Source organism: Aeromonas salmonicida subsp. salmonicida (genome assembly GCF_001643305.1).
In the GTDB taxonomy this organism is placed as follows: Bacteria; Pseudomonadota; Gammaproteobacteria; order Enterobacterales; family Aeromonadaceae; genus Aeromonas; species Aeromonas salmonicida.
The window spans coordinates 1-56484 of record NZ_LSGW01000066.1 but is presented as its reverse complement, the minus strand read 5'-3'; the positions used below and the strand labels follow the sequence as shown (position 1 = coordinate 56484).

Here is a 56484-nt window from a genome sequence, read left to right as displayed (position 1 = left end):
ATCCACAGGGTCACCAGCATGGGGGTGAGGCCGCCGAAGATGGCGTAGGCCACGTTGTAGGAGAACGACAATCCCGAGAAGCGCACTACCGCCGGGAAGGCGTTGACCATGACGTAGGGCACGGCCCCGACAATTCCGACCGCGAAGCCCGCCAGCATGTAGAGCGGTACCAGCTGCTCTGTGCCCGCGACCAGACCGTGATAGAAGGCGTAGCTGGAACCTGCCAGCAGCAATGAGCCCAGCATGAAGGTGGGGCCGCTGCCGAGGGCATCGATCAGCCTGCCATAGACGATGCAGCCCAGGGTCAGGGCCAGGATGGCCAGAGAGTTGGCGGTCAGGGCATCGGCCGGGCTGATGCCATGTACCTTCTGCAGATAGGTGGGGGTCATCAGTATCACCACCACGATACCGGCGGAGAGCAGCCAGGTCAGCAGCATGGAGATCACCACGCTGCCCTTGTGGCTGCGCAGCACCGTCTTGAGCGGCAGCTCCTCCGCCAGCGCCTTGTTGGCCTGCATCTCGGCGAAGACAGGGGTTTCGTGCAGCCAGCGGCGCAGATACATGGCGACTATGCCAAAGATGCCCCCCAGCAGGAAGGGAACCCGCCAGCCCCACTCACTTACCTCGGCCGGGGTCAGGTTCTTGTTGACCGCGGTGGCGATGAGGGAGCCGAGCAGTATGCCGGCAGTCAGTCCGGCGGTGAGGGTGCCACAGGCGAGCCCGACCCGGCGGGCACATGCTCCGCCACGAACACCCAGGCGCCCGGTACTTCGCCACCGATGGCGGCTCCTTGCAGTATGCGCAAACCCAGCAGGGCAAGCGGTGCGCCTATGCCCAGTACCGCATAGGTGGGCAAGAGGCCGATCATCAGGGTGGGCAGCGCCATCAGCAGTATGCTCAGGGTAAACATCCGCTTGCGGCCGATGAGATCGCCAAAATGGGCCATGATGATGCCGCCAAGGGGGCGAGCCAGATAGCCGGCGGCGAAGATGCCGAAGGTCTGGAACTGGCGCAGCCACTCGGGAATATCGGCCGGGAAGAACAGCTCGCCGATCACCACGGCGAAGAAGACGAAGATGATAAAATCGTAGAATTCGAGGGCTCCGCCGAGGGCTGCCAGGCTCAGTGTCTTGTAATCCTGTCGGTTGAGGGGGCGGCTGTGGTCGTAAGTTTGCGTGACTGTCGTCATATCCTTATGTTTCCCATCGTTTTTTTAGTTATTGTTCCCCATCCTTTCAGGGGAAACGCTCATTACCGAGGGTATGCTTTTGCATCCCGGTATGTAAATCGCACAATTCGCAATACAGTCTTGCAGCTTTTTGGTGCAGCAAGACCGGCAACATCATGACGAAGACACAATGGGAGAAATCATGACGAAGACAAAGGTGCTGCTCTCCTGGAGCAGTGGCAAGGACAGCGCCTGGGCACTGCACAGATTGCAGCAGGATCCGGCCATCGAGGTAGTGGGGCTGTTTACCACCCTCAATCAGGCTTTCGAGCGGGTGGCCATGCACGGGGTGCGCAAGCAGTTGCTGATGCAGCAGGCCGAGTGTGTGGGATTGCCGCTGACCACCCTCGATCTGCCCTGGCCCTGCACCAATGAGGATTACGCCCGCATCATGACCGGCTTCATCGCGAGCGTGGTGGCGCAGGGGATCCGCCACATGGCGTTTGGCGACCTCTTCCTCGAGGATGTGCGCGCCTATCGGGAGAAACAGCTGGTGGGAACGGGCATAGAACCCTTGTTCCCGTTGTGGGGCAGCAAGACGGACGAGCTGGCTCAGCAAATGATGGCGGCGGGGCTGAGGGCCAGGATCAGCTCCCTTGACCCGAAAAAGCTGGATGCCAGTCTGAGTGGTCACGATTTCGATCCTGCCCTGCTGGCGGCCTTGCCGCAAGGGGTGGATCCGTGCGGCGAGAACGGCGAGTTTCACACCCTGGCCTATGATGGTCCCATGTTTCTGCGCCCGTTGGCGATGTACGTGGGAGAGACGGTGGAGCGGGACGGCTTCATCTTCACTGACTTGTTGCCTGCGCACTCCGCCGCCTAGTCGAGGTTGGCCTCCTGTTCGCCCTTGTCATCGTTGTAGCGCAGTGCAATTTCGTGAAACAGCAGGTGGATGCGGGCGAAGGCATCCGTGATGTCGGGATCGAAGTGACTGCTGCGCCCCGCCAATATGATGGGGACCACCTCCGTATGGGACATGGCCGCCTTGTAACACCGCTTGCTGATCAGGGCATCGTACACATCTGCCAGCGCCATCAGTCGGGCCGACAGGGGGATCTCATCCCCCATCAGACCGTAGGGGTAGCCGGTGCCATCCCATTTCTCGTGGTGGTAGCAGGCGATCTCCTTGGCCAGTCGCAGAAACTCGACCTCCACCCCCAGCGCTTCCTCGGCGTGGACTATGGCCTCCTTGCCGAGGATGGAGTGGTGCTTCATCTGGGTGAACTCATCCGCATCCAGCTTGCCGGGTTTGAGCAGGATCCGGTCCGGTACGCCGACCTTGCCAATATCGTGCAGGGGGGCAGACTTGAACAGCAGATCTATGGTCTTTGGGGTCAGCTCTGCACGAAAGCGAGGGTGATCGCACAGGGTTTCCGCTAATAGCTTCACATAGTGCTGGGTGCGCAGTATGTGGTTGCCGGTCTCGTTGTCCCGGGTCTCGGCCAGAGAGGCGAGGGAGTGGATGGTGATGTTCTGGATCAGCTCGTTTTCACGGGTGCGCCGTTCCACCTCCTGTTCCAGATAGGCATTTTGGTCATGGAGCAGATCACGTGCAGCTTTCAGTTCAAGGTGGTTTCTGACGCGGGCCAGTACGATGGCGGGAGAGATAGGCTTGTGGATATAGTCCACGGCGCCGAGTGCCAGTCCGTGCGCTTCTGCGCTCTCCTCTACCTTGGCGGTCAGGAAAATCACCGGAATATGCCGCGCCTGCGGCATCTCCTGCAGTGCCTGCATCACCTGATAGCCATCCATCTGGGGCATCACCACATCGAGCAGGATCAGGTCCACCCGGGTGCCTGATGACAGTATCTCCAGCGCCCGCTGGCCACTGATGGCAACCTTGACCCGATAGTGCGGGCCCAGCAGGGCGCTGAGCAGGGAGAGGTTTTCAGGGGTGTCATCGACCACCAGCAGTGTGGGTTTGGTGTCGGGATCCAGCAAGTTGAGCATAGTGGTGCCTCACTCTTGGTTGAACAGATCGGGCCTGAGGGCCCGGACTTGTTGCAGGTGTGCCAGTGCATCCGTAAAACGGAAGCGGGTCATGGCGTCTGCCATCGTCGATGCTGTTTCTCCCAGCTGTCCAGTCAGCTGTTTCTGATGTTGCTGGAACAGGGTCAGAGCTTCTGCATCATCTTCCACCAGCAGTTGGGTCAGCTGCGCCAGCAGGGGCGCTATGTCTGTTGGCTCTTGCTCCGGCAGGCCAGGGGCTGTCTGGGTGGGCAGCAGGGCCAGCACGCCATCGCTCAGTTGCTGTTGCATCTGCAGCCCCTGTTCGGCCAGCGGTAGCAGGCTGGTGGTGTCGTCTCCGCGGGAGAGCGCACTCTCCAGCCTGGCCGAGATATCTCGCAGTGGATCGGCACCCAGAGTGGCGGCAATCCCTTTGAGGGTATGGGCTTGCCGATGGGCTTCCTCCCTGTCGTTTGTCTGCAGGGCGGTGATCAGGCTCTGCATGGGTTGGGTTCCCTGTTGGGCGAACCGTTGCAGCAGGTCCTGATACCACTCCCAGTTGTGCATCAGCCGTTGCAGAGCTGCCTCGGCATTGAGCCCGAGCGCCTTTAGCTGCGGCAGTAAAGGCATGTCCTGTGGTGAGGGTGAAGTCTTGCGTGTTGCATCGGTTTCACGGCTGAAGGCGGGCACCCAGCGTTGCAGGGCGGCATAGAGCTTGTCGGGGTCGATGGGCTTGGCGATATGGTCATCCATACCCGCTGCCAGGCAGCGCTCTCTGTCACCGGCCATGACATTGGCCGTCATGGCAAGGATCGGGATCTGGTGCCCATCGCTCTCTTGCTGGCGCAGTTGACGGGTGGCGGCCAGTCCATCCATCACCGGCATCTGCATGTCCATCAGGATCAGGTCGTATGGCTGTTGCGCCGCCATTTGCAGGGCAATGGCACCATTGCCGGCGATGCTGACGTCGGCTCCCACCGCTCGCAGCAGCTCCATCGCCACCTGCTGGTTCAGCTCGTTGTCTTCTGCCAGCAGTATGCGGAGTCCGTCGAAGCGATAGCTGTGGGTGGGCTGGGGGGGCTTCAAGGTGATCGCAGTGGTTTGATGGCCAAACAGCCCTATGATGGTATCGAACAGCACTGAGGCACACACCGGCTTGACCAGCACCCGGTCAAAGCCGGCGGACTGGGCTTCGCGAAAGACCTCTTCCCGCCCATAACCCGTCACCATGACCCGATAGAGCCGCTTGCCAAGGCCGCGGGCAATGAGGCGGCGCCCCGTCTCTATGCCATCCAGCCCCGGCATGTGCCAATCCAGCAGCACCACCTCATAGGCGTTACCTTCCTGTTCGGCGCTGGCGATCATCTGCAACGCCTGCTGACCCGATTCGGCGGTGTCCACCACGAAGCTCATGCTGCGCAGCAGGGCAGCCAGTATGGTGCGGGCGCTGGCACTGTCGTCGGCCACCAGCATGCGGCGCCCACGCAGGTCCAGACTCGGCAGATAGCGTGATCTGTATCTGCCACGGCCGAGTCGGGCGGTAAACCAGAAGGTGCTTCCCTTGCCCGGTTCGCTCTGCACGCCGACCTCACCCCCCATCAGTGCCGCCAGTTCGCGGGAGATGGCGAGCCCGAGGCCGGTGCCGCCGTATTTGCGGGTGGTGGAGCTGTCCGCCTGCTGGAAAGACTGGAACAGCCGCTGCTGCTGTTCCTGGCTCATGCCGATCCCCGTGTCCTGCACCGAACAGTGCAACAGCACCTCCTTAGGCAGTTTTTCCAGGCAAGTGACCTTGACCAGTATCTCCCCCTGCTCGGTGAATTTGACCGCATTGTTGGCGTAGTTGATCAGGATCTGGCCAAGTCTGAGGGGATCGCCATAGAGCAGGGTGTCGAGCTGGTGGTCGACTTCGAACAGCAGCTCTATGCCCTTGGCTTCGGCCTTCTCGCCCACCAGGGTCGCCAGATTTTCCAGCACATGGTCGAGATCGAACTCGATCTGCTCCAGATCCAGCTTGCCCGCCTCTATCTTGGAGAAGTCGAGGATATCGTTGATGATGCCGAGCAGGTGCTGGGCCGAGCGCTGGATCTTGCCCACATAGTCGGCTTGCTGCGGATCGAGTCGGGTTTGCAGGGCGAGGTGGGCCATGCCCAGGATGGCGTTCATGGGGGTGCGGATTTCGTGGCTCATGTTGGCGAGAAAATCGCTCTTGGCCCGGGTCGCGCTTTCTGCCAGCTCATAGGCCTGCTCCAGCTCCTGATTCTTGGTCTGCATCACGGCGAACAGCTCATCCCGGGTCGGTTCGGCGAACTGCTGCTGCATCTGCATCTGCAACAGCAGAGCGTCATCGGGCCAGTGCGGCAGGTGGCATACCAGGGCGATGTCAGTGTCAGAGTGAGGAACCAGCCGAATGTTGCCATGGGCAGCGCCGGACGGGCTGTGCTGCAGTGGCTCGTCCGCCGAGAGGGAGACCCACAGCTCCTGCGTATGGCTTTCCAGCCACAGCTGGAGTTGCAGCGAGTCGGTGGTCGCCGTCAGCTGGCGCACCAGCTCCGAGGTGGTACCCGCCAGCGGCGCCACGAAGGTGGGGTTCTTGTCGATGCAGGTGAGCACCTGGATCACCTTGCGTCTGGCGGTGAGGGCTGCCGCCGGGCCAGAGAGCCTGATATCACCGATCCGCTGCCGCATCTAGCGCTCCTTCTCCGGTTGTACCCGCAACACGATACAACTCGCATCGTCCGTGCTGCGGCCGCTGTGGTCTATGACTTGACGGGCCAGGATGGCGGGATCCTCCCCCAGATCCAGTGCGCCGTCACGCAGGTTGAGCGATTCGCTGATGCCATCCGAATAGAGCATCAGCACATCCCCCGGCTCCATGGGCTGGCGTTGCAGCAAGGGGGTGGGGAAGCGCTCCCCCAGCACTCCATCGCGGGAGATGCCGCGCCAGAGGTCATGGCCGCGCAGACAGATGCGGGTGTTGCCGATACCGGCGTAGCTCAGTTCCCCCCGTTCACTGTTGACCAGGGCTATGCCAGCTGCCGCTCCCCGTGTACCGATGCAGTGTTGGTGCAACAGCTGCAGCAGAGGTGCCGGCTCCTGCTCAGGGGTGTTTTGCAGCGCCTCTTCCAGTGTCAGTGCCAGCTTGTTGGCCGAGGTGCCGTGGCCGCTGACATCGATCAGTACCAGCAAGACGCCGTCGGGGGAGGGACGGATAAAGACCAGATCGCCGGAGACCTTTTCCGGATAGCAGGGCCTGTTTTCGCTGGCCCATGCCAGTTTCAAACCAGGCTGACCCCATGACTGGGTTGGCATTGCGAGGCGTATCGTCGAGGGTGCCGCGCCCAGCCACTTTCGAGCCTGCACCAGGGTGCCCCCTTCCGGTGGTGTGCTGATGGTGAGCTCTGACATCATGCGCCGCACGCCGGGTAGCCCCAGCCCCAGGGTGCCCGAGGTGCTGTAGTGATCCTGCAGGGCCTGATGCACATCCGGTATGCCGGGCCCTTTGTCACGGGCGATGATGTCGATGCAGGCCCGTCCCTTGGGGTGATGGAGGGTCAGGGTGATCTCCCCCTGCCCGGCGTATTTCAGGATATTGCTGCCAAGCTCGGAAACCACGGTGGAGAGCATGGCACGATCCACGTCAGACAGGCTGGCGATAAAGGGAAGCCGACGCACCGCCATCACAGTCAGGTGCAGATCGATATCGTGGCGTAGCGGATAGTTGGCCTCCTGAGTCGCATGCTCTTGCATCATGGCGCTTTACTCCTCGCCCTTGAGATGGCGGACGTGGGCGAAGGCGTCGTCCATGTCGATGAAGCAGCGCAGCGGCCCGGGCTGCGCTTCGGCCAGCGCCAGAGACGCGGCGATCCCGGCATTGAGCCCCACCAGCAGGCAGATGGCGCCTAACAGGCGGCATACCTCGGCCCGCTTGCGTACCTGTCTGAATTCATGGTGATCCAGCAGCATGACGCCGGAGAAGTCGAGCAACACGGCATGGTGACGCCCGTGTACCAGTCGCTGGGAGAGGGCCTGCATCAGCATCTGCATGCCATCGTCACCGAGATCGGGACGCATGCTGACCACTATGCAGTCGGCCACATCGGCGATGCCAAGATCGTTGTTGAGCTGCATGGTCATGGCCGCATCCTAGAGGGTGGAACCGACCCGTTTGAGCGCTATTTCGAAGGCATCTCTCAGGGTTGCCGTGGTGCGGACGTCACCGACCGACACCCCCAGCTCCACCATGGTGCGGGCAATGGCGGGAGAGACTCCCGAGATGATGGCCTCACAGCCCATGAACTGGGTCGCCTTGGTGATCTTGATCAGCTGGTTGGCGACGCCGGTATCCACGGTAGCGACACCGGCAATATCCAGCACGAAGACCCGGGCCCGGGTTTCGGCGATCTTGGTGAGCGACTTGTTCATCACGTCGGCGGTGCGCATTGAGTCGATGATCCCCACCAATGGCAGCAGCAGGATCCCGTCCCAGATAGGGGTGACAGGAGTAGACATCTCCTGCAGCGACTTGTGCAGCTCCTCGCGAACTCTGGCGGCCTCTTCCGCTTCCACCATGGCACGCTTGAGCTGACGGTGCTGCTCCACCTGCGCCGTTATGTCGGTGGCAAATTTGACGATTTTGCTGGGCTTGCCGTTCAGATCCAGCACCGGGTTGTAGGATCCCTGGATCCAGACCTCCTGTCCCTGCTTGCCGAGCCGGCAGAATTCGCCTGCGAGAAACTCGCCCCGTCGCAGTGTTTCCCAGAAGGTGCGGTAATCCGCCGACTGGGCGTAGTCCGGGTCAACCAGCAGCCTGTGGTGCTGGCCCTTCAGCTCCTCCAGCCGGTAGCCCACTATGTCGAGAAAGCGTGGATTGGCATCCAGTATGGTGCCATCCAGAGAGAACTCCACCTTTCCCATGACCCGGCTCAGGGCATTGAGCTGGCCCTCGAAACTGGCAGTGAGCTGCTTCTGCCCGGTCAGATCCATGGCGTAGACGATGATGCGGGTCAGCTGCTCCTCGGCATCCAGAACCGGGCTGCAGGCACCCCGGATCCAGATATCCCGCCCCTGTTTATCCAGCAGGTGAAACTCGCTTTCCTGTGACGTGCCGCTGCGCAGCGTCTCCCAGAAAGTGTCATAAGTGGCAGACTGAGCCTCATCCGGGGAGAGCAGCATGCCGTGGTGCTTGCCCTTTAGCTCATCCAGCGGGTAGCCCATGATGGTGAGAAAATGAGGGTTGGCATCCAGGATCTGCCCCTCTGGCGAGAGTTCGAGCCGGGCCAGCACCTGATCGATGGCGTCCATCCCGGCCTGATGAGGGGAAGGGGCCGAACCGGTGGTCTTGGAAGAGGAAGTGTGCGCGTCCATGGCATCTCCAGTGAGAGGGAGTCGTTGATTTTGATGTCAATAAAGGGTGCTAAGCAGTTATAGCCCACTCCGGCTCTTCCGGCTGGAATAAAGGGTCAAAAGAGGCTTGTCATCTTCCGGTTGCTGGATGTTTATTCCGAGGGGACAAAACAGGGTGGGAGCTATCCACCGAGCCCTGTTTTGTGGCGAGTTTCACGGTTTGCATCGGCAGCATGGGGCAGGATTGGCACCCTGTTTCGTTCACGTCATGAGTTGTGCCATGCCCGCTTTTTCCCGTCTTACCCTGATAGCATCCCTGTTTGCCGCCACCTTCAGTCTGCCCGCCCTGGCCGATCAGATCGTGACCAGCCCGGCCGGTGTCACGACAGTGACCATGGCCCAGCAGGCTCCTGTTCATTGGGTCTCGGTAGAGCAGATTGCCAAGAGTCTGGATGGTTTACCCCCGATGGCGGTAGGTTTTGATATCGACGATACCCTGCTCTTCTCCAGCCCGGGTTTCTATCGCGGCAAGCAGGAGTTCTCGCCCAACGACGAGAGCTATCTGAAGAACCCTGCCTTCTGGGAGAAGATGAACAACGGCTGGGATGCGTTCAGCATGCCGAAAGAGGTGGGCAAGGCGCTGATCGCCATGCACCTCAAACGCGGCGATCACATCTATTTCGTCACTGGCCGTTCTGCCACCAAAACGGAAACCGTGAGCCAGACCCTGCAGCAGACCATGGGGATCCCCGCCGATCGACTCAATCCGGTGATCTTCGCCGGCGATCAGCCGGGCCAGAACACCAAGGTGCAGTGGCTCAAGGATAAAGAGATAAAGGTCTTCTACGGCGATGCGGACGGGGATATCAAGGCTGCGCAGGAAGTGGGCGCCCGCGGCATTCGGCTGCTGCGGGCGGCAAACTCCAGCTATCGCCCACTGCCGCTGGCTGGCGCCCTGGGGGAAGAGGTGATCGTCAACTCCCAGTTCTGAGCGGCGTAAAACCGCTAGAAAAAAGCCGGATCCTGTCAGGATCCGGCTTTTTAGTGAGTCTGTGGCGCGGGTGTTGGCATCGTGGCATGGGTTGCCGACAAGTTCCCCTTGTTCGCGTACGGCGGTTTATTCCGCCCAGGGCATCTCGGGCAGGGAATCCAGAAACTGGGCGTAGCGCTCTAGGTTGAAGGGGCCCTGTTCAGCCTCCATCGCCATCAGCTCGGCACCGAGGGCGCAGGCGATATATTGCAGCGCCTCTTCCCGTGGGGTGCCCTTCATCACCAATCGCATCAGGGTCGCCTTGACCTGCAACGGATGACCGTCGATCAGCTGGTTGTCGACCATCTCCAGCAGGGTTTGCTCGTCAAAGAACTCGGTGGATTCGCTCATGGTGTACTTCCTCGTCATGCCATAAAAGATGCCAGTATAACGAAGCTGGCATTAACACTTTGAAATATTGCGATAAAAACATTTCTGTGGCGCCAGTTTTTGTTACTCATACTTATCTGTGGGTTTGCTGTCAGCAAACGAAAACCATCATAAAATTGCATGGACGGATATCAATATGCCCACCATAGACTCTCTGTTATCCCATCCCCAAAACCTGCCCAATGTACCCGAAGTCATGCGCGATCTGGTACAGACCTTCAATGAGAAGGAGCCAGATACCCTGTTGATCGCCAAGAAGATCAACAAGGATCCCGTCATCTCTGCCAAGCTGCTGCGGCTGGCCAACTCCGCCAAGTTTGGCGGCAATCGTCAGGTTGCCACCGTCAACGAAGCCGTGGTGCGGCTCGGAGTCGATGTGGTACGCAACATGGTGCTGGCCTGCGGCCTGACGGGATCTGTTCATTCGGTGCCCGGCATCGATCTCAGGCACTTCTGGGGCAACGTGTTCGATGTGGCCGAGCTGGCCAGGTTGCTGGCCAAGCTAAAGGGCATGAAAGGGGAGGAGGTGTTCACCTGTGCCCTGTTGTTCGACATGGGGCGCCTCATCATGCATGTGGGTCTGCCGGAAAACATGGTTAACCACATTCAGGATCTTGAACCCAGCAAGGGGCGCGCCAAGGCAGAGGAGCTGGTGGTTGGTTTCAACTATGCCCAGACCGGGGCCGAGATGGCCAAGCGTTGGCAATTTCCCCTCAGTATCTGCCATGCGGTGGAGTACCACTACAACCCCATGCTGGCCAAGGAGTTTTCTGTCGAAGCTGGCCTGATCCATCTGGCCATCGCCCTGGCGGCCCAATCGGATGTGGGGGAGGTAGCGCCGCCCGAGTGGCCAACTCAGGTAGCAGACCGACTTGGTCTGCCATGGTCTGACTGCGCCGCCGTGCTGGTGGCGATGCGGGAACACGGTAATGGCTATGCGGGTTTGCTGGCGGCCTGAGCCCGCTCATATTGTCACCGGGCCGCAATGCGGCCCTTTTTCATGGGGTTTGCCTTGCCAACCCTGCGGTGCAGAGGCAGTCTTGAAGGCCTGTATTTTCTGAAAGAGCCCTTGTCATGATCCTCTCCGAGCGCCTGCTGCTGCGCGAACTGACCATCGCTGATGCTCCCTTTATCCTCGAGCTGCTCAACGACAGCGATTTCCACCGTTACATTGGCGATCGCGGTGTGCGTACCCTGGCGGATGCCGAACACTACATCCAGCAAGGGCCCGCGGTCAGTTATGCTCGCCATGGCCACGGCCTCTATCTGGTGGCGCGCAGAGGCGATGAAGCCAAGATCGGCATCTGTGGTTTGATCAGGCGAGACACCCTGCCCTGTGAAGACATTGGCTATGCCTTCCTGCCCGCCTATCGTGGTCAGGGTTATGGCATAGAAGCGGCAAAGGCGGCGCTGCAGGACGGCCGGGAAAGGTTGGGGATTGTGCGTGTCATCGCCATAGTCACACCGGGCAACGAACGATCACTGACACTGCTGGCCAAGCTGGGGCTGGTACAAAGCCGACTGGTCAAGTTGAGCGAGGATGCCGACGCGTGTCTGCTGCTGGAGGCTGCCGGAGCTGAAACGAACCTGGCCTGAGGTATGAAACGGGGATGCAGCTTTCAGTCAGTGATGGAAGGCGATGCTGACGGTGCTGGTTCAGGAGAATAAACAGGAGTTGAAGCAAAGAGGCCGCCGTGAGTTGCGGCCTGTCTGCATCGGGCGCTGCCGGAGGGCAGGCAGGATCAGTTGAGGTCTTCGATGGAGAACTCGCCAGCGATACCATCACAGGAGATGGCGAAACCGCCGCTGAAGCGGGTGCTGAACTGGATCAGGAACGCATCGGAATCCTGCTCTTGGACAGGCAGGTTGATGGGTTTGCTACGACGCAGGGGTTTGTGTGTATGTATGGCTTTCATCATGAAATTTCTCTATATAAATTAAGTGTTTGCTCCCTGTGTTGGCAAATGTCAGGTTAATGGACGCGGTCGACTTTGTGGTCAACAAGCGCGCAGGAATACCCAGCCCTGTCAGGGGCGTCTGCACTATCAAGGAATATGCTGATGCATAAATCAAATTGGGTGGGCAGAGCGAGTCTGCGCCGTGAGAGCCGGGCAACGCAGGCAGACAGCCTGACGGTTCTCGAGGCGAGTAAATCAGAGGGAGGTTATGCGGATACTGACAGGATTCATCGTGAGTGAAGCATTGCAGGGTAAACATAAACAGGGCTGATTAACTAGCCGGCGCGCATTCTCTCCTCGATATGAATAAAAAGCAAACAATTATTTGGTGATTTTGTACCAGATCCGTTTTTGTCGTGTTCTCCGAGATAAAAAGGGCTCCCGTCGGGAGCCCTTTTTCAGCAGGTCAATCACTGTCAGACGGTGACTCAGTAGTCGCCGCTGGCCTTCTTGGCGGCGGTGATCATGGGTGTAATGGTCATGCCCTGCACCACGATGGAGAACATCACCACAGAGTAGGTCATCACCAGTATGACCTGACGCAGATCGACGTTGTGCTCGGGTATCATCATGACACCGGAAGGCAGTGCCAGCGCCATGGCCATGGCCAGACCGCCACGCAAGCCGCCCCAGGTAAGGATGCGGATGGTGAAGCGGTTGTAGGTGCGAAAACGGCGGAAGGCCATGAAGGGGACAGAGACGCTGATGAAGCGCGCCGCCAGGCAGAGCGGTACCGCGATAACCAGCAGGATCCAGTCACGCCAGGCGAGATCCAGCAGCACCAGTGCCAGACCGATCAGCAGGAACAAGAGCGCGTTGAGGAACTGGTCCATCAACTCCCAGAAGTGATCCAGATAGTGGCTGCTCTGCTCGGAGAAGCCGGAGTGACGGGTCCAGTTGCCGATCATGATGCCGGTGACCACCATGGCCAGGGCACCGGAGACACCCATCATATTGGCGAGGGCAAAGCCGGCAGTCGGTATGCAAAGGGTCAGCAGCAGCTCCAGGGAGCCATCGTCGGTGGCACTGATCATCACGTGGGCGATGAGGCCCAGCACGGCGCCGAACAAGATGCCACCGAGGGCCTCGTGCAGGAACAGACCGGCGACGCTGCCGAAGGTCGGTTCAACGCCGCCAAACGCCACGGCAAATATGGTGGCGAATATCACCAGACCGGTACCGTCGTTGAACAGGGATTCCCCTTCAATTTGAATGGCGATCTGGGGGGGCGCCTGCATCTTCTTGACGATGGCCAGCACGGCAATGGGGTCGGTGGGGGTGATCAGGGCCCCGAACAGCAGGCAATAGACCAGCGGTACTTCCCAGCCCAGCAGCTTGGCGATGAACCAGAAGCCGTAACCGATCAGGAAGGTGGAGAGCAGGGTGGAGAAGATCGCCAGTATGGTGATTTCCCACTTCTGGCTGCGCAAGGCCTTGAGGTTGATGCCAATGCCGCCAGCGAACAGCAGGAAGCCCAGGATCCCCTTCAGCAGGAAATTCTGGAAGTCGATGCTCTTCATGGTTTCGATGGCCAGGGGCTCAAGGTTGAACCAACCCAGTTTGCCAAACAGCACCATCAGGGCGGAGATCAGCATGGATCCGGCAGTGATGGCGATGGTGGTCTGGATCTTCACGACATACTGGTTGGCAAAGGCGATCAGGATCGCCAACGCTGCCAAAAAGCAGAGTGTGTAGTAGACGCTCATGGTTATTTTTCTCGTTAGTAAACAGCAAGCACGTATCCTTCGCTGAGGACCGGCATAGGGTACTCTGGGGTCACATGTTACTCATTACCTATTTATGAGTATCCGGTGGTTATTGTGGACTCCACTGTGGACAGATAGACGGCTAGATTTCCATTTGATTTGTTTGCTGCTAGGATGACCTTCACGCAGTTGCATGGATGTAAGAGGAGCGAGCGGTGTTGAACGAAAAGCCGAGCATAAAGTCGGACATAACAAAGAAACTGGAATCCTGTCTCAAGGAACGGATCCTGATCATCGACGGGGCCATGGGCACCATGATCCAGGGCTACAAGCTGGGCGAGGCGGATTATCGCGGTGAGCGGTTTGCCGACTGGCATACCGACATCAAGGGCAACAACGACCTGCTGGTGCTGACCAGGCCCGGGATCATTCGCGAGATCCACGATCAGTATTGTGCCGCCGGGGCCGACATCCTCGAAACCAACACCTTCAACGCCACTCGCATCGCCATGGCCGATTACGAGATGGAAGATCTTTCGGCCGAGATCAACCGCGAGGCGGCCCGGCTGGCCCGTGCCGTGGCAGACGAATGGACGGCTAGGAACCCCGCCAGACCGCGCTTTGTCGCCGGTGTGCTGGGTCCCACCAACCGCACCTGCTCCATCTCGCCGGACGTGAACGATCCCGGCAAGCGCAACGTCACCTATGACCAGCTGGTGGCTGCGTATACGGAGTCGACCCATGCCCTGATCGAGGGTGGCGCCGACCTCATTCTGATCGAGACCATCTTCGATACCCTCAACGCCAAGGCGGCTGCCTTCGCGGTGGAAGGGGTGTTTGAGGCGCTGGGTTACAGCCTGCCGGTGATGATCTCCGGCACCATCACGGATGCCTCGGGCCGTACTCTCTCCGGTCAGACCACCGAAGCCTTCTATCACTCCCTGCGCCATGTCAAACCCATCTCGTTCGGTCTGAACTGTGCGCTGGGGCCCGACGAGCTGCGCCAATATGTGGAGGAGCTGTCGCGCATCAGCGAGACCTTTGTGAGCGCCCACCCCAACGCCGGTCTGCCCAATGCGTTCGGCGAGTACGATCTCGATGCGGGTGAGATGGCTGACCATATCCGCGAGTGGGCCCAAAGCGGTTTTCTCAACATGGTGGGGGGCTGCTGCGGCACCACCCCGACCCATATTCGCGCCATGAGTGACGCTGTCGCCGGCATCAAGCCGCGCACCTTGCCCACGCTGCCGGTCGCCTGCCGCCTGTCGGGTCTCGAGCCCCTCATCATCACGGCGGACTCCATGTTTGTGAACGTGGGTGAGCGTACCAACGTCACCGGTTCCGCCAAATTCAAGCGTCTCATCAAGGAGGGGCTCTACGACGAAGCCCTCGATGTGGCCAAGCAGCAGGTGGAGAGCGGCGCCCAGATCATCGACATCAACATGGACGAGGGGATGCTGGACGCCGAAGCGGCCATGGTGCGCTTCCTGAACCTCATCGCCGGTGAGCCTGATATCGCCCGAGTGCCGGTGATGATCGACTCCTCCAAGTGGGAGGTGCTGGAAGCCGGCCTCAAGTGCGTGCAGGGCAAGCCTGTGGTCAACTCCATCTCCATGAAGGAGGGGGAGGAGAAATTCATCCAGCAGGCCAAACTGCTGCGTCGCTATGGCGCCGCCGTCATCGTCATGGCGTTCGATGAGGTGGGCCAGGCTGACACTCGCACCCGCAAGTTTGAGATCTGCCAGCGCGCCTACCGGATCCTGGTGGATCAGGTGGGTTTTCCGCCGGAAGACATCATCTTCGATCCCAATATCTTCGCGGTGGCGACCGGCATCGACGAGCACAACAACTATGCGGTGGACTTCATCGAGGCGGTGAAGGACATCAAGACCCATTTGCCCCATGCCATGATCTCGGGCGGTGTCTCCAACGTCTCTTTCTCGTTTCGCGGCAATGAACCGGTGCGCGAAGCCATCCACGCTGTCTTCCTCTACCACGCCATCCAGAACGGCATGGACATGGGCATAGTCAACGCTGGTCAGCTCGCCATCTATGAAGACATACCGGCGGAGCTGAAGGCCAAGGTCGAGGCCGTGGTGCTCAACTTGAGTGACAGTGCCACCGAGGATTTGCTGGCCATCGCCGAGAAGTATCGTGGCGCCGGAGCCCAGGCGGAGGATCCGCGGGATCAGGAGTGGCGCAGCTGGCCGGTAGGCAAGCGGCTGGAACACGCTCTGGTCAAGGGCATAACAGACTTTATCGAAGAGGATACGGAAGAGGCGCGGGCCGGTGCCGAGAAGCCGCTACACGTGATCGAAGGGCCCCTGATGGACGGCATGAACGTGGTCGGCGATCTGTTTGGCGCGGGCAAGATGTTTCTGCCTCAGGTGGTCAAATCCGCCCGGGTGATGAAGCGGGCGGTGGCCTATCTGCAACCCTACATCGAAGCCGAGAAACAGGGCGGCTACAGCAACGGCAAGATAGTGCTCGCTACGGTGAAGGGGGACGTGCACGACATCGGCAAGAACATCGTCGGCGTTGTGTTGCAGTGCAACAACTACGAGATCGTCGACTTGGGGGTTATGGTCTCCTGCGAGACCATTCTCAAGACTGCCCGTGAAGTGGGAGCCGATATCATAGGGCTGTCTGGCCTGATCACACCGTCTCTCGACGAGATGGTGCACGTGGCCAAAGAGATGGAGCGTCAGGGCTTCAAGCTGCCGCTGCTGATCGGCGGTGCCACCACCTCCAAGGCCCACACAGCGGTCAAGATAGAGCAGAACTACAGCGAACCCGTGGTCTATGTGTCGAACGCGTCGCGCGCCGTCGGGGTGGCCCAGAGCTTGCTGAACCCGGAACTGAAGCCTGCCTTTGTCGCCCGCATTGACAAGGAGTACGAGGTTGCCCGGGATCAGCATGCCCGCAAGCAGCCGAGATCCAAGCCGGTCAGTCTGGCCCATGCCCGAGCCAACCGGCAGCAGCTGGACTGGGTGAACTATCAACCGCCGGCCCCCCGTGAGCTGGGCGTGCAGACGTTTGAGAACGTGCACGTCTCGGTGCTGCGCCCCTACATAGACTGGACGCCGTTTTTCCTCAGCTGGGAGCTGGCGGGCAAGTATCCGCGCATTCTCGAAGACGAGATCATAGGTGAGGAGGCGACCAAGCTGTTTGCCGATGCCAACGCCATGCTGGACAAGCTGGAGCAGGACGAGAGCGTGCGCTGCGCCGGCATCATAGGTCTGTTTCCGGCCAACACGATCGGCGACAGCATAGAGGTCTATACCGACGAGTCGCGCAGCAAGGTGCGCAAGGTGCTGCACCACCTGCGTCAGCAGAGCGAGAAGCAGGGCTTCCCCAACTACTGTCTGGCGGACTATGTGGCGCCGAAAGAGAGCGGCAAGCCGGACTGGATCGGTGCCTTCGCGGTGACGGGCGGAATCGGGGAAGAGGCCATCGCCACGGCCTACAAGGCGGATCACGACGACTACAATGCCATCCTCATCCAGGCGGTGTGCGACCGTCTCGCCGAGTATCTGCACGAACAGGTGCGCAAGGTGCACTGGGGCTATGCAGCCGACGAGGCCCTCAGCAATGAGGATCTGATCCGCGAGAACTACCGCGGCATACGCCCGGCGCCCGGTTACCCCGCCTGTCCCGAGCACACCGAGAAGGGCAGCATCTGGGAGCTGCTGGGCGTGGAGCAGGCCATCGGCATGAAGCTGACGGAATCCTACGCCATGTGGCCGGGAGCGGCCGTGTCGGGCTGGTACTTCTCCCACCCCGACAGCAAATACTTCGCGGTGGCGCAGATCCAGCAGGATCAGGTGGAAGATTACGCCGCCCGCAAGGGGATGACCCTGGCGGAAGCAGAACGCTGGCTGGGGCCGAACCTGAACTGAATCCCGATCTCCCGAGTGACATTGGTTGATCTTTGACGAGAAACGGCGGCATCCTTGGGCTGGTGGACAGACCAGCTTAGGGCCGCCGTTTGACATATCGGTGACAACGGGATTGCAGTGTGCAGTTCTGCGTGGTTTGTCTTGTTGTCAGGAGAAACAATTGGCGTTGTCTTGGCGCTGTGGCACCTTATACTCTCCCGCCCCATCCTGCCCAGGCACTGCCTTCTAGCGGAATTGTCATGAAGATCGCCATTTTATCCCGTGAGCCCAGAAACTATTCCACCCGCCGTCTGGTCGAGGTGGCGCAGGCCCGCGGTCATCAGGTAGAGGTGCTAGACACCCTGCGCTGCTATATGAATATCGCCTCCCACAGCCCCTCCATTCATTACGAAGGACGAGAGCTGGAGAGTTACGACGCCGTGATCCCGCGCATCGGCGCCAGCATCACCTTTTACGGCACCGCCGTGCTGCGCCAGTTCGAGATGATGAACACCATGGCTCTCAACAGCTCTGTGGCCATCTCCCGTTCCCGCGACAAGCTGCGGGCCATGCAGTTGTTGTCGCGCCACGGCATAGGTCTGCCCATCACCGGCTATGCCCACAGCACCCACGATGTGCCGGATCTCATCACCATGGTGGGGGGCGCCCCTCTGGTAGTGAAGCTGCTGGAAGGCACCCAGGGAATTGGCGTTGTGTTGTGCGAGACCCACAAGGCGGCCGAGAGCGTGATCGAGGCCTTTATCCAGACCAATAACAACATATTGGTGCAGGAGTATATCCGTGAGGCCAACGGCGCCGACATTCGCTGCCTGGTGGTCAATGGCAAGGTAGTCGCAGCCATGCGCCGTCAGGCCCAGCCGGGGGAGTTTCGCTCCAACCTGCACCGTGGCGGCACTGCCGAGGCGATCAAGATAAGCCCCGAAGAGCGGGCCACCGCAGTGCAGGCGGCCAAGATCATGGGGCTGGATGTGGCGGGTGTGGATATTCTGCGCTCTGCCCGTGGCCCTCTGGTGCTGGAGGTGAACTCCTCCCCCGGTCTGCAAGGGGTGGAAGCCGCCTCCGGCAAGGATGTGGCTGGCAAGATCATCGAGTTCCTGGAGCTCAAGGCGAGCCGCAAGAACAAGCCCGCCGAATAAGCCGCTGACGGCTTGCATCGCGGTATAAACACAAGGCGCCTTCGGGCGCCTTGTGTTGTTTGCGAGTCGGTTATTCCCGCATTTCCAGCCTGGCGCTGAAGATGCCTGCCTCCAGCCGGGTGTCTATCTGCCAGCCGAGCTTCTCGCAGATGCGCTGTATGATGGTGAGGCCGCAGCCGTAGCCGAGGATCTGATCCGGCGCGGCCGCAGTCGGGTTGCTGATGGTGAGTACGGGCCCGCACAGCTCGATCTCGATATGCCCCTCGGCATAGCTCAAGGCATTTTTCAGCAGGTTGCCGAGGGCAATGGCGAGCAAGGAGAGGGGGGCATTGACCTCGCTTGCCTCGTCCAGGGTGAGCCTGATATCGAGCGTCTCTCGCTGCAACAGCGGGGCGAGGCGTACCAGCTCCTGCCGGATCAGCGGTTCTACCCGTTGCAACGAACGCTCCACCGCCTCCTTGCGACCCAGCAGCAGGAAGGTCTCTGTGAGCAGTGCCATTTCGTCTGCTGCGGCGCGAATGCGGGTGGTGGCACGGGCGGCGGGGGCGGGCAAGTCCGTTACCTTGCCGAGCAGCGCTGCCGACCCCTGGATCACCATGTTGGGGGTGCGCAGCTCATGGCTGGCAAAACGGCTGAACTCCTGCTCGCGCGCGAACACGGCGGCCACCTCGTGTTTGCCGGTCAGCAGTGCCAGCTCGATCTCCCGCAATTCCTGCCAGGGGGCATCGGGCACGAAATCCGCCTGATCCGGGGTGAGGTGGGCGACCCTTTGCTGCAACCGCTGCAGTGGCCCCGTGATGTGACGCACCAGCCAGATGCCAAAACCGATGCACGCGATCAGCAGGGTCAAGCCTATCAGCCTGGTAGCCAGATGCAGCTGATCTTCGTAAGGATCCAGATAGTCGTCGGCGTCGTCGTTGAACACCAGATAGAGCAGCCCCTGGCCGGAGGGATGGGGCCTCACCAGGAAGTGCTTGTCCTCCTCGCCAAGCTGGTGCTCGAAGAAGCCCGGGCTCTGATAGGGCTTGAGCCAGGCTGGCAGTCGGCCCGCTTCGGTCCAGTAACTGGAGAACTGGCGTGGACTGGGGGCTGGGGCCGCCATGCCGAGCTGCAGCCAGTCATCGTTGTAGCGGGTGACCTCAGCTTCCAGCCAGTGACGCAGGCTCAACTCTTCCATCTTGTCTTCGGCCACCACCATCAACAGGCTGATGATGATCAGCAGCAGCATGCCCGCCCCGCTCAGGGTCAGGATCAGGCGATGGCGCAAACTGGGCAGGCTGACCTGGGTATCCGGCTGTGCCTGGTCAAGGCCTCCCGCTGGCTGGTTCATTGAATCACCCGATGGGGATGGGTCATGGCCTCCGGGTTTGATCATGATGTCACCAGTCGATAGCCCTGACCGTGGAGGGTTTCCAGCATGGGGGTAGGGAAGGGTTTGTCGAGGGCGTTGCGCAGGGCATAGATGTGGCTGCGCAGGGCATCGGAGTCTGGCTCTTCATCCCCCCAGACTGTCTCCAGCACTTCTTGCCGGCTCACCAGATGGGGGGCGCGGCGCACCAGCAGGGTGAGGATCTGGAACGGGATCTTGCCGAGCTTGAGCTCGACTCCGGCGCGGGTGGCGCGGCCACTGGCGGGATCCAGCGTCAGCTCGCCCACGCTGAGGGCCCCCATGTCGCTGCGGGGGCCACGCAGGGCCAGCGCCTGCAGCCGCACTTCCAGTTCCTCCATGGCGAACGGCTTGACCAGATAGTCATCGCCACCGGCCCGAAAGCCCGCCAGCTTGTCATCCAGACTGTCGCGGGCGGTGAGAAACAGCACTGGAGTCGCTATGCCATCGGCCCGCAGCCGCTCAACCGTGGAGAGGCCATCCAGACGCGGCATCATGACATCCATGATGATGACGTCGAAGCGCTGCTCGGCCAGCAGTTGCAGGGCAGCCTGACCGTGATAGGCGCAGTCCAGCCTGTGCCCGGCCAGCTCCAGGTAATCCATGATGGTTTCCGCGACCTGGGGATTGTCTTCCACCACCAGTATTTTCATGTTTTGATCTCCTGGTTTTGACCGATATTTCACGGTCATCTCACACTGGACGAGGCATCCTGTGTGGCAGTGTAACCCCGAGGATCCCTGATGAAGAAGTCTCTGTGCGCTCTGCTGCTGTTTATATTGTTGCCACTTGGCACTGCGCAGTCGGCCGAGTTCAAGTTGACCGGCCGCACCACCTGGCAACTGGGCCAGCTGATGGTCAACGGCATCCCCTTCGTGCTCGACGAAGGGACCCGCTTCAAGGATGGGCTGAGCGAGGACGATCTCGGTGGCCGCTGGGTCGATCTGGAAGGGGTGGTTGAGGAGGGGCTGAGGGTGATCCGCGAGGTGGAGGCGCTGGACGAAGAGGACGAGATGGAGCTGGAGGGACCGGTGGCGCAAGGACGGATCTGGGGCTATGTCACCTCGGATAACAGCCTGGCTCCCTTCGAAGGGCGCTGGCTGGAACTGGAGTGCAAGTTCGACGGCATGCGGTTGAGTCGTTGCCGCCAGGATGATTGAGCAGCAGGCGCATCTGGCGACCGGAAAAATTGCCCGCCCAGGCCCATAGTTAAACCTCATCAGGGTTTGACCATGGGCCTTCTGTTATGACACACACCTCCCTCCTGCTGCTGGCTCTGCCGTTCTGCACCCTTGCCGTCGATGGCGAGCTCTGGCAGGTGGAGCTGGAACACAACGATGGCATTCGGCTGCAATTTCAAGGCGCCGAGCTGGAGCTTGGCAGCGCCGCACTGGCCGGGGTGCGTCAGTTTTCCGACCTCAAGCCCGGTATGAAGCTCGCCATCCTGAGTCGCAACGGCGTCGCCGAACATATTCGCCTTGATGGACACGCCCCTGAGTCAGAACCGGCTGCCCAGTGGCGCCGGGCGGAGGGCACCTTGCTCGCCGTGACGGGCCATGCGCTGCAATTGCAGGGTCTGGGAGCAATGACATTTGATGCCGGTACCCGCTGGCTCAACGGCAGCCCCGCGGATCTGCAACCGGGGCGTACCCTGGTGCTGACCCGTGACGAGACGGGCCGCGTGACCGAGATACTGATCCCGAATCCAGAGGATGAGCCGAAATAATGCCGAGGCCTTGCTCACTTAATTGGGGAATATTTAAATTGCTAAATTAGAGTTCTCTTTTTTAAGATATTCTTAAATATGATTAAGTGACGAATAAAATAATAGAGCGCATGCTCTGATATTGTATTGCTCAATATAAAACAATGCTGAATATATCTTCCGATTAATTCTGTTTATATATTGAAGTGTGGGCTTGATCGCATAATGAGATTGATGCGACTGATACTGTCATACTCACATGCTGCCCGTTGATATATAAGTCGGGTGAATGCATGTCAGTGTTTAATATATTGGGGTTGCTATGAAAAAACTAAAAATAACTGGCTTGTCATTAATCATATCCGGCCTGCTGATGGCACAGGCGCAAGCGGCAGAGCCCGTCTATCCAGACCAGCTTCGCCTGTTTTCATTGGGGCAAGAGGTCTGTGGCGACAAGTATCGCCCCGTCAATCGAGAAGAGGCGCAGAGCGTCAAAAGCAATATTGTCGGCATGATGGGACAATGGCAAATAAGCGGACTCGCCAACGGCTGGGTCATTATGGGGCCGGGGTATAATGGTGAAATAAAACCAGGTTCAGCGTCCAGCACTTGGTGCTATCCGACCAATCCTGCTACCGGAGAAATACCGACTCTGTCTGCTCTGGATATTCCAGATGGTGATGAAGTAGATGTGCAATGGCGGCTGGTACATGACAGTGCTAATTTCATCAAACCAACCAGTTATCTGGCCCATTATCTCGGCTATGCCTGGGTAGGGGGAAATCACAGTCAATATGTCGGCGAAGACATGGATGTGACCCGTGATGGCGATGGCTGGGTGATCCGTGGCAACAATGACGGTGGCTGCGATGGTTATCGCTGTGGTGACAAGACCTCCATCAAGGTGAGCAATTTTGCCTACAACCTGGATCCTGACAGTTTCAAGCATGGCGATGTGACCCAGTCCGACCGCCAACTGGTCAAGACTGTGGTGGGGTGGGCTATCAACGACAGCGACACGCCTCAATCCGGTTATGACGTCACCCTGCGCTACGACACGGCCACCAACTGGTCCAAGACCAACACCTATGGCCTGAGCGAGAAGGTGACCACCAAGAACAAGTTCAAGTGGCCGCTGGTGGGGGAAACCGAGCTCTCCATCGAGATTGCTGCCAACCAGTCCTGGGCCTCCCAGAACGGGGGCTCGACCACCACCTCTTTGTCCCAGTCCGTGCGCCCGACAGTGCCGGCCCACTCCAAGATCCCGGTGAAGATAGAGCTCTACAAAGCTGACATCTCCTACCCCTACGAGTTCAAGGCCGATGTCAGCTATGACCTGACCCTGAGCGGTTTCCTGCGTTGGGGCGGCAATGCCTGGTATACCCATCCGGACAACCGTCCGAACTGGAACCACACCTTCGTCATAGGGCCATACAAGGACAAGGCCAGCAGTATCCGCTACCAGTGGGACAAGCGTTATATCCCGGGTGAAGTGAAGTGGTCGGATTGGAACTGGACCATACAGCAGAACGGCCTGTCTACCATGCAGAATAACCTGGCCAGGGTGCTGCGCCCGGTGCGGGCCGGGATCACAGGTGATTTCAGTGCCGAGAGCCAGTTTGCCGGCAACATCGAAATCGGCGCTCCCGTGCCGGTCGCTGCCGCCAGCCAGTCGAGCCGTGCTCGCAACCTGAGTGCCGGTCAGGGTCTGAGACTGGAGATCCCGCTCGATGCACAAGAGCTCTCCGGGCTTGGCTTCAACAATGTCAGCCTCAGCGTGACCCCTGCTGCCAACCAATAATGGCAGTGTGTTGCAGTAAGAGAACCGGGCCCATGGCCCGGTTGTTGTTTGCACTGGTCGGTCTTGTTAAAGGCTTGTGCTTTCCATTTCCCCACTTATACTGGCGCCATCTTGTCGGAGTGCCAACCGTCGAACGACGCAAGGCTGAGACCGTTAATTCGGGATCCGTGGAACCTGATCAGGCTAGCACCTGCGAAGGGAAACAAGGGTAACCAGTGGGTTGCCGCGCCGGGGAGGAACAAGCTTCCCCGCTCGCCGAGAGGAGTGATCCGACCGGCAAGCCAGTGCGCACAAGAGGGAGCCTGCCATCCTCTTCTGTCGCCTTGTCCATCAGGGGGAGTACAGAAGATGCGCAGGAGGAAGCCAAGGCTTCAGTTTTGCTCCCTCTTGAATGCAAACCTCACCCACAGGTTCATCACTTCTCCTCGAACTCCAGACAAGCAAACACCCATAACTTCAATCAGTTAATGTGAGTTTTGCTATGTCTACCTCAAAAACTTCCGTGCCGGGAAATGCCAAGTCAGTCCCTGTCGGCCGCCGCGAGCAGCGTGCCAGTGCCCAGCGTTTTATCGACAATCTCAAGGGGATGGCCCATCCCAACTCCAGCCGCATCTTTATCGAAGGTTCTCGCCCCGATATCCGGGTTGGGCTGCGTGAAATCGCCCTGGCCGACACCCTGGTGGGGGGCAGCAAGGATAACCCGCAGTTCGAAGCCAACGAGCCTGTCCCCGTCTACGACACCTCGGGTGCCTACGGTGATGAGCATGCGGTTATCGATGTGCGTCTCGGTCTGCCGCGCCTGCGGGAAAACTGGGTACGGGAGCGCGGTGACACCGAAGAGCTCGATGATCTCAGCTCCGCCTTCACCCAGGAGCGTCTCGCCGATGAGGGGCTGGATCACCTGCGTTTCGATAACTTGCCCAAGCCCCGTCGCGCCAAGCCTGGCCGCCGGGTAACCCAGCTGCACTATGCCCGTCAGGGGCTGGTCACCCCCGAGATGGAATTTATCGCCATCCGCGAGAACATGGGCCGCGAGCGGGTGCGCTCGGAACTGCTGCTGCGCCAGCATCCGGGCCAGGGTTTCGGTGCCCGCCTGCCCGAGAACATCACCCCCGAGTTCGTGCGCGATGAGGTTGCCGCCGGCCGCGCCATCATTCCCAACAACATCAACCACTCGGAAACTGAGCCCATGATCATAGGCCGCAACTTCCTGGTGAAGATCAACGCCAACATAGGCAACTCGGCGGTCAGCTCCAGCATCGAAGAGGAGGTGGAGAAGCTGGTCTGGTCCACCCGCTGGGGCGCCGACACCGTCATGGATCTCTCCACCGGTCGCAACATCCACGAGACCCGCGAGTGGATCCTGCGCAACAGCCCTGTGCCCATCGGCACAGTGCCCATCTATCAGGCGCTGGAAAAAACCAACGGTATCGCCGAAGACCTCACCTGGGAGCTGTTCCGCGACACCCTGCTCGAACAGGCCGAGCAGGGTGTGGACTACTTCACCATCCATGCCGGCGTACTGCTGCGCTACGTACCCATGACCGCCAAGCGTCTCACCGGTATCGTCTCCCGTGGCGGCAGCATCATGGCCAAGTGGTGCCTGTCGCACCACAAGGAGAACTTCCTCTACCAGCATTTTCGCGAGATCTGCGAGCTGTGCGCCGCCTATGACGTGGCCCTGTCGCTTGGAGACGGTCTGCGTCCCGGCTCTGTCTATGACGCCAACGACGAGGCCCAGTTCGCCGAGCTGCGCACCCTGGGCGAGCTCACCAAGATCGCCTGGGAGTACGACGTCCAGGTGATGATAGAGGGGCCGGGCCATGTGCCCATGCACATGATAGAGCGCAACATGACGGAGCAGCTGGAGCACTGTCACGAGGCGCCTTTCTATACCCTGGGCCCCCTCACCACCGACATAGCTCCCGGTTATGATCACTTCACCTCCGGCATAGGGGCCGCCATGATCGGCTGGTACGGCTGCGCCATGCTCTGCTACGTCACCCCCAAGGAGCACCTGGGGCTGCCCAACAAGGAGGACGTGAAGCAGGGCCTCATCACCTACAAGATCGCCGCTCATGCCGCTGACTTGGCCAAGGGTCACCCCGGTGCCCAGATCCGCGACAACGCCATGTCCAAGGCGCGCTTCGAATTCCGCTGGGAGGATCAGTTCAACCTGGCGCTGGATCCCGAAACCGCCCGCGCCTATCACGACGAGACCCTGCCCCAGGAGTCCGGCAAGGTGGCCCACTTCTGCTCCATGTGCGGCCCCAAGTTCTGCTCCATGAAGATCACCCAGGACGTGCGCGATTACGCGGCCAGCCTGGAAGCGGTCGAGGTGAAGCTGGTGGGCATGGATGGCCAGCAGGAGCGGGTAGTGGCCGAGGTGGAAAGCGGCATGGCGCAGATGGCAGAAACCTTCAAAGAGAAAGGTAGCGAGCTCTACCATCAGGCGGCGGCCCTCAAACCGGCGCGGGAGGAGGCATGAACAGCCGACCCATCGTCTGGACCATAGCCGGTTCCGACTCGGGGGGCGGTGCCGGCATTCAGGCCGATCTGCATACCTTGCACGATCTCGGTGTGCACGGTTGCTCTGTCATCACCGCCATCACTGCCCAGAACTCGGTGGCGGTGAAGATGGTCGATCCCGTGCTGATGCAGACTTTCACCGCCCAGATCGACGCTCTCGGCGTCGACTTGCCCCCGGCGGCAATCAAGATAGGCCTGCTGCCGACCCGGCTCCATGTGGAGGTGCTGGCCCGGCGGCTCGATACCCTGACGGCCCCCTTCGTGGTCTACGACCCGGTGGCCATCGCCAGCACAGGCACCCCCATGGCCGAAGCCAATATGCTGGCGGCGGTGCGCGAACATCTGCTGCCGCGCCTCTCCCTCATCACCCCGAACGGCCCCGAACTGGAGGCGCTGACCGGCATTCCCGCCAGCAGCCCTGAGCTGGTGCGGGCGGGGGCGGCGCGACTGCGCGAACTGGGCGCCCGCGCCGTGCTGGTCAAGGGCGGGCATCTGGGCTGGAGCGACGAGCTCTGCCTCGATTACTACCAGGACGAGCAGCGCGAGTTCTGGCTAGGAGCGCCGCGTATCGACACCCGTCACGGCCACGGCACCGGTTGCTGTTATGCCAGCGCCATCGCCGCCGTGGTGGCGCAGGATCACCCGGTCGATGACGCCATCACGCTCGCTCGTGCTTATTTGCAACAGGGGCTGGCTGGGGCGCAAGGGGTGGGGGCCGGCCCTGGCCCGATTGCCCATCTCGGCTGGCCAGCGGATCTTGCCCACTTCCCCCGCGCCGTGCTGGCGGGGTCGAGCCTGGATCGCCGCTTTGGTCTCTATCCCGCCTGCGAGGCCCGCCTGCCCGAGGGCCCCTTTGCCGCGACCGAACATCGGCTCGGCCTCTATCCTGTGGTGGATTCGGTCAAGTGGCTCAAGCGTCTGCTGGGGGCCGGGGTCAAGACCCTGCAGCTGCGCATCAAGAACCTGCCTGCCGCCCAGGTGGCACCGGCCATTGCCGAGGCGGTGGCGCTGGGTCACCGCTTTGGTGCTCGGCTCTTTATCAATGACTACTGGCAGCAGGCCATAGCCGCCGGTGCCTATGGCGTGCATCTGGGGCAGGAGGACATGGAGACGGCGGATCTCGCCGCCATCCAGGCCGCCGACCTGCGCCTCGGTCTCTCCACCCACGGCTACTTCGAGTTGATGCGGGCCCGCGAACTGGCCCCTTCCTACATAGCGCTGGGTCATATCTTCCCAACCAACACCAAGCAGATGCCGTCCCGCCCCCAGGGGCTGGTGCGACTGCAACGCTATCGTGCACTCATGTGCGACTGGCCGACGGTCGCCATCGGCGGTATCGGCGAGGAGCGCATTGCCGCGGTACAGGCAAGCGGGGTCGGCAGCATTGCCCTGGTGTCTGCCATCACCGCAAGCGACGACTGGCAGGGGGCCACAGCCCGATTGCTGGCGGCAGTGGGGGCGGGGGATGAGCCTTGCTCTGCGCTTATCCATCAGGCCATCACGCAGCAGGAGGCCGATCATGCTCTCTGATGCGGAATACCTGCGCTACGGCAGGCAACTGATGCTGAGCGAAATCGGCGAGGCGGGGCAGGCGAGGCTGAAAAAGGCATCCGTGCTGATCGTCGGCCTCGGCGGGCTCGGCTCGCCGCTGGCCCTCTATCTGGCCGGAGCCGGGGTGGGCACCTTGTGGCTCGCCGACGGCGACGTGGTGGATTCCAGCAACCTGCCGCGCCAGATCCTGTTCGATGCTGATGCGGTCAATCGCTCCAAGGCCGAGCTGGCCCGGGAGCGGTTGGCGGCCCACAACCCCCATGTGGAGCTGATTGCCATCAATCAGCGGCTCGATGAGCAGAGCCTGCCCGCCTTCGTGGCTGAGGTGGATCTGGTTGTCGACTGCTGCGACAACCTGGCCAGTCGCCACGCCATCAACGCCGTCTGCGTGGCGCAGCACAAGCCCTGGATCTCGGCTGCCGCTGTCGGCTGGCAGGGACAGCTGATGGTGCGAACCGCCCCCGAACACGCCTGCTATGCCTGCCTCTATCCGCTGGATACCCGCATCACGGAGAGCTGCCAGAGCAGCGGTGTCGCAGGCCCTCTGGTGGGAGTGATGGGCGCCTTGCAGGCGCTGGAAGCCTTGCGGCTGCTGCTGGGCAAGCCCAGTCCGGTGGCGGGCACCCTGCGCCGTTTCGATGCCCTGACCCACGAGTGGCAGACCCTGGGGTTGTCCCCTGATCCCGCCTGTTCCGTGTGCGACGCCTCTACCTTTGCCAATCCCATGGAGGATGCGCAATGAAGATCCGATTGAACGACAGCGAGCTGGTGCTGACGACCAGCCCGGATAGCCAGATCTGCGTGGCCGAGCTGCTGGCGGCCCGCGAGGTTGCCCCGCAGGGGGTGGCGGTGGCCCTCAACGGCGCTGTGCTGCCCCGCAGCCGCTGGCCTGACACCCGACTCAATGACGGGGATGAACTCCACCTTTTCACTGCCATCGCCGGAGGCTGAGATGCTGACCATAGCTGACCATGAATTTTCGTCCCGCCTCTTTACCGGCACCGGCAAGTTTGCCCGCCCGGATCTGATGGCGGCGGCCGTCGAAGCAAGCGGCTCCCGGCTGGTGACCATGGCCATCAAGCGCCTCGAACCCGGCAAGCGCCACGACGATATCCTCACCCCGCTGCTGGCACTCGGGGTCAAGCTGCTGCCCAACACCTCGGGCGCCAAGACAGCCGCCGAGGCGGTGTTTGCCGCCCATCTGGCCCGCGAGGCGCTCGGGACTAACTGGTTGAAGCTGGAGATCCACCCCGATCCCAAATACCTGCTGCCCGATCCCATAGAGACCCTCAAGGCCGCCGAACAGCTGGTGAAAGAGGGTTTCGTGGTGCTGCCCTATTGCGGGGCCGATCCCGTGCTCTGCAAGCGGCTGGAAGAGGTGGGCTGCGCCGCCGTGATGCCGCTCGGCGCCCCCATCGGCTCCAATCAGGGGCTGGTGACCCGGGATTTCCTCGCCATCATCATCGAACAGGCGCGGGTGCCCGTGGTGGTGGATGCGGGGATAGGTGCGCCGAGTCACGCCGCCGCCGCTTTTGAGCTGGGTGCCGACGCCGTGCTGGTCAACACCGCCATCGCCGTGAGCCGGGATCCGGTCGCCATGGGCCGCGCCTTCGCGCTGGCCTGCGAGGCAGGTCGCAGCGCCTATCTGGCGGGCCTCGGCGCGCGCGGGCTGCAAGCCAGCGCCTCCAGCCCGCTCACCGATTTTCTGGAGGCGCTATGACTCAGGGCATGGGGCAAGATGTGGCGTCTGGATGCGCCCCGCTCCGATTGGGAGAGGGGTTGGGGGGGAGGGTATCAGAGGTGAGGGACGTGGAGGCACGCCCCTCCTTTATCAGCCGTTGGCGCGAGCTGGAGTGGGACGATATCGGCATGCAGATCCGCGCCAAGACGACCCGGGATGTGGAGCGGGCGCTGGCCAGTCCGCGCCGCACCTTGGCCGACTTTATGGCGCTTATCTCCCCGCCCGCCGAGGCTTATCTACCCCAGATAGCCCAGCTGGCAGAGAGTCTCACCCGCCAGCGCTTTGGCAATACGGTGGGCTTCTACGTGCCCCTCTATCTGTCGAACCTCTGTGCCAACGACTGCTCCTACTGCGGCTTCTCCATGAGCAACCGCCTCAAGCGCAAGACGCTGGATGCAGAGGAAATTGAGCGCGAGTGTCTGGCCATCAAGGCGCGTGGTTTCGACAGCGTGCTGCTGGTGACCGGTGAGCACGAGAGCAAAGTGGGCATGGCCTATTTTCGTGAGCATCTGCCGCAGATCCGCCGCCATTTCAGCACGTTGGCGATGGAGGTGCAGCCACTGTCGCAAGCGGATTACGCCGAGCTCAAAACCCTGGGGCTGGATGCTGTTATGGTCTATCAGGAGACCTATCACGCTCCCAGTTACGCCCGCCATCACCTGCGTGGCAACAAGCAGGATATCGACTGGCGGCTCGCCACCCCGGAGCGGCTGGGCCGGGCCGGCATCGACAAGATAGGGCTGGGGGCGCTGATTGGCCTCTCTTCGGATTGGCGCGCCGACAGCTATTTTGTGGCCGAACACCTGAGCTGGCTCGAGCGCCATCACTGGCAGAGCCGCTATTCGCTCTCCTTTCCGCGCCTGCGCCCCTGCACCGGCGGCCTGCAGCCCGAAGTGGTGATGTCGGACAGGCAGCTGGTGCAACTGATCTGCGCCTGGCGCCTCTTCTCACCGCCCCTGGAGTTGTCACTGTCGACCCGCGAGTCGCCTGCGTTTCGCAACGGCGCGGTGCGCCTCGGCATCACCCAGATGTCGGCGGAGTCGCGCACCCAGCCGGGCGGCTATGCGGAGGGGGACAAAGAGGAGCTGGAGCAGTTCGCCATCCACGATGCTCGCCCGCTGGGTGAGGTCGCCGATGCCGTCAGGCAGGCTGGGTTGCAGCCGGTGTTCAAGGACTGGGAACCCTTCTTGGGCCGATAGGGGCGGCCACGCCCCCTTTGCCGGTGGCATCCAGGCGTCCAGCCAGACGCTGTGCCTGTGGCAAGCAGGCACGGCTGCGCCGTGCAATCGTAGGGTCGATTAGCCGTCAGGCGTAATCGTCCGCTTTGTTGTGTGGGGATGGTGGATGGCACGGCTTTGCCGTGCAGGACGCGAGGCCGCTGGCCTCGAAGGGGTTTCGCCCGCCCTTCGGGCTGGGGCGAGTAACTTTTCTTTGCGTGGCCAAAGAAAAGTCACCAAAAGAAAGGCCACCCCCCGCTTATTCGCCCGACTTACGTCGGGTTCCTTCGGCTTACCCGCTTGTCCGACGGCACGCGCCGACGGGCCATCCATGGCCCGGCGCCGCTCGCTCGACATCCTGTCTCGCGGCCTAGACAAGCGGGTTCGCCTCAGCGAATTAAGAGGGGGAACCAAGACCGTGTCCGCCCCGTAGATCGTGGTGGGTGCAGTTGATATGCGAGATGGCTCTTAGGGTAATTGCTTGAGGTAATTGGTTAGCGAGAAGGGGTGAGCAAATTCCTTCATGCTTGCCAACCTGTCCAGCTCTGCCTGCCCAATCTGCTGCAACTGGGTTTTCTGGGCAGGAGTTAGGGTGGTGGCGCTGGCCTTGATTAATACGTTGAGAAAGGAACTGTCTCCCTCTACTGCTTGATGGAACGCCTTGAGCGCCAGTGCATCAACCTCTGCTGCGGTGCAGCGTCATGCAGATAGATAAGCACGGTCGCCTGTTGTTCCTTCCCCAGTGACCAGAAGTGGTCACCTTTCGCTGGCAACGTGGGTGTGTGTTGCGACTTGATCTGGACACATCGCTCAAACGCTGTGTCCAGATCATGTAGTGACAGGGCCATTGTGCCCTGACAGACAAAGAGCAGCAGGAACGCGAGTTTACTTGTTATATGAGGCATGGACGCACTTCCAGAATTGAGATTCTTTACCTGTTGAGGACCATGCCATGGGTTCGACAACCTGATTCAATTTATGGCGAAGCATATTGGGGATACCTTCCATTGCTTGGCCATACAACTCCCAGTCGTGGTCATGGATGTTGTAGACCACATCTTTGGCACTTCTTGGGTCACTAAAAATGGTATATAGCGGCGTGGCGGAAACGGCGAAGGCCAATTGATTCGCACTATCCACAAGTTGGTCGATCTGCTCAAGAGCATCTATTGAGCGGGAACTCAGAGTCAACTCCTTGATCGGACAAGTGGCTATCCCCATGATACTCTCCTGTTGCTATCAGACATAAATGGGGCCTAATGGATATCATTTATCTCGCTGATGGTCAAATTAAAGGGCTTGAAAATGGAAGATGTATCGTACTGTTCTGAGGTGAGCAGGAATCCGAGAGGTAGATATTTATTATGATGTTGCTGGTCGTTTTTCTCATCTCGGGAATCTACCTCTTTTCGGGTTTTGGTCGGCTTGAAGATAAACGGTTTTTATCCGGTTCATTCTTGATGCTGTTCTATCTTGCCCTTTATTACTTCTTTCCTGTCACCACATCTGGCTCTTCCATTTATATTGGGCGGTTAACCCAATATCTGCCCATATTCTCATATGGTGTGATATTGTTTGGTCATATCATCCTCCCATCCCATAAAGAGAAATATGTTCATTGGGCCGGATTTTTGGGATTGGTATTTTCCATCTTGTCTCACTCTGTAATTTAATACTTATTTATTGTTAGCATGAAAGTGAGCTTGGTAAGTAAAGTTGTAAAAATAGAGATGCAATTCGCTTCGTTCATTGCGCCTACGCCACCGTACATAAAAGGTCAGTTTCTTCAAAAACTAAGGTGAATTGATGCTTGCTTAAACTAGCTTGGTAGCAAGGTATTTTATTAAGGAACGTATTCTTGCAAGCGAATTTACGTAGCGTTGACTTGTCTGAGTCTGTTAACCTACAGCCTAAAAATATCCCAGCGATACACTCTACTGGTATATCAAAAAGGAAAATAGAAGTTGGTACCGCTGCGAAAAAGGAGAGTGGTTCGTTCAATATGGTGCTACTTGGAGAAAATCTCATTTCCTCCATATCGTCAGTGGAGTTGCCATCCTTTTCTTGCTGATCCATTAAATGACATGCTTTATGATTTATGGAGATTTTCATCATCCCTTTGTATTTCTCGATATCAAGCAGTTCAAGGTAGCTTTCATCATAGAAATCAAGAATGTATTCATAGGCATCTTTAGTAATAATAAAGTAATCTGCATTCGATACCTTAGTTATTATTCGATGCTCTTTTTCATAAATCCAGTCGTCACTCTTGGTTAATAGGTTTCTTTTTGGTGATGTATCACGTGGTAGTATCTCATGTCTTTCTCTATTGTAGAATACACGTTCAAGAGAACTAGTTAGACCAAGTTTTTTTATTGAAGTGAGCATTCAAAATGTGGTGGTCAAACTCAACAACAATACCCTTGTGCTCATCGGCATAGTGGGACCACATTAATAGTTTATTATAACTTTCAGTAAAGGATATGATTCCGGTGTCATCAAATTCCTCATCACTTGCGTACTCAGCGATTTGTTGGAAAAATCTTCTCGATGAGCATCCTCTAATATTTTCTCTAGAGTATCTTGAACAGGGTTGAATTCAAAAGGATCGTTTAGTGCACAGCGTTGGCTTAACCTTAAACTAGGCTTTTTTAAAAATTCAGATCTAAATTTCATGTACTTGTAGATTTTATTCATTACTAATTTTCTGTTTATTCAAAAAATAACTTACATGCTCCAGCGGCATTTCTGGTAGTTGGCAAAATATCTCGTAGTCCTGCTTCTGATAAAGGGGACGGCTTGGATCACGTTGTAGCCTGACAGGCCGATCCGCGGTGCCTCGACCTCATCCTCTTGCGGCGTTTGGGGTGTGGTGATTTGCATCGGGCTTCCTGCTTGATGGTGTTTATCGGGCCGCAGCTTCCAGTGCGGCTATCTCCCCGCCACCGATCAACAGCAGATTCCGGCTGATCTGCTCCACCGGCCAGTTCCACCAGGCGAGGGCGTTGAGGCGGGCTATGGTGTCGTCGTCAAAGCGGTAGCGGATCACCCGGGCTGGGTTGCCGCCGACGATGGCGTAGTCGGGTACGTCGCCGGTGACGACGGAGCGGGCGGCGATAATGGCGCCGTTGCCGACCTTGACGCCCGGCATAATCAGGGTGTCATAGCCAATCCAGACATCGTTGCCAATCACCGTATCCCCCTTGTAAGGCAGCGTGCCAGGTGCGGGGGCTGCGCTCTCCCAGCCATTGCCGAAGATAAAGAAGGGGTAGGTGGAGAAGCCGGAGCTCTGGTGGTTGGCGCCGTTCATGATGAACTTGACCCCGCGGGCGATGGCGCAGAACTTGCCGATGATGAGCCGGTCGCCGATGAAGGGGAAGTGATAGAGGACGTTGCGCTCAAAGCCTGCCGAGTCTTCCGGGTCGTCGTAATAGCTGTAATCACCCACCTCGATATTGGGCCCCTTGATGGTGTTCTTGATAAAGCACACCTGGGGGAAGCCCTTCATGGGGTGGGGATTGGCGGGATCGGGTCCGTGCAAGGTGCTCTCCTTTCGAATCTGTCGGCACACTACCGTAAAGGAAGTTGATGACGGTCTGCCACCTTTTTGTGGTGGTGCACTCGCCAGCCTTTGTCGCCCCGTCGTCATGTGCGCATCGACCCGGGGCGGGTTTGTCTCTAGCATGGAGCTGATGCGGGGCCTGGGCTCCGTCACGGGCTTTTGACGAAGTCCGTTCCACGGACTGATGGCGGAGAGAAGAGATGATGAATATGCGTTCCTTGTTGATGGTGGGGGCCCTGCTACTGGGCGGTTGTAGTATCAATCCCTATGGCGGTACTCCGGCGCCTGTCACCGAGCCGGATCAGCCTGTGATCCAGCCAGAGAAACCTGTGACCAAGCCGGATGCCGGGGCGCCACTACCCAAGCCGGTGGCCCCGACCGGGCTGGCGCTTGCCATGGCGGATGCCTTCGTGCAGGCCCCAGAGGTGCGGGAGCTGGCGCAGAGTGGCAATGCCGTCCTGCTGCTTACCCCGCCCCGAGACGGCACCAATGACGAGCTCGATACCAGCACAATGGCGGCGGCCATGAGCAAGCGGATCCAGTCCAAGAGCGGTTTTCGCTTCGTCGATCCCGGTAAGGTGGCCGCCATCACGGGGCAGCTCGAGTATCAGCAGGGGAGAATGAATCCGGCATCCTTGGTGCGGCTTGGCCGCCAGACCGGGGCCAGTTACATGCTCTATGGGGATCTGGTGTCCGAGGGGAGTCGCTATCGGCTCACCATGAGCCTGATGGAGCTGCGCAGTGGCGAGCTGCTCTGGAACGGCAGCCGCTCCGCCAGCCACTGAACATGACAAAGAGGCTTGATTGCCGTCGCATTCAACCCTCTTGTTTCCATGACCCTGGCTGCGCCTGTTACTGCCCCGTCTTCTTCAGAAAATAGGTGATATGCCCAGGTGGCATATCCGGCAGTTCGCCAAAGACGGTGTAGCCCTGCTTCTGGTAGAAGGGCAGGGCCTGGAAGCTGGTGGTTTCCAGATGAACGTGGGTGATGCCCTTGTCGCTGGCATATTGCTCCATGGTGGCGAGCAGGCGGGCGCCCCAGCCGTCCTTGCGGATGCCTTCGTCGATCCAGAGCCAGTCCACGTGCAGCCAGCCCCACTTGATATCGGCGACTATGCCACCAAGCACCTTGCCTTGTTCATCCTTGATAAAGCTGGCGATCCGCTCGCGCAGGTGTGTGCCAGCCTGGGCTGTGTTGTAGCTAGACAGGCCGATCCGCAGGGCGTCGAGCTCCTCATCCTGCGGGGGTAGGGGCGGGGTCAGTCGCATATTGGCTCCAGGTCCATGAAAAGAGCCTCAATAAATAAGGGTTTGGACTCAATCTGGTCAAGCCTTCTGGCCACAGAACCGGAAATTATCTATTCCCGGTGACCTGTTTCGACGCTCAGATAAAAGCTTTACGACCGGGGGACTCGTCAAATCTCTGGAAAATAGCAGGCGGCGATATCGACGGGCTGATCCGGGCAGCCGGGCAGATAGAAGTGCCAGCCTGCGTCGGAGAAAGCGCGCAGCTCACTTTCGACAAATTTCAGGGCCAGGCTCAGGGCCTGCAAGGCGTCTATGCCATGGATAAAGGTCTTGTCGCCAAGCCCGGCCAGCTTCACTTTGCAGCGATAGTCGCCACTGGTGGATTTGGGGTCGGGTTGCGGTGCGCCGATGGCAATTTTCAGGGTAACTTGTTCGCCCTCCAGGCTCACGGCATCGAATTTGGCGGTGACTATGGTTCTCTTCATCTGGATATTCCTTCTCCGGTTGACGGCCGTCCTCGCTTGCTGGCGCTGAGCTGGAGTCCCTGGGCGGCTGATGGGGTGACAATAGACTCAAGATGGTCAGCCTAAAGGAACTGCCCCAGCGAAACAATCACTTGCCTGTGCGCAGTGTGAGCGGGATCGGCTTCTCCGGGGATAGTGCTCGGCCCCGCATCACAATCCGCAGGCCCTGCTTGCCGGGGTGAAGGATATTCAGAACGCAGTCTTGTTATTGTTCAAGTCAATTAATTAAGAAGACGGCATAATTGTTTTTCACAAAACCATTATCTATATTTTTGATATTACCAGATGGATTGTTGATCATGTTTATATTATCGACTGATTAATGTATGGTTTGCCGTGATGTTATGATTCTGAAATCAAGTGGTTGTATTCTGGTCGAAATGACACATTCTGTTTTCATTTCAAACAAAGTTATTCAAACAGTCATGAATTATTAACCTTGACCTTGATTGCGTTTTCAACGATGGTAGCGTGGCATATCCGTTTCATATTGGCTGTCCTGTTGACCGCTGACGGGTTTGTGTTTTCTAAAAAATGAGTACGATGTGCGCAGACATATCTGCCTATTACACGGGCCAATAAAATAATGTGACAGACAAATAAGGTGTATATCGCAATGAGTATAGCTATTGCTGAAAAGAATAATTCAGTCTCAAAGTTGAAATGGGAGAGAAGTGATTCGGTATGGACCATGGGCTTATATGCCACAGCCGTCGGTGCCGGAACCCTTTTTCTCCCCATTACCGTTGGCAGTAATGCTCCGATCATACTGCTGTTTATTTTATTGGTAGCATTTCCGCTCTCTTATTATTCCCACCGCGCCTTGAGTCGCTTCGTGTTATCCAGTTCCCATCGGGAAGGGGATATTACCCATGTGGTGGAGGAACATTTTGGCCCCAGGGCGGGCAAGCTGCTGATGCTGGTCTATCTGATGGCCTTCTACCCCATCATTCTGGTCTACAGCATCTCCATCACCAATGCCATCGAGAGCTTCATGGTGCATCAGATGGGCGGTGCAATGGTCAGCCGTGGCTGGCTGGTGCTGGCGGTGATGCTGGGGTTGCACCTGATCTTGCTGACCGGCAAGCAGGTGGTGGTCTCTGCCATCAGCGTGCTGGCGCTGCCGATGATCGCCTTCCTGCTGGGTATCTCTTTCTACCTGCTGCCCCAGTGGAGCCTCTCCTATTTCACCGAGAGTCAGGCCGTGGATTGGCGTGATCCCGCCGTCTGGAAATCCCTCTGGCTGATAGTGCCCGTGATGGTGTTTTCATTCAGCCATGCGCCCATTATCTCCTCCTTTACCGCTGCCCAGAAAAAGCGCTGCCATGTGAGCGCCCATATGCGCAGCCAGCGCATCATCAAGTGGAGCAGCCTGCTGATCTGCGGCAGCGTGCTGTTTTTTGTCATCAGCTGTGTGATGAGCCTGAGTCAGGCGGAAATGGCGCTGGCTCGTACCGACAATATTTCCGTACTGTCGGCGCTGGCGAACAAATTTTCCAATCCGCTTATCGCCTATGTGGGTCCGCTCATCGCCATTCTGGCCATGTCCAAATCCTTCCTCGGCACTTCAATGGGGGTGAACGAGGGGACTGTGAGCATGGTGAGCGGCGCTTGCCGGGGGCTTGGGCTCTCCCTCGGGGAGGTCACCATAGCCAGGGTCTCATCCGTCATCCTGTTCGTGGTGACCGGCGTCATCACCTATCTGAACCCCAATGTGCTGAATATCATAGAGAAGGTGAGCGGCCCCCTGATAGCAGTGATCCTGTTCCTGCTGCCCGCCTACGCCATCTATCGTCTGCCGGCGCTCAAGGGCTATCGCGGTGCGAGCACACTGTTCGTGATGGTGGTGGGTCTGCTCGCCATCTCCGCGCTGATCTATGACCTGATCTGACGGCCTGCATGCCGCATGAAACAAAAGGGGCGACCACCTGGTCGCCCCTTTTTCGTCTGCGTGTCAGGGTCAACCCAGCAGGGTCGAGACGCTCTGCCCCGCCATCAACAACCCTATGGCCAGGGCGCTGAACCAGACCAGGGTGGCACTGACCAGCAGGTAACCGCTGGCGACGAACAGGCCGTCTCGCTGCAGCATGCCGATGGCCAGCAGCAGAATGGCCCAGGCGGGCATGGCGTTGGTGAAGGGGATGGCCCCCAGCGGCAGCATCAGCAACAGGGCGGCCAGCATGAGCAAGAGGCCGTTGCAGCGGTTGATGGCACTGCTGCCGGTCAGCAGCAAGAAGCGTGGGCGAATGAAGCGATCGATGCGGGCCAGCAAGTCAGCGCCCTTGTGCAGGGTCGGCTTTAGCTGATCGGCGGCGAAGCGGCGTTCCATCAGGATGGCGGGCAGCCAGGGCACACGGTTGAGGGTGATGCCGATACCGATAAACAGGATCAGCAGGCCAAACGGGGTGCTGACGCCAGGGATGGAAACAGGCAGCAGGAAGGGCACAGTGAGCAGTACGCAAAACAGCAGCATGCCCTGCTCACCCACCAGGGCCAGCATCTGGCGCAGGCTGATATGGCTCTCCTCTATGGCGTGGGCGGTTGCCCGCAGTGTGTCGGAGAGCTTGTGTTGTGGGTCCTTGAGTTGCGCGGCAACCATTCCCGAGTTTCCTTCTGATGAGTGGAATCGGGTCAGCATGACCCGGTTGCACGCCAGCATACGTGGCAGGGGTTAATCCCCGATGAATAACGGCGGCGGCGATGAGTGGCGTGGTGGCAGGATATGGTCAGCGGCAGCTGAGTGTGATCCTCCCTGCGAAAATGGGTTGATACAGGCCTGGTTTAGGATGGGGGTCAGGGGCTCTGATATGCTTGGTGGGCACTGGTGCACAAGCAGAGGAACTGTGATGAAACGAGCGGGGATCATGATGATGGGGCTCTTGCTGCCGCCGGGGCAGGCATGGAGCGCCGACGGCGAGGCAGGACTTGGCTGGCAGGTGACGCCATTTTTCGGCTATAGCTCGTCCATCGACTTCGAGGCGAACGATGACCCCCAACCCGTGCCTGTCTCCACCAAGCTGGAGTCATTGCAGGGGGAGGGTTCAGGCAACTGGGGCCTGTTCATCAGCAAGGAGGTGGATGACCCCGGCATGATAGAGCTGCTCTACAGCCACCAATCCACCCGCCTCTCCCCGGATCAGTCGGAGCGGCTGACGGTGGATACCTTGCACTTCGCCGGAGCCCTCACCCTGTCGGACAACCTGATGGCCCCCTACATAGGCGCCGGCATAGGGGCGACGCGCTTCGCCGCCTACGACAGCGAGGTGGCTCCCTCCATGTCGCTGGCGCTCGGGGTGCAGCCACGCCTGACCGAGCATCTGGCGCTGCGGGCCGAGGTGCGCGGCTACGGCACCCTGGTCAACGACAACAGCCAGTTTCTCTGCAACCCGGACGACTGCGTATTCAAGGTGCGCGGCGAGCTGGTGACTCAGTGGCAGGCCAATATCGGCCTGACCCTGAGGTTTTGATGCCTGTCAGCGCTGTGGAGTGCAGTGTCAGACAATGCCGCGGGTGATCCGGCTAAGGGGCTCGTTGACGTCGAACAGCTTGTACTGCACAGCGCTGGCGCCCATGGCGAGCACCCGCTGCTCGTGCATTTTCGCGTAGGCGAGAGCGCTGGCCTCATCCTCGAACAGATAGATGCCACCCGCCTCGCCGGTGCGCGGGTTCTCGGTCCAGATCTTGGAGATAAAGCCAGGCTCAAGGGTGATGGACTTGGCCAGCGGCATGGCGGCGTCGGTCAGTGCCGCCCCCATCTGCTCGGCGGGAAAGTTGAAATGGATTTGCAGCAAACTGGGCATGATGAACCTCTGGTGCGGATTGAGTGACGGAGTCCGCATCATAGGAAGCCGGCATCTTGGCTGCAAGAAGGCACTTTTTCGTGGCATAGTTACCGCAAAGTAACCACTCACGAGCCATCACGTGTCCTCACTCCCTTGCCCTGCCTATCGGGTGCTGCGGCTGCTCGCCGGTAAATGGAAACCGGCCATCCTGTTTCATCTGCGCGAGCAGACCCTGCGCTTTGGTGACTTGCGACGCTGTTTGCCAGAGGTGAGCCAGAAAGTGCTCACCGCCCAGCTCAAGGAGCTGGAGGCCGATTGCGTCATCGCTCGCACTCTCCATCCCCAGGTACCCCCCAGAGTGGAATATGCCCTGAGCCCGCTTGGTATTGCTCTGCACCCGCTGTTGCAGCAGATGCACGACTTGGCGTTGAGCCACGCCGAGCTGCTGGCGCAGAGTGGGGATGGCCCCGGCTCACCGGCTATCGAACCGGGCTGGCCTGCTGCCGACCAGGCCATTACCCACTCGGCACAGTGGGTGTGGGGATCCTGCTGTTCGGCCTCTATCTGGAAACCCTGAGCGAGATAGAAGTCGCAGCTGGCACGATTTTGCTGGTACACCTGCAGGCGCAGCGCTGGCCGCTGTTGTTTGGCGTGGGCCAGCAGAGCCTTGCCATAGCCGCGTCCCTGCTGCGCCGGAGCTAAGAAGATGGCGGCCAGGGTCTCTTCATACAGAGAATAAAACCCCAGCGCAGTGCCATCTTGCCAGAGCACATAAGAGTCGGCGGCGGGCAGATAGTGCTCCCGCATCGGCGCCAGGTTGGCGTGCCAGTAGGCCGGGTCGATGAAGTGGTGCGCCTGCAGGGAGGCCTCCAGCCAGATGGTGAGGACGGTCTCCATGTCGGACGGAGTGAAGGGGCGGATCTGCATGGGTGTCTCGTCTGGATTCGTTACAAAAGGAGCATGGTAACAGCGCCAGTCTCGCCGTCACCTTGTGGGTGGCCAAAGTGCCGCCCTGATAACAAAAAGGCGACCCGCAGGTCGCCTTTTGCCGCTTAACCGGCGTAGGGGAGGGAAGAGTGGTGCAACACTATGCGGACTTTGCCGTCATCCCCCTTCTTGAAGCCCCAGGTCTTGTCGACCGTGGTCTCCTTGTTGTCCCTGTCTGTCAGGTGAACCTTGCCCATGGTAAGGGCCATGTCGCCGTTGATATAGACGGCAGCGTTGTCGTAGTTGTAACTTTTCCAGTTCTTGAGGGCGAAGCCGGTGTCGGCGGGATAGGCCTTGTTGTTGCCGACGAAGTAGGCCAGCGCCCCTTCCTGATTGATGCGGAAGGTCTGTTCGCCTCCGGCCAGGGTGGGCTTGAACAGGACAGGGCCATTGTTGTAGCCGTAGGCGCTGTCGAGCACTGTCGTGGCCGTCGTTTTGGCCTTCTCTATGCCGCCGGTGCGGTAGTCGTCGCTGATCTGGATAAGGGCCTTGCCCCAGGCATCCTGCGCGGCTTTGATCTCGGCTTCAGTGATGTTGTTGTTGGCGATCTCGGCGGCACTGAGGGAGCCGCTGGCGGCGAGCAGAACGAGGACAAGGCCGTATTGCTTGGTAAACGACTTCTTGGTGAGCAACTTCATGCGGTCATGACTCCAGGTTGGGTTTCGCGTTAAGGAGACCGGAGTTTATCTGTCGGCGATGAATAAAAATTGAACCACCCGTTCAGTCGCGAGTGGGGAGGGATCGGCATAGCTCCCGCCTCCTCTCCCCTCAGTCTCACATGCCCCTCCTCAACGGGCGCGCAGCAAGCAGCGGCTGGCCGGGGTTGCCGCCAGCAGCCGGTAGGCGAGCAGGGAGAGGGTGATCAAGACCGGCACCTTCATAAGTTCCCACCAGAGCAACTTCCCCTGCGGGCCAAAGATCATCAGCCACACCACCAGCATCATGTGCAGGCAGTAGAGACCCAGCACCCAGGGTGCCTGGCGTTCCAGCCAGCTGCCTTGGCCCCAGCCCGGGTTGGCCAGCAGCAGGCCGAACAGGCCCAGGCCCCAGGGGAGCGAGCCGAGCAGGAAGTCGTGACGACTGAGGGGCACATCGGCGAAGTGCAGCAAGCCCCAGGCTTCCAGTGCATAGATCCCCATTCCCACACCCAACAGCAGGGCGCTGCGCCGGGTGTCCGGCCGCCAGTGACGGGCCCGCAGCTCGGCGCCCAGCGCCACGAACAGCAGCGAGAAGAAGGGACCGTTGCGGGTCAACAGTGCCCACTCGCCCCCCAGCAGCGGCTGGCCATAGGAGCCGCCGAGCAGGGCCAGCAGGTAGAGCAGCCCGCCGAGCACCAACGCCAGTCGGGGCAGCCCAATCCTGTGACACAGTGCCTGCAGCAAGACGGCCAGCATCAGGGCGGGCAGGAACCAGAGGTGGATCATGCCACCCACCCACCAGGCATTGAGGGGATCCCCCAGCTGCATCTGCCACTGGCTCGCCATGGCCGGCAGGTAGCCTTGCTCAATCGCCGCCAGCGGGTTGAAGGGCATCAGCAGATAAATGAGGCTCCACACCAGCCAGAGTCCCAGCAGAGGGCGGCAGTAACGCAGTGCTGCCATCATGGGGTTGCCTGCGGCGAGTGCAGGCTGCAGAAAGTAGCCGGCGCAGAGGAAGAAGAGCGGGACCGCGAAGCGGCACAACTGGTTGATGATGCCCCCCAGCCAGAGGTAGAGGGCGTCATTCCACAGTGTGGGGTCGAACGGATTGCTGAAGGGGGAGAGGTGAATGGTCATCACGGCCATGATGGCCACTACTCGCCCGCACTCTATGCTGGAGATGCGCATTATGCCTGCTGCCGTCTGGAGTCGAGGCCGCACCCTAACAGTCGCGAGCGGCCCCCATCCAGTCACGGCGCCGACAAGTGTGACCCCCATCGACAGCCGGTTACCCTTTGTTACTTCGGCGGCGAGCGGGGTTACCGCCCGTGAGAGCCGGATCCCGCTTTGGTGTCGGTTAATGGGCTAGAGAAGAGCAACCAGCACAGTGGCAACGGCGCCTGTCAGCAGCAGGGCTATGCCTCTGCCGGCCGGGCCGTGCAGCTTGTTCCACATCAGCAAACTGGTGAGCGCCAGCAGCAACATGGCCAGCGCCGCCAGATCGCCGAACAGCTGCCAGGAGAGGCCGGTACCCATGCCGCGATGCAGCCGGTTCAGGCTGGCGGCGAAGTTGGCCTGCTGCAATTCGGTGCGAACCAACAGGGTCCCCTCCACATAGCTGGCAGCCACGCTCTGGCTGAGGGTGACGCCGCGCATCTCCCAGCGGGCCGGCAGTGTGAGAGGGCCAGCCGGGGTGGGCAGGGTCTGGGCCGGTGTGATCATGGCGCGTCCCTCGCCAAAGCCCTCCGGATAGCGCTGTTGCAGCAGGGTTTTCAGCTCGTCCGGGCTTGCCAGCGGCGCGCTCAGCCCTATCTCCTCGCTCGACTTGTCGGTATGGGGGCCGGGAATGGGGAGCACGGCCCTGTGTTGCAGCCACAGGCCGGTCAGGCCGTAGAGCAGCATCAGGGTGAGGGTGGCAAAGCCGGCCCAGGCATGGATGCGGCGCACCCATTTGTTGTTGTGAAGAGGGAGTTTTTTGCGTTTCATATTTTGCGCTTCATAAAAATCTGGCCAGCAATCGCTGGCCAGGGGTCATCTGTGATGAAAAGAAGATCAGAAACGGTAGGCTGCGCTCAGATTCAGCTGGCGGGGCGTGCCCGGCAGGATCTGGGAGGCACTGGTGGCGCTGACGAAGTAGTCGTGGTCGGTCAGGTTCTCGGCGCTCAGCTGGGCTTCCCACTGCTGCCAGCGGTAGCCTGCGCGGGCATCGAAGCGGGCATAGCCGGGCAAAATGGTGGTGTTGGCGTTGTCGGCGAAGCGATCGCCTACCGCAGTCACGCCGGTTTCGCCGAACCAACCCTGCTGGCCGCTCTCATAGCCGGCAAACAGCTGGCCGTTCTGGCGGGAGACGTTCATCGGTCGCTTGCCCTGCAGATCCGCATCCGCCTTGACCTGCTCGGCATCCTGGATGGCGATGCCGCCGCGCAGGTAGAGTTCGTCGGTCAGCTGGGCGCGGGCACTCAGCTCTATGCCATTTGTGCGTTGCAGGCCGGTGAGGGTCACCTTGGTGGGATCCAGCGGGTCCTTGCTGCGCTTGTTGTACATCTCCAACCGATAGAGAGAGAGGGTGGTCGCCAGGCGGCCATCCAGCCAGTCGCTCTTCACGCCCCCCTCATACAGCCGGGTGTTCTGAGGATCCAGAGCGTTGTTCTTGTCCCCCGGTGTGATGCCGATAAGCTCCCCGCCCACCGGTGTGAAGGTCTTGCTGTAGGAGGTGTAGAAGGCGTGATCCTCGAGGGGATTCCACACCAGCCCCAGCCGTGGGCTCAGGCTGGTGACCGAAAGGGTCTCTTCCTTGTTGAGGTCGTTGCGGCGGCTGGTGACGGTGAAGTCGTCGCGGCGCAAGCCGCCTACCAGATGCCAGTCACCCAGGCTGAGTTGATCCTGCAGATAGAGGCCGTAACCGCGCACCTTGTGGTTGGCGTCGCTGGATAACTTCATGGCGCCATCATAGGTGGGCAGTGAGCCGGGGTCGTAAAGATTGCCGGCCGGGATAGGGCTGGCGTTCTGGTAGAGCTTGGGAGTGCGCTCCTGCCAGTTCTGCTCGAACCCGATCAGCAGGCGATGCTCAACGGGGCCTGTTTGCAGCTGGCCTTCGGCCTCTGTGTTGCTGATCAGGCTGTTGGCCTTGAGATCCTGCTGCCAGCGGGCACGGGTGACCTGATCCCCTTTGACGCTGGTGACATAGGTGTTGTCGAACTGGCTGTCGAGGGTGCTGTAGCCCAGCTGCTGGCGCAGTTGCCACTGATCGTTGAGATCCCAGGAGAGGCGGGAGCGAGTGGATTGCGCCACGTCGTCGATAAAGTCGCGGCGAGTGTCGCTGTAGACATATTCCTTCGGCACGTCGGCCGGACGGCCATTGACGCCGGGAATGCCGCGATCCGGGGTGCGGTCGTGGGCATTGCGCTCGTACTGTACCAGCCAGTTCAGCTTGTCGCTGATCTCCCAGTTGGCGGAGGGGGCCAGCAGGGTGCGCTTGCTGGTCACGTCGTTGCGAAAACTGTCCTTGTCTTCCTGTGCCAGGTTGAGGCGCAGCTGCACCCGTTCACCCGCCTCGGCATTGAGGTCGGCGGCCACGCGCCTGGTATCGAAACTGCCAACCAGGGCGGTGACGCTGGACTCCTGCCCCTTCTGCGGTTTCTTGCTGACCCGGTTGATGATGCCACCCGTGCTGCCACGGCCGTACAGCACCGCCGCCGGGCCCTTGAGCACCTCGACCCTCTCTATGTTGCCGAGATCCCGGGTGTACTGCATGTCATCGCGAAAGCCGTCCAGATAGAAGTCATTGCTGGCACTGAAGCCACGGATATTGACGCTATCGAAGCGGGTGTCACCGCTGGCGTTGACCCCGGGAATACCGGTCAGGGCCTCGCTCAGGGTGGGTTGGCCGAAGGCGGTCAGTTCGCTGGCCTTGACGCTGTCGATCGCCTGGGGAACAAGCTTGGCCGGGGTGTTGGTGCGGGTCGCGGTGGCGACCTCTTCATGCTGGCTGCGTTTGCCGACGACCGTCATGGTCTCGTCTTCGGCGCGGGCGCCGGCACTCAGGGCCAGCAGAGCAACGCCCAGCAGGGCGCGTGGGTGATTCGGTGTGTACATGTTGCGTGTTGACTCTTGAGGAAGCGACCTGATGGTCTGAACTTATTGATTTATTTATAATTATTGGTTTCTCTCATTTGAGAGGATGCTAATGATATTGATTTTCATTAGCTCTGCAACATAAAGATGTGATGCAAATATGCAGGGGGATCGGATGGAGCGCACATGACGTCAGGCCCGTGTGGCTGGACGAGTGACAGGGGGTTGAGGGTATGGGCAGAAAAGTCCGGTGCTATGGCGCCAGTTGCTTGCCCAGCACCAGTCGCGGAGCCGGATCCAGTGGTATCTCTTGCAGCGGCGTGCCCTGCAAGTGGCGGTGGATGATGCTGGCCGTCATCCGTCCCAGGGTGTCATAGCTGCTGATGGTGCTGACGGTACAGTCGTGTTGGACAAACTGCTCGGCGCTGCAGATGGTGGGGATGCCCGCCTCGTTGAGGGCGGCCAGCAGTTCGGGGGCGATGGAGAGCAGATAGCTGTCGGCGGCAAGGAAGACGATGCTCTGTTTCGCATCTTGCTGCAGGCGCTTGAGCTCGTTTGTGAGCCGCCGTTTGTCCGGTGCTATGCGCCAGGTCGTGAGGTCCCACTGGTAGCGCTTGGCCTCACGCAGCAGCAGTTCAGCGGTAAGCAAGGTGTTCTGCTCGCGCGGGTTGAAGGGCAGCAGCAGCCCCTTGCTGTTGGGCAGATGTTTGCAGGCGTTGGCGAGCTGGAGTGCCATGGGTACCAGGTTGCTGGAGCCAGCCACCATGGGGTTGTCGTTTCGCTCTTCTGACAGGATCCCGGCCCCGACAGGGTCAGAGACGATATTGAAAATCAGCGGCTTGCGCTCACCGATCAGACTTTTGACCATGGTGGTGGCCGTGGTCCCGAAGCTGTAGATATAGTCGTATTGGGCGAGGGAGGGCAGCAGTTGCTGGCGCAGCAGTGTCGCCAGGGCAGAGCGATCCTGATTGGCGTTGAAGGTGATGAAGCTGGGGTTGTATCCCAGCCGGATCAGTTCGGCACGAAAGCCCCGCTCGGCATCGGTTTCACCGCGCCACAGCACCATGGCGATGGTCAGCGCCTGAACGGGAAGGGTGAACAACAGGCAGCAGCAGACAAGCAGGCGTAACAGCATGGTGATCTCCTCTTCATGGTTCTGTTGAGCCTAGGTCATGGCTGGATGCCGGGTTGACAGGGGGCCACAAAAAAACGCGCCGGCATAAGCCAGCGCGTTGTTTTTCTTGCTGAAAACCCGACTTAGAAGTCGTAACGGGCCGCCAGCTGGAAGTCATCCTTGTTGGCGGTTGCTTTACCGGCAACACTGTCCAGGTTGTTGATGCGGTACTCGCCGATGACGCGCAGGTTCTTGTTGAACTTGTACTGGGCGCCCAGGGTGTAGTAATCCAGATTGTCTTTCTTGGTACCCGCCTTGTCCTGTTCCTGCTTGTTCCACAGTGCCATCAGGCCGAAACCGTTCTCGAAGTTGTAACCGAGCGCAGCTTCCCAACCTGTGTGGTCGGTGCCAGTGGCCAGGAAGTCGGTGCCGTCGGCATAGCTCAGGGCGGCATAGACTGCCTTGTTGTCGTATTTGGCGGAGATGAGCCACAGCTTGGCATCTTCTTCACCGCTCTTGTCACGGATCCCCACGTTGTAGGCGGTACCCAGTGCCAGGTCGAACGGGAAGGTGTAAGCCACGGCGGCACCGTAGGCGGCATCGCTGTCCTTGCTGGTGGTCTCTTCGGTATCACCGCCATCAAACTTGTAGCTGGTGTCTATCTGGAAGCCATTGAACAGACCCGAGTACTTCAGCACTGAACCGGCACGGTTGGTGGCGAAGGTGTCGGTCTTGGCGCCGAGGGCTTCGTTGCCATAGCCATCGGAGAGGGAGACGTCAGTCCAGTCGGCCAGGAAGCCGGGGGCTCCCTTCTGGCGACCGAAGGTGATGTTGCCCCAGTCTGCGCCCACACCGGCGAACGCCAGGCGGGTACGCAGGTTGTCCGAGTTGTCGCTGATGGTTTTCTCGCTGTCATTGATGTACATCTGCACTTCGTACTGGGCCAGCGCCTTCAGTTGGCTGTTTATCTGGCTATCTACCTTGGCGCCGAAGCGGACAAACTGGTTTGCACCCTGCTTGGCACTGTAGTCATGAGTGCCATTCGGGTTTGCAGTGTCGACCCCTTCCTTCTTGTCACCGAAGAAATGGCCAGCGTAGATACGTCCATACAAATCCACCATCGTGGTGTCGTTTTTGTACACTTCAACGGCCTGAGCCTGGAAGGCCGCGGTGAGAGCCAGTGCCACTACAGTCAGCTTTTTCATCTTGATCCCTTGTTGCAAGCTTTTGTTTTAAAAGACGGGGCCATGCTAGGCAGGGGGAATGACGGCGGGGTGACAATCCCGTTAAGTGTCGATGGCGGTTTGATGTCAGTTTGGTGACGGTCCGGGATTTGTGTGACCATCCGCCACTTTTGCGCGCAAAGGTTTGCCCTTGTGATAGAATGCCGCCCGTTTTCGAGCTCCAAAGGTTGGATATGCGATGAGACGTGAACTGGCAATCGAGTTTTCCCGAGTGACGGAAGCGGCTGCACTGGCTGGCTACAAGTGGCTCGGACGTGGTGACAAGAATATCGCCGATGGGGCGGCCGTAGCGGCCATGCGCCATATCCTCAATCAGATCCAGATCGATGGTGAGATTGTGATCGGTGAAGGTGAAATCGACGAAGCCCCCATGCTCTACATAGGCGAGAAGGTGGGGACCGGGCTGGGTGATGCCGTGGATATCGCGGTCGATCCTATCGAGGGTACCCGCATGACCGCCATGGGCCAGGCCAACGCCTTGGCCGTGCTGGCGGTCGGCGACAAGGGTTCCTTCCTCAAGGCGCCCGACATGTACATGGAAAAACTGATCGTGGGTCCCAAGGCCAAGGGGGCCATCGACCTGGATCAGGCCCTCGAGCTGAACCTCAAGGCCGTGGCCAAGGCGCTGGGCAAGCCGCTCTCCCGCCTGACCGTGATCACCCTGGCCAAGCCGCGTCACGACAAGGCAATCAAGGAGATGCAGGGACTGGGCGTGCGGGTGTTTGCCATTCCCGATGGCGACGTGGCAGCCTCCATCCTCACCTGTCTGCCGGACAGCGAAGTCGACATGCTGTATGGCATCGGCGGCGCGCCGGAAGGGGTGATCTCGGCGGCGGTGATCCGTGCGCTGGATGGTGACATGCAGGCTCGCCTGATGCCCCGTCATCAGGTCAAGGGCGACAGCCCGGAAGTGCGTGCGCTGGGCGAGCAGGAAATTGCTCGCTGCGTGGAGCTTGGCATCGATGTGACCAAGGTGCTCAAGCTGGAAGATCTGGCCAAGAATGACAATGTCATCTTCTCGGCGACCGGCATCACCAAGGGTGATCTGCTGGACGGCATCACCAGCGATGGTGTCATGGCGACCACAGAGACCCTGTTGATCCGTGGCAAGTCGCGGACGATTCGCCGCATCAAGTCGATCCACTTCCTGGAGCGCAAAGACAGCGTGGTGCGCGACATCATTCTGTGATGCGCTGACGCTGCTGTTGAAAAAGCCCGACGGCTGTTGCCGTCGGGCTTTTTGTTGTCTGGGAGGCCGCTATTTCAGGGAGCGCCTGTATAAGGCTAAGGGAAATCACGGCTCTTTGCTAGACTGGTTCGCCACGCACAGGAAAGCGTTACATGGAATGTCGTCAAGGTTGTGGTGCCTGCTGCATCGCCCCCAGTATCAGCAGTGCCATCCCGGGTATGCCCGCCGGCAAGCCGGCCGGTGTGCCCTGCGTACAGCTAGACATGCAGCTGGGTTGCAAGATCTTCGACCAGCCTGATCGGCCGGCGGTTTGCGGTGGTTTTCGGCCCATGCAGGATGTGTGCGGCTTTCATCGGGAAGAGGCCATCTGGCTCATCGGTGAGCTGGAGCGACAGACGGCATAAACCGGCCGCGGCGTAAAATCAGAGCAGATCAGAAAAAAGAGAGGCCGCAATCGCGGCCTCTCTTTTTTGGTGGTATCCGTCAGTGGCAGCCGGGTCAGACGTCGGCCAGCGCCAGGGCCTGACGATAATACTCGTTGGCCTTGTTGGTGAGCCGGCGCTTGTCCATTACCTGGCCAAGGGCGTGGTACATGGCGGCGCTAGGTGTCTTCGCCACTTCCTGTTCCAGCAGGCGCTGGGCTTGGTCCAGTTGACCCGCCAGCAGATAGACCTGGGCCAGGGCTGCCTCGACACCCGGTTGATCCTGTATCTTCTGCAACAGGGTCAGCACCGGCTGGTAGCTCTCCAGCTTGAGTTTGGGCAGGCGAGCCAGCAACTGGGGGGATACCTGCTTGCGCAGCGCGTCCAGCCAGAGTTCGGCGGCTTCGCTGTCGGCGCCGAGCTCACGCAGGCGATCGCCGTAGGCGGCCAGCAGATCCGGATCCTGGCGCAGCTTGCGGGGCAGACCCTGCCAGACAGGGCGCAGGGTTTCGAGGGCGTCACTGGCAGCCTTGAGCCGACCGGTCCAGGCCCGATGCAGCAAATCTTCTTCCTGTTTGGGGGTCAGCTTGCCCACCTTGTGCAGCACGGGGATCAGGTCGATGATGGCCGCCCAGTCCTCGCGCGCCAGATGTACCTGACGCAGCTGATCCAGCACCATGGGATGGCGCGGGTTGAGGGCGTAGACGGATTCCAGCATGGCCAGCGCAGTGTCGTACTGGCCCTGCTCAATTTGCAGCTGGGTCTGGGTCAAGGTCAGTGCCAGCTCGGCCTTGGGGTTCTCCTCCTGCGCTTTTTGCAGGTATTGATCCCGGCGCACGTCGTCGCCACGGGCCTGGGCGGCCTTGGCGGCACTCAGGTAGTTGAGCAGCGGGGTATCGCTGTTGCTGGCGCCCTTGAGCATCAGCTTCTCGGCCTGGCTGTAGTGACCTTCGGCCATGGCCAGTGTCGCTGCCACCGTCTGCTGGTTGGCCTTGCGGCGCCGGCGTGAACCGTACCAGCCCAGTGTCTTGCGGCGCAGACCGAATACCCTGCCCAGTAGCCATTCGATGACAAGCAGGGCGCCGTAGAACAGCACGGCCAGGATCACGGCACTGGTGACAGAGGACTCTACCGTGTAGTTACCCAGGGCGATCAGCACATACCCCTTGTTGCCGGATGCTTCAGGGCCAAACATCAGCCCGGCTATCATCACGGCCACCAGAACAATCAGACGAATCATGGTGCCCTCCTCAGTTGCTGGCCAGAATGCGTTGCAGGCGCTCGGTCAGCACCTCTTCCAGCATGGCTTGGGTCTTGAAGCGATCCGGATAGGTGAACTGGATCTGCTCGCTCTTGAGCTTGTCCAGCTCGGACTGCATGTAGTGAGTGGCGCTGTTGTCGGTATCGAAATACTGGGTCAGCCAGCGCTGTGCCTTCTCCAGGCTGTCGTCATACAGTGCCTGCTGCTCGCGGTAGACGGCGAGCTGGGCTTGCAGCAGCTTGGTCTTGAGGTTTTCGCGCAGGAAGATCTCCTGCTGCGGGGAGAGCAGGGCTTCCACGGCGCCATCGCGGCGACGTATGGTGATGAAGTTCTCGGTGAACTTGACCCAGTTCTTCTTCAGGTTGCTTTCCCACTCGTCCGGATTGGTGCTGACGGCTTGATCCGGCTCGGTCTTGGCTTCCGGCATGCTGACGGTGGAGAGGGGCAACAGCTCTATCTGGTCAGAGAGGGCGGCCAGTTTCAGAGTCAATCCTTCACGGTCGATGCGCGGCATCCCCTTGAGCTGGGCTATGTCTTCCGCCAGCGCCTTGCGAATGGGCATCAGGCTGGGATCGTTGAGCGCCTTGATCCGCTCGTCGGCATTGCCAAGCAAGGTAATGGCGGAGATGAGGTCATGTTCCAGCCACAACTTGCGGCCCGCCATGCGTACCAGGTATTCGGATTCGGCCAGCATCCAGTCGTTGGGACGCTTGTCGTTGAGATCCAGCACCCGATTCTGCAGACCCTTGAGCTCTTCTTGCAGTTGCTGCTGGGTTTTGCCCAGCGCACTCAGTTGCTCGCTATCCTTGCTGTTGCTCTGATCCAGCTTGTTCATGGCCTCGGCCAGTTGCTGCTTGAGCTGATCCAGTTCCCCCTGCTGGGCCACGGCGCTCTGGTGGCCATGCAGGTAGAGACCGCCAGTCAGGCCGAGGGCCAGCAGTATGGCAACGCCACCCAGCAGAACGCCGGAGCGGCTCTTGCCGCCATTGACCACGGCGGTCGGCTGGGGCTTGACCTGGGATTCTTGTTGTTCAGTCATTCCATCTTCCTCAGTTCCAGAGCGGCCGTCAGGGCCTGGTTGGATGCACCCTGGGCAATCGTGATATGGGTAAAGCCCGCCATCTTGGCCATGTCGGCCACGCGGGGGCTGGGCACCACCAAGAGGCGGTCATAAAGCCAGGGCTGCTGCTGGCCTGGCACCAGCTCCAGCAGCCGTTGCAACAGTTCACCACTGGTAATGAGCAGGCTGTCGAGCCCGGCTGCCTGCCAATGGCGAGTCAATGTGTCCCCGTCGAGTTCGGGGTAGTGGCGCTCATAGGCCGCACAATAGTGCACCAGAGCACCGCGTGAGGCCAGCGTCCGGGCGATAAGATCCCGGCCCCCGTTGCCTCTGAGTATCAATACCCGCTTGCCGCTCACCTGTTGCAGGGCGGGCAGGGCCAGCAGCCCTTCGCTACGGGGATCGTCAGGGCAGCTCGCCTCTATACCGACGTCGGCGAAGGCATCCGCGCTGGCCTGGCCGACCGCAAAGTAGTCAATACTTGGCCAGGTCTGACCAGTTTGCAACAGAAAATGATGAGTGAAATGAACTGCATGCACGCTGACTGCGATGACGATGTCAGCCTGGGGCAGCAGTTCGGGCAGGCGGGGGAGTTCGCTGCCCGCTGCCGTTTCAAGCAGTGGACAGCAGAGCGGTGCGTGGCCGTGCTGGCGCAGCAGTTGCACCAGCTCGGCGGCCTGAGCGGCCGGGCGCACCACCAGGGGTATCATGCCCGGTAGACCTCGGCCAGGATAACGTCGGCACCAGCCGCCAGCAGACGCTGGGCCAGGGTGTGACCGAGGGCCTCACCGTCTGCCAGCGGACCGCGGATCTCGTCGTGGATCACCTGACTGCCATCCGGGCTGCCCACCAGACCGCGCAACCAGACCTCATCCCCCTGTACCAGAGCGTAGGCGCCAATAGGGACCTGACAGCCCCCTTGCAGGGCGCGGTTCATGGCTCGCTCGGTCAGCACCCGTATCCGGGTCTCGGCGTGCTCCAGCGGTGCCAACAGGGTGTGCAGCTCGTGATCGTCGAGGCGGCATTCGATGCCGACCGCACCCTGACCGTTGGCAGGCAGGCTCTGCTCCGGCTCGATGAAGGCGGTGATGCGATGTGCCATCTCCAGACGCTTCAGGCCGGCGGCGGCAAGAATGATGGCGTCATATTCACCGGCATCCAGCTTGGCGAGACGGGTATTGACGTTGCCACGCAGGTCGCGGATCACCAGATCCGGGCGGGCGGCCCGCAGTTGACACTGACGGCGCAGGCTGGAGGTGCCGACCACGGCGCCCTGCGGCAGTGCTTCTATCTGGCTGAAACGGTTGGAAACGAAGGCATCGCGCGGATCTTCGCGCTCACAGATGGTGTGCAGGCCCAGCCCTTCCGGGAACTCCACCGGCACATCCTTCATGGAGTGGACGGCGATGTCGGCGCGGCCCTCCAGCATGGCGGTTTCCAGCTCCTTGACGAACAACCCCTTGCCACCCACTTTGGCGAGAGGGGTATCCAGGATCTTGTCACCCTGAGTGCTCATGGGCACCAGCTCGACCTGCAACTCGGGGTACAGGGCTTCCAGCCGGTCTTTGACGAAGTTGGCCTGCCACAGGGCCAATGGGCTCTTGCGAGTGGCAATTTTCAGGGTTCGGGCTGCCATATCAATCAGTTGTTTCATCTTTAGAAGGAAAACGATCTTACCACCCTTTGCAGGGGCTTTCATGGCGCAGCCAGCAAAAGCGGGGCCAAGCTCAAAAAGGGCTGCTGAAAATGATTTTCATTAAGGTGAATTAATTTATTAACTACATGAAATTATTAATTTTTATTGCTTTCCATTGATACTGTTTAGTGGCTTGTCAGAAATAATCCGGTGATTCAGTGCGGGCTTGTTTACCACCGCTGTTTGCATTGTTAACATGATCACACTTTTTTGACGTCTCCCCGTTTTGGTGCGTCATTTCTTACCTTGGTATAGGCAGGGCATTGCTGGTAAAACTCGATACGCTGGTGGCGCGCTACGACGAACTCAATCGTCTCAAGACGCAACGGGCGTTAGGTCTCATGAGTCGCTATGGGCAGCAGGTCTTCCAACTGCTGCCTGTCATGCTGCACTTCAATCATCCCCTGTTGCCCGGTTATGTGGCAGGTGATGTGCCCCACGGCATCTGGAGTTTTACCGCCAACGAGGCCCAGCAGGCCTTCATCCAGGATCTGTGCCAGAACGCCAACTGCCAGAACGGCCTCACTACCCATGACAAGTCGATCCAGGGGCTCTACTCCATGGGCAGCACTTCGTCCATTGGTCAGTGCTGCCACTCGGATCTCGACATCTGGGTCTGCCACGTGGCCGGTTTGTCGCAGGCGCGGCTCGAGTTGCTGGATCTCAAGTGTCAGCAACTTTCCAAGTGGGCCGAGCAGCGGGGGGTGGATCTCAACTTCTTCCTGATCCCCGAAGACAAGTTCCGCCAGTGCAACGACGCCCAGATGCAGGGAGAGAGCTGTGGCAGCGCCCAGCACCTGCTGCTGCTCGACGAGTTCTACCTCAGTGCCATGCTGATCGCGGGCAAGCGCCTGCTCTGGTATCTGGTGCCTGCCGAGTATGACGATCACTACGACGAGTATGTGGACAGCCTGTTTGCGGATGGCAAGCTGAGCCAGGATGACTGGCTCGATCTGGGTGGGTTCAACCGGATTCCGGCCGAGGAGTACTTCGGTTCCGCCTTGTGGCAGCTCTATAAGGGCATCGACTCCCCTTACAAAGCCGTGCTCAAGTCGGTGCTGATGGAGGCTTACTCTCACGAGTATCCCAACACCCGTCTGCTGTCGGTCACCAGTCGCGACTGGTTCCAGCACAACGATGGCATGCACTACCGGCTCGACAACTATTGTCTGATGCTGGACAAGGTGACCAACTACCTCAAGTCCATTGGTGACATGCAGCGCCTCGATCTGGTGCGCCGCTGCTTCTATCTGAAAGTGTGTGACGGCCTCAGCCATCCGAAGGAGGAGCACTCCCCGGCCTGGCGCCGCGAACAGATGACCCAGCTGGTCTCCTACTGGGGCTGGAGCCCGGAGCGGCTCCACCATCTGGATCACCGCCAGGAGTGGAAGGTCGAAGACGTCAAGGTGGCCCACGCCGAGTTGCTGGAAGCCCTGATGCAGAGCTATCGCAACCTGATCCAGTTTGCCCGGCGCAACAACATCAGCGAGTCCATCAATCCGGAAGACATAGGCATACTGTCACGCAAGCTCTATGCCGCGTTCGAGAGCCTGCCGGGCAAAGTGCAGCGCATCAATCTGACCATAGCGCCGGATCTGAGCGAGCAGGATCTCAGCCTGGTGCAGGTCCCTCATGGTCGCCTCAACCGTGCAGGCTGGTATCTCTACAAGCATTCACTGGATCCGGTGGACATCATTGGCCGGGCGCCGCTCGAATATAACGGCTACATCAGCAAGCTGGTCTCCTGGGCCTACTTCAACGGCCTGCTGACGCCCCAGTCCCGGGTGCACCTGTTCAATCAGGGCTCGGATCTGCACATCGACAATCTGCACCAGTTCTGCCGCGACCTGTCCGGTACCTTCCCGGTCAAGTATCCCCGCGCCACCAACCTGGCCCTCAGCCGTCCGTGCGAGATCCGTCAGCTCTCCATTTTCCTCAACCTGGAGACGGACCCGACCAGCCACTGGATGGGTCAGGTGATCGAGTTCGACGCCAATGCTGCCGATGTGTTCTCGTTCGGTCGCAATCAGGAGTGTCTGGTGGGCTCGGTGGATCTGGTCTATCGCAACTCCTGGAGCGAGATCCGTACCCTGCACTTCCAGGGCGATGAAGCCGTGGTGGATGCTCTCACCACCATTCTCGGCAAGATGCATCAGGATGCGGCGGCTCCCGAGATGATCGAAGTGTTCTGTTACAGCCAGCACTTCCGCTCTCTGATTCGGACCCGCTTCCAGCAACTGGTGGCCGAGTGCATCGAGTTGCGTCTTGCCCGTGACAAGTTGCAACTGGTCAAGACGCTGGCGCTGGGCCGCGAGAAGTACGGCATCTTCTTCGAACGGCGCGGCGTGTCGGTCAAGAAGCTGGAAAACGCCATCGACTTCTACCGCCATATTTCCCACAACAAGCTGGATCACCTGCCGCTGCGGCTCGACAAGACCCACAGCCAGCATCTGCCCGACATAGTCGATGCCTACGCCAGTGAAGGGCTGGTGCAGTTCTTCTTTGATACCCGGGATGCGGGCACCAACATCTATATTCTGGATGAGGCGAACCGGGTGGAGATCTACCAGCATTTTGCCGGCAACAAGAATGAGCTGGTGCAGGGGGTGAACCGTTTCTATGCCTCCAGTCACGAGCGTTTCAGCGATGCGGGCCAGTTCAGCAACTTCAACTTGCCCCAGTACTACGAGATAGTGCAGATCAACGGCGAGCTGGAGGTGATCCCCTACCGCAGTCAGGGGCAGATGCGTGACAACGCCAGTCCGGCCCACGAGCTGGGGTCTGCCACTGGCTAGCTCATGTGGCCCGGCGAAGGGTCGCAAGGGAGGCAGGCAGCCTCAAGAACATCCTCGAACAAATCGAATATAAAGCGGCCTGCAGAAGCAGGCCGCTGTTTTATCCGTCGTGAACCCGATCAGGCACTGAGGCGGGCCAGCAGCCAGTGACCGATGTCATCCAGCTGGGGGCGGCAGATCTCGTGGCGCATCGGGTATTCGTGCCACTCTAAATAGCTGTTCCGAATAGGAGATCACCGGATGAAGGGAACTCAGTCCAGTTTGTGCGATCTCATTAGGCGCCAAAAAAAACAAGCCACAACAAAAGGACTGAGTTGATG

The 56484-nt window shown here is 59.8% G+C and carries 49 protein-coding genes, 4 pseudogenes and 1 riboswitch (1 of these 54 only partly in view); of the genes and pseudogenes, 22 read left to right on the top strand and 31 right to left on the bottom strand.

Annotated elements, in window-relative coordinates:
• A pseudogene (locus AXW79_RS10630) lies at positions 1 to 1189 on the bottom strand (MFS transporter); it reaches 124 nt to the left of the window's first position.
• A 181-nt stretch (positions 1190 to 1370) separates the two neighbouring features.
• Here AXW79_RS10630 and AXW79_RS10625 point away from each other — a divergent pair.
• Positions 1371 to 2051, top strand: a complete 681-nt coding sequence (locus AXW79_RS10625) for a Dph6-related ATP pyrophosphatase (RefSeq protein ID WP_005316332.1) — start codon at positions 1371 to 1373, stop codon at positions 2049 to 2051.
• On the opposite strand, the gene AXW79_RS10620 is transcribed toward AXW79_RS10625, so the two are convergent.
• From AXW79_RS10620 to AXW79_RS10600, 5 genes are read right to left on the bottom strand one after another with little or no spacing between them, the layout of a single operon-like run.
• Positions 2048 to 3178 (bottom strand): response regulator, encoded by a 1131-nt coding sequence (locus AXW79_RS10620; RefSeq protein WP_005316329.1) that lies wholly within the window; start codon positions 3176 to 3178, stop codon positions 2048 to 2050. The two genes, AXW79_RS10625 and AXW79_RS10620, sit on opposite strands and share 4 nt — an antisense overlap.
• Before the next feature lie 9 nt (positions 3179 to 3187).
• The gene (locus tag AXW79_RS10615) at positions 3188 to 5860 is read right to left on the bottom strand and encodes a response regulator (protein ID WP_005316326.1); all 2673 of its coding nucleotides are present in this window, start codon (positions 5858 to 5860) and stop codon (positions 3188 to 3190) included.
• Positions 5861 to 6925 carry an ATP-binding SpoIIE family protein phosphatase gene (locus tag AXW79_RS10610; RefSeq protein ID WP_005316322.1) on the bottom strand — a complete coding sequence of 355 codons (1065 nt, stop codon included), beginning with the start codon at positions 6923 to 6925 and terminating at the stop codon, positions 5861 to 5863.
• 6 nt (positions 6926 to 6931) lie between these two features.
• The gene (locus AXW79_RS10605; protein ID WP_085941662.1) at positions 6932 to 7303 is read right to left on the bottom strand and encodes an STAS domain-containing protein; all 372 of its coding nucleotides are present in this window, start codon (positions 7301 to 7303) and stop codon (positions 6932 to 6934) included.
• Between the two features lie 15 nt (positions 7304 to 7318).
• Entirely contained in the window at positions 7319 to 8539 is a 1221-nt protein-coding gene (locus AXW79_RS10600) for a PAS domain-containing protein (RefSeq protein WP_005316318.1), read from the bottom strand.
• Positions 8540 to 8798: 259 nt separating this feature from the next.
• Between AXW79_RS10600 and aphA the strand changes: the two genes are divergently transcribed.
• Positions 8799 to 9509 carry an acid phosphatase AphA gene (aphA, locus tag AXW79_RS10595; protein ID WP_005316316.1) on the top strand — a complete coding sequence of 237 codons (711 nt, stop codon included), beginning with the start codon at positions 8799 to 8801 and terminating at the stop codon, positions 9507 to 9509.
• A 126-nt stretch (positions 9510 to 9635) separates the two neighbouring features.
• Here the strand turns inward: aphA and AXW79_RS10590 are convergent, their stop codons facing one another.
• On the bottom strand, positions 9636 to 9899 hold the full coding sequence (locus AXW79_RS10590; protein WP_005316314.1) for a hypothetical protein: 264 nt from the start codon (positions 9897 to 9899) through the stop codon (positions 9636 to 9638).
• A gap of 175 nt (positions 9900 to 10074) precedes the next feature.
• Between AXW79_RS10590 and AXW79_RS10585 the strand changes: the two genes are divergently transcribed.
• Both AXW79_RS10585 and AXW79_RS10580 read left to right on the top strand, forming a co-directional pair.
• Positions 10075 to 10896: an HDOD domain-containing protein gene (locus tag AXW79_RS10585; protein WP_005316310.1), complete on the top strand. Its 822-nt coding sequence runs from the start codon at positions 10075 to 10077 to the stop codon at positions 10894 to 10896.
• Positions 10897 to 11012: 116 nt separating this feature from the next.
• Complete coding sequence (locus AXW79_RS10580) at positions 11013 to 11534, top strand: GNAT family N-acetyltransferase (protein WP_005316306.1); 522 nt, start codon at positions 11013 to 11015, stop codon at positions 11532 to 11534.
• 146 nt (positions 11535 to 11680) lie between these two features.
• On the opposite strand, the gene AXW79_RS23325 is transcribed toward AXW79_RS10580, so the two are convergent.
• The gene (locus AXW79_RS23325; RefSeq protein ID WP_005316304.1) at positions 11681 to 11857 is read right to left on the bottom strand and encodes a hypothetical protein; all 177 of its coding nucleotides are present in this window, start codon (positions 11855 to 11857) and stop codon (positions 11681 to 11683) included.
• A gap of 467 nt (positions 11858 to 12324) precedes the next feature.
• Entirely contained in the window at positions 12325 to 13602 is a 1278-nt protein-coding gene (locus tag AXW79_RS10575; RefSeq protein ID WP_005316302.1) for a cation:proton antiporter, read from the bottom strand.
• A gap of 218 nt (positions 13603 to 13820) precedes the next feature.
• Here AXW79_RS10575 and metH point away from each other — a divergent pair, with 218 nt between their 5' ends.
• Complete coding sequence (metH, locus tag AXW79_RS10570; protein ID WP_005316300.1) at positions 13821 to 17501, top strand: methionine synthase; 3681 nt, start codon at positions 13821 to 13823, stop codon at positions 17499 to 17501.
• 239 nt (positions 17502 to 17740) lie between these two features.
• Entirely contained in the window at positions 17741 to 18637 is an 897-nt protein-coding gene (gene rimK, locus AXW79_RS10565; RefSeq protein ID WP_005316298.1) for a 30S ribosomal protein S6--L-glutamate ligase, read from the top strand.
• A 70-nt stretch (positions 18638 to 18707) separates the two neighbouring features.
• On the opposite strand, the gene AXW79_RS10560 is transcribed toward rimK, so the two are convergent.
• Positions 18708 to 19967, bottom strand: coding sequence for a sensor histidine kinase (locus AXW79_RS10560; protein ID WP_005316296.1), 1260 nt, complete (start codon positions 19965 to 19967; stop codon positions 18708 to 18710).
• A 41-nt stretch (positions 19968 to 20008) separates the two neighbouring features.
• Positions 20009 to 20677 (bottom strand): response regulator transcription factor, encoded by a 669-nt coding sequence (locus AXW79_RS10555; RefSeq protein WP_005316294.1) that lies wholly within the window; start codon positions 20675 to 20677, stop codon positions 20009 to 20011.
• A 90-nt stretch (positions 20678 to 20767) separates the two neighbouring features.
• Here AXW79_RS10555 and AXW79_RS10550 point away from each other — a divergent pair, with 90 nt between their 5' ends.
• The 9 genes from AXW79_RS10550 to thiH all read left to right on the top strand — a co-directional run bounded on the left by AXW79_RS10550 (position 20768) and on the right by thiH (position 30550).
• On the top strand, positions 20768 to 21184 hold the full coding sequence (locus AXW79_RS10550; RefSeq protein ID WP_005316291.1) for a hypothetical protein: 417 nt from the start codon (positions 20768 to 20770) through the stop codon (positions 21182 to 21184).
• 86 nt (positions 21185 to 21270) lie between these two features.
• On the top strand, positions 21271 to 21750 hold the full coding sequence (locus tag AXW79_RS10545; protein ID WP_005316289.1) for a hypothetical protein: 480 nt from the start codon (positions 21271 to 21273) through the stop codon (positions 21748 to 21750).
• Between the two features lie 301 nt (positions 21751 to 22051).
• A complete protein-coding gene (gene aerA, locus AXW79_RS10540; RefSeq protein ID WP_011899165.1) occupies positions 22052 to 23530 on the top strand; it encodes a beta-barrel pore-forming toxin aerolysin in 1479 nt (492 codons plus the stop codon).
• 105 nt (positions 23531 to 23635) lie between these two features.
• Positions 23636 to 23749, top strand: a riboswitch (TPP riboswitch).
• A gap of 262 nt (positions 23750 to 24011) precedes the next feature.
• Complete coding sequence (gene thiC, locus AXW79_RS10535) at positions 24012 to 26018, top strand: phosphomethylpyrimidine synthase ThiC (protein ID WP_005316285.1); 2007 nt, start codon at positions 24012 to 24014, stop codon at positions 26016 to 26018.
• Positions 26015 to 27589 (top strand): thiamine phosphate synthase, encoded by a 1575-nt coding sequence (thiE, locus tag AXW79_RS10530; protein ID WP_005316282.1) that lies wholly within the window; start codon positions 26015 to 26017, stop codon positions 27587 to 27589. The genes thiC and thiE overlap by 4 nt, the downstream gene beginning before the upstream one ends.
• Entirely contained in the window at positions 27579 to 28352 is a 774-nt protein-coding gene (locus tag AXW79_RS10525) for a HesA/MoeB/ThiF family protein (protein WP_005316280.1), read from the top strand. Before thiE ends, AXW79_RS10525 begins: the two co-directional genes overlap by 11 nt.
• Complete coding sequence (gene thiS, locus AXW79_RS10520; RefSeq protein ID WP_005316276.1) at positions 28349 to 28561, top strand: sulfur carrier protein ThiS; 213 nt, start codon at positions 28349 to 28351, stop codon at positions 28559 to 28561. Before AXW79_RS10525 ends, thiS begins: the two co-directional genes overlap by 4 nt.
• Position 28562: 1 nt before the next feature.
• Positions 28563 to 29330 (top strand): thiazole synthase, encoded by a 768-nt coding sequence (locus AXW79_RS10515; RefSeq protein ID WP_005316273.1) that lies wholly within the window; start codon positions 28563 to 28565, stop codon positions 29328 to 29330.
• Positions 29327 to 30550, top strand: a complete 1224-nt coding sequence (gene thiH, locus AXW79_RS10510) for a 2-iminoacetate synthase ThiH (RefSeq protein ID WP_274607282.1) — start codon at positions 29327 to 29329, stop codon at positions 30548 to 30550. Before AXW79_RS10515 ends, thiH begins: the two co-directional genes overlap by 4 nt.
• A gap of 903 nt (positions 30551 to 31453) precedes the next feature.
• On the opposite strand, the gene AXW79_RS10500 is transcribed toward thiH, so the two are convergent.
• The 4 genes from AXW79_RS10500 to AXW79_RS10485 all read right to left on the bottom strand — a co-directional run bounded on the left by AXW79_RS10500 (position 31454) and on the right by AXW79_RS10485 (position 34109).
• On the bottom strand, positions 31454 to 31789 hold the full coding sequence (locus AXW79_RS10500) for a hypothetical protein (RefSeq protein WP_005316265.1): 336 nt from the start codon (positions 31787 to 31789) through the stop codon (positions 31454 to 31456).
• A 534-nt stretch (positions 31790 to 32323) separates the two neighbouring features.
• Positions 32324 to 32956: a hypothetical protein gene (locus tag AXW79_RS22870; protein WP_011899163.1), complete on the bottom strand. Its 633-nt coding sequence runs from the start codon at positions 32954 to 32956 to the stop codon at positions 32324 to 32326.
• Positions 32922 to 33020 (bottom strand): DUF2971 domain-containing protein, encoded by a 99-nt coding sequence (locus tag AXW79_RS24150; protein ID WP_080561589.1) that lies wholly within the window; start codon positions 33018 to 33020, stop codon positions 32922 to 32924. Before AXW79_RS24150 ends, AXW79_RS22870 begins: the two co-directional genes overlap by 35 nt.
• 453 nt (positions 33021 to 33473) lie before the next feature.
• Positions 33474 to 34109 carry a Vat family streptogramin A O-acetyltransferase gene (locus AXW79_RS10485; protein ID WP_005316254.1) on the bottom strand — a complete coding sequence of 212 codons (636 nt, stop codon included), beginning with the start codon at positions 34107 to 34109 and terminating at the stop codon, positions 33474 to 33476.
• Positions 34110 to 34333: 224 nt separating this feature from the next.
• On the opposite strand from AXW79_RS10485, the gene AXW79_RS10480 reads away from it, so the two are divergent.
• Entirely contained in the window at positions 34334 to 34915 is a 582-nt protein-coding gene (locus AXW79_RS10480; RefSeq protein WP_085941661.1) for a penicillin-binding protein activator LpoB, read from the top strand.
• A 67-nt stretch (positions 34916 to 34982) separates the two neighbouring features.
• Here the strand turns inward: AXW79_RS10480 and AXW79_RS10475 are convergent, their stop codons facing one another.
• The gene (locus AXW79_RS10475; RefSeq protein ID WP_005316249.1) at positions 34983 to 35399 is read right to left on the bottom strand and encodes a GNAT family N-acetyltransferase; all 417 of its coding nucleotides are present in this window, start codon (positions 35397 to 35399) and stop codon (positions 34983 to 34985) included.
• A gap of 146 nt (positions 35400 to 35545) precedes the next feature.
• Positions 35546 to 35863, bottom strand: a complete 318-nt coding sequence (locus AXW79_RS10470; protein ID WP_005316246.1) for a DUF6968 family protein — start codon at positions 35861 to 35863, stop codon at positions 35546 to 35548.
• Positions 35864 to 36737: 874 nt separating this feature from the next.
• Here AXW79_RS10470 and AXW79_RS10465 point away from each other — a divergent pair.
• Entirely contained in the window at positions 36738 to 37793 is a 1056-nt protein-coding gene (locus AXW79_RS10465; protein ID WP_225854312.1) for an amino acid permease, read from the top strand.
• Positions 37794 to 37862: 69 nt separating this feature from the next.
• Here the strand turns inward: AXW79_RS10465 and AXW79_RS10460 are convergent, their stop codons facing one another.
• Positions 37863 to 38501 (bottom strand): exopolysaccharide biosynthesis protein, encoded by a 639-nt coding sequence (locus tag AXW79_RS10460; RefSeq protein WP_005316240.1) that lies wholly within the window; start codon positions 38499 to 38501, stop codon positions 37863 to 37865.
• Positions 38502 to 38748: 247 nt separating this feature from the next.
• On the opposite strand from AXW79_RS10460, the gene AXW79_RS10455 reads away from it, so the two are divergent.
• A complete protein-coding gene (locus AXW79_RS10455; RefSeq protein WP_005316238.1) occupies positions 38749 to 39369 on the top strand; it encodes an outer membrane beta-barrel protein in 621 nt (206 codons plus the stop codon).
• Positions 39370 to 39396: 27 nt separating this feature from the next.
• On the opposite strand, the gene AXW79_RS10450 is transcribed toward AXW79_RS10455, so the two are convergent.
• Positions 39397 to 39702 carry a monooxygenase gene (locus AXW79_RS10450; RefSeq protein ID WP_011899159.1) on the bottom strand — a complete coding sequence of 102 codons (306 nt, stop codon included), beginning with the start codon at positions 39700 to 39702 and terminating at the stop codon, positions 39397 to 39399.
• 121 nt (positions 39703 to 39823) lie between these two features.
• Here AXW79_RS10450 and AXW79_RS23770 point away from each other — a divergent pair.
• Positions 39824 to 40141: pseudogene (locus AXW79_RS23770) on the top strand (winged helix-turn-helix transcriptional regulator); the annotation flags it as partial.
• A gap of 101 nt (positions 40142 to 40242) precedes the next feature.
• On the opposite strand, the pseudogene AXW79_RS23765 reads toward AXW79_RS23770, so the two are convergent.
• The 7 genes and pseudogenes from AXW79_RS23765 to AXW79_RS10415 form a co-directional block, all read right to left on the bottom strand.
• Positions 40243 to 40581: pseudogene (locus tag AXW79_RS23765) on the bottom strand (GNAT family N-acetyltransferase); the annotation flags it as partial.
• Between the two features lie 155 nt (positions 40582 to 40736).
• Positions 40737 to 41309: a hypothetical protein gene (locus AXW79_RS10440; protein ID WP_005316227.1), complete on the bottom strand. Its 573-nt coding sequence runs from the start codon at positions 41307 to 41309 to the stop codon at positions 40737 to 40739.
• Between the two features lie 150 nt (positions 41310 to 41459).
• Positions 41460 to 42497, bottom strand: coding sequence for an acyltransferase (locus AXW79_RS10435; RefSeq protein ID WP_005316224.1), 1038 nt, complete (start codon positions 42495 to 42497; stop codon positions 41460 to 41462).
• A 177-nt stretch (positions 42498 to 42674) separates the two neighbouring features.
• The gene (locus tag AXW79_RS10430) at positions 42675 to 43295 is read right to left on the bottom strand and encodes a PepSY-associated TM helix domain-containing protein (RefSeq protein WP_005316221.1); all 621 of its coding nucleotides are present in this window, start codon (positions 43293 to 43295) and stop codon (positions 42675 to 42677) included.
• Positions 43296 to 43361: 66 nt separating this feature from the next.
• Positions 43362 to 45404 (bottom strand): TonB-dependent receptor, encoded by a 2043-nt coding sequence (locus AXW79_RS10425; RefSeq protein ID WP_005316218.1) that lies wholly within the window; start codon positions 45402 to 45404, stop codon positions 43362 to 43364.
• 232 nt (positions 45405 to 45636) lie between these two features.
• On the bottom strand, positions 45637 to 46518 hold the full coding sequence (locus AXW79_RS10420) for an ABC transporter substrate-binding protein (protein ID WP_005316214.1): 882 nt from the start codon (positions 46516 to 46518) through the stop codon (positions 45637 to 45639).
• Positions 46519 to 46640: 122 nt separating this feature from the next.
• Complete coding sequence (locus AXW79_RS10415) at positions 46641 to 47702, bottom strand: porin (protein WP_005316211.1); 1062 nt, start codon at positions 47700 to 47702, stop codon at positions 46641 to 46643.
• A 217-nt stretch (positions 47703 to 47919) separates the two neighbouring features.
• Between AXW79_RS10415 and glpX the strand changes: the two genes are divergently transcribed.
• Together glpX and AXW79_RS10405 are read left to right on the top strand one after the other, a co-directional pair.
• Positions 47920 to 48930, top strand: a complete 1011-nt coding sequence (glpX, locus tag AXW79_RS10410) for a class II fructose-bisphosphatase (RefSeq protein ID WP_005316208.1) — start codon at positions 47920 to 47922, stop codon at positions 48928 to 48930.
• 152 nt (positions 48931 to 49082) lie between these two features.
• A complete protein-coding gene (locus AXW79_RS10405) occupies positions 49083 to 49334 on the top strand; it encodes a YkgJ family cysteine cluster protein (RefSeq protein WP_005316205.1) in 252 nt (83 codons plus the stop codon).
• A gap of 94 nt (positions 49335 to 49428) precedes the next feature.
• Here the strand turns inward: AXW79_RS10405 and AXW79_RS10400 are convergent, their stop codons facing one another.
• Genes AXW79_RS10400 through hemC form a run of 4 tightly spaced genes read right to left on the bottom strand, consistent with a single transcriptional unit; the run spans position 49429 to position 53309 of the window.
• Positions 49429 to 50592, bottom strand: a complete 1164-nt coding sequence (locus tag AXW79_RS10400) for a heme biosynthesis HemY N-terminal domain-containing protein (protein WP_005316202.1) — start codon at positions 50590 to 50592, stop codon at positions 49429 to 49431.
• A gap of 10 nt (positions 50593 to 50602) precedes the next feature.
• A complete protein-coding gene (locus AXW79_RS10395; protein ID WP_005316199.1) occupies positions 50603 to 51652 on the bottom strand; it encodes a uroporphyrinogen-III C-methyltransferase in 1050 nt (349 codons plus the stop codon).
• A complete protein-coding gene (locus AXW79_RS10390; RefSeq protein WP_005316196.1) occupies positions 51649 to 52383 on the bottom strand; it encodes a uroporphyrinogen-III synthase in 735 nt (244 codons plus the stop codon). The genes AXW79_RS10395 and AXW79_RS10390 overlap by 4 nt, the downstream gene beginning before the upstream one ends.
• Positions 52380 to 53309, bottom strand: coding sequence for a hydroxymethylbilane synthase (hemC, locus tag AXW79_RS10385; protein ID WP_005316194.1), 930 nt, complete (start codon positions 53307 to 53309; stop codon positions 52380 to 52382). Before hemC ends, AXW79_RS10390 begins: the two co-directional genes overlap by 4 nt.
• Before the next feature lie 323 nt (positions 53310 to 53632).
• Between hemC and AXW79_RS10380 the strand changes: the two genes are divergently transcribed.
• On the top strand, positions 53633 to 56164 hold the full coding sequence (locus tag AXW79_RS10380) for a class I adenylate cyclase (RefSeq protein ID WP_005316190.1): 2532 nt from the start codon (positions 53633 to 53635) through the stop codon (positions 56162 to 56164).
• A 119-nt stretch (positions 56165 to 56283) separates the two neighbouring features.
• Here the strand turns inward: AXW79_RS10380 and AXW79_RS22865 are convergent.
• A pseudogene (locus AXW79_RS22865) lies at positions 56284 to 56373 on the bottom strand (carboxylesterase); the annotation flags it as partial.
• Positions 56374 to 56484 lie beyond the last annotated feature (111 nt).

What these genes read in the sequence shown, in the direction of transcription:
- AXW79_RS10625 (WP_005316332.1), top strand. Translation starts at nt 1,371, where the DNA reads ATGACGAAGACAAAGGTGCTGCTCTCCTGGAGCAGTGGCAAGGACAGC.
- AXW79_RS10620 (WP_005316329.1), bottom strand. Translation starts at nt 3,178, where the DNA reads ATGCTCAACTTGCTGGATCCCGACACCAAACCCACACTGCTGGTGGTC.
- AXW79_RS10615 (WP_005316326.1), bottom strand. Translation starts at nt 5,860, where the DNA reads ATGCGGCAGCGGATCGGTGATATCAGGCTCTCTGGCCCGGCGGCAGCC.
- AXW79_RS10610 (WP_005316322.1), bottom strand. Translation starts at nt 6,925, where the DNA reads ATGATGCAAGAGCATGCGACTCAGGAGGCCAACTATCCGCTACGCCAC.
- AXW79_RS10605 (WP_085941662.1), bottom strand. Translation starts at nt 7,303, where the DNA reads ATGCAGCTCAACAACGATCTTGGCATCGCCGATGTGGCCGACTGCATA.
- AXW79_RS10600 (WP_005316318.1), bottom strand. Translation starts at nt 8,539, where the DNA reads ATGGACGCGCACACTTCCTCTTCCAAGACCACCGGTTCGGCCCCTTCC.
- aphA (WP_005316316.1), top strand. Translation starts at nt 8,799, where the DNA reads ATGCCCGCTTTTTCCCGTCTTACCCTGATAGCATCCCTGTTTGCCGCC.
- AXW79_RS10590 (WP_005316314.1), bottom strand. Translation starts at nt 9,899, where the DNA reads ATGAGCGAATCCACCGAGTTCTTTGACGAGCAAACCCTGCTGGAGATG.
- AXW79_RS10585 (WP_005316310.1), top strand. Translation starts at nt 10,075, where the DNA reads ATGCCCACCATAGACTCTCTGTTATCCCATCCCCAAAACCTGCCCAAT.
- AXW79_RS10580 (WP_005316306.1), top strand. Translation starts at nt 11,013, where the DNA reads ATGATCCTCTCCGAGCGCCTGCTGCTGCGCGAACTGACCATCGCTGAT.
- AXW79_RS23325 (WP_005316304.1), bottom strand. Translation starts at nt 11,857, where the DNA reads ATGATGAAAGCCATACATACACACAAACCCCTGCGTCGTAGCAAACCC.
- AXW79_RS10575 (WP_005316302.1), bottom strand. Translation starts at nt 13,602, where the DNA reads ATGAGCGTCTACTACACACTCTGCTTTTTGGCAGCGTTGGCGATCCTG.
- rimK (WP_005316298.1), top strand. Translation starts at nt 17,741, where the DNA reads ATGAAGATCGCCATTTTATCCCGTGAGCCCAGAAACTATTCCACCCGC.
- AXW79_RS10560 (WP_005316296.1), bottom strand. Translation starts at nt 19,967, where the DNA reads ATGAACCAGCCAGCGGGAGGCCTTGACCAGGCACAGCCGGATACCCAG.
- AXW79_RS10555 (WP_005316294.1), bottom strand. Translation starts at nt 20,677, where the DNA reads ATGAAAATACTGGTGGTGGAAGACAATCCCCAGGTCGCGGAAACCATC.
- AXW79_RS10550 (WP_005316291.1), top strand. Translation starts at nt 20,768, where the DNA reads ATGAAGAAGTCTCTGTGCGCTCTGCTGCTGTTTATATTGTTGCCACTT.
- AXW79_RS10545 (WP_005316289.1), top strand. Translation starts at nt 21,271, where the DNA reads ATGACACACACCTCCCTCCTGCTGCTGGCTCTGCCGTTCTGCACCCTT.
- aerA (WP_011899165.1), top strand. Translation starts at nt 22,052, where the DNA reads ATGAAAAAACTAAAAATAACTGGCTTGTCATTAATCATATCCGGCCTG.
- thiC (WP_005316285.1), top strand. Translation starts at nt 24,012, where the DNA reads ATGTCTACCTCAAAAACTTCCGTGCCGGGAAATGCCAAGTCAGTCCCT.
- thiE (WP_005316282.1), top strand. Translation starts at nt 26,015, where the DNA reads ATGAACAGCCGACCCATCGTCTGGACCATAGCCGGTTCCGACTCGGGG.
- AXW79_RS10525 (WP_005316280.1), top strand. Translation starts at nt 27,579, where the DNA reads ATGCTCTCTGATGCGGAATACCTGCGCTACGGCAGGCAACTGATGCTG.
- thiS (WP_005316276.1), top strand. Translation starts at nt 28,349, where the DNA reads ATGAAGATCCGATTGAACGACAGCGAGCTGGTGCTGACGACCAGCCCG.
- AXW79_RS10515 (WP_005316273.1), top strand. Translation starts at nt 28,563, where the DNA reads ATGCTGACCATAGCTGACCATGAATTTTCGTCCCGCCTCTTTACCGGC.
- thiH (WP_274607282.1), top strand. Translation starts at nt 29,327, where the DNA reads ATGACTCAGGGCATGGGGCAAGATGTGGCGTCTGGATGCGCCCCGCTC.
- AXW79_RS10500 (WP_005316265.1), bottom strand. Translation starts at nt 31,789, where the DNA reads ATGGGGATAGCCACTTGTCCGATCAAGGAGTTGACTCTGAGTTCCCGC.
- AXW79_RS22870 (WP_011899163.1), bottom strand. Translation starts at nt 32,956, where the DNA reads ATGCTCACTTCAATAAAAAAACTTGGTCTAACTAGTTCTCTTGAACGT.
- AXW79_RS24150 (WP_080561589.1), bottom strand. Translation starts at nt 33,020, where the DNA reads ATGTGGTCCCACTATGCCGATGAGCACAAGGGTATTGTTGTTGAGTTT.
- AXW79_RS10480 (WP_085941661.1), top strand. Translation starts at nt 34,334, where the DNA reads ATGAATATGCGTTCCTTGTTGATGGTGGGGGCCCTGCTACTGGGCGGT.
- AXW79_RS10475 (WP_005316249.1), bottom strand. Translation starts at nt 35,399, where the DNA reads ATGCGACTGACCCCGCCCCTACCCCCGCAGGATGAGGAGCTCGACGCC.
- AXW79_RS10470 (WP_005316246.1), bottom strand. Translation starts at nt 35,863, where the DNA reads ATGAAGAGAACCATAGTCACCGCCAAATTCGATGCCGTGAGCCTGGAG.
- AXW79_RS10460 (WP_005316240.1), bottom strand. Translation starts at nt 38,501, where the DNA reads ATGGTTGCCGCGCAACTCAAGGACCCACAACACAAGCTCTCCGACACA.
- AXW79_RS10455 (WP_005316238.1), top strand. Translation starts at nt 38,749, where the DNA reads ATGAAACGAGCGGGGATCATGATGATGGGGCTCTTGCTGCCGCCGGGG.
- AXW79_RS10450 (WP_011899159.1), bottom strand. Translation starts at nt 39,702, where the DNA reads ATGCCCAGTTTGCTGCAAATCCATTTCAACTTTCCCGCCGAGCAGATG.
- AXW79_RS10440 (WP_005316227.1), bottom strand. Translation starts at nt 41,309, where the DNA reads ATGAAGTTGCTCACCAAGAAGTCGTTTACCAAGCAATACGGCCTTGTC.
- AXW79_RS10435 (WP_005316224.1), bottom strand. Translation starts at nt 42,497, where the DNA reads ATGCGCATCTCCAGCATAGAGTGCGGGCGAGTAGTGGCCATCATGGCC.
- AXW79_RS10430 (WP_005316221.1), bottom strand. Translation starts at nt 43,295, where the DNA reads ATGAAACGCAAAAAACTCCCTCTTCACAACAACAAATGGGTGCGCCGC.
- AXW79_RS10425 (WP_005316218.1), bottom strand. Translation starts at nt 45,404, where the DNA reads ATGTACACACCGAATCACCCACGCGCCCTGCTGGGCGTTGCTCTGCTG.
- AXW79_RS10420 (WP_005316214.1), bottom strand. Translation starts at nt 46,518, where the DNA reads ATGCTGTTACGCCTGCTTGTCTGCTGCTGCCTGTTGTTCACCCTTCCC.
- AXW79_RS10415 (WP_005316211.1), bottom strand. Translation starts at nt 47,702, where the DNA reads ATGAAAAAGCTGACTGTAGTGGCACTGGCTCTCACCGCGGCCTTCCAG.
- glpX (WP_005316208.1), top strand. Translation starts at nt 47,920, where the DNA reads ATGAGACGTGAACTGGCAATCGAGTTTTCCCGAGTGACGGAAGCGGCT.
- AXW79_RS10405 (WP_005316205.1), top strand. Translation starts at nt 49,083, where the DNA reads ATGGAATGTCGTCAAGGTTGTGGTGCCTGCTGCATCGCCCCCAGTATC.
- AXW79_RS10400 (WP_005316202.1), bottom strand. Translation starts at nt 50,592, where the DNA reads ATGATTCGTCTGATTGTTCTGGTGGCCGTGATGATAGCCGGGCTGATG.
- AXW79_RS10395 (WP_005316199.1), bottom strand. Translation starts at nt 51,652, where the DNA reads ATGACTGAACAACAAGAATCCCAGGTCAAGCCCCAGCCGACCGCCGTG.
- AXW79_RS10390 (WP_005316196.1), bottom strand. Translation starts at nt 52,383, where the DNA reads ATGATACCCCTGGTGGTGCGCCCGGCCGCTCAGGCCGCCGAGCTGGTG.
- hemC (WP_005316194.1), bottom strand. Translation starts at nt 53,309, where the DNA reads ATGGCAGCCCGAACCCTGAAAATTGCCACTCGCAAGAGCCCATTGGCC.